Origin of the sequence: Lactobacillus sp. OTU4228 (genome assembly GCF_001006945.1) — a bacterium.
Classification (GTDB): domain Bacteria; phylum Bacillota; class Bacilli; order Lactobacillales; family Lactobacillaceae; genus Lactobacillus; species Lactobacillus amylovorus.
Genome location: NZ_CDLD01000041.1, coordinates 1 through 57,671 on the forward strand (window position 1 = coordinate 1; position 57,671 = coordinate 57,671).

Sequence of the window (57,671 nt, forward strand, 5' to 3'; positions counted from 1 at the left end):
CTGGAACTTGTACAGCTTGGAATCTACGTGATAATGCTGGGTCTTTTTCAATTCTTTGGAATTCGCTTGTAGTAGTAGCACCGATTAACTTCAAGTCACCGCTTGCAAGAGCTGGCTTCAAGATGTTAGCAGCGTCACCGTTGTTGTTTTCTGAATCAGTAGAACCTGCACCTACAATGTTGTGTAATTCGTCGATGAATAAAACAATGTTAGGATCACTCTTAGCTTTGTCGATAACTTTCTTAAGTCTCTCTTCAAAGCTACCACGAAGGCTTGAACCAGCAACCATGTCGTTAATATTTACTGAAATAATGTGCATGTTTGCCATCTTAGCTGGAACGTTGCCAGAAGCAATTCTTTCAGCCAAGCCTTCTACGATAGAGGTTTTACCAACACCAGCAGGTCCAATTAAAACTGGATTGTTCTTCTTACGTCTTGATAAAATTTCGATTACGTTATCGATTTGTTCATCACGACCGATAACTGGGTCGAATTTATTGTTCTTTGCTTCTTCAACTAAATCTTCACCAATTGGTTTTTCATTTGGATTTTGAGGATTTTGTTGAATAGTTTGTGGGGTTGCTCCCATGTTGCTTGAGTAGTTAATTGGAATTGAACCTGAGTTACCATTTCCATTGCCACTTCTCTTGCCGAAGTCGTCATTAAAGAATGAGCTGTTCAATTCGTTAAATAAGTTGTCAAAATCATTGTCAAAGTATGCCATATATGCAAACACTCCCTATAAATAAATTTAAGTCTTTTTAGCACTCGATGTCTTTGAGTGCTAACTCATTACATTTATTAGTATAGCAGGTTATCCACAGAATGCAAGCTTTTTTCTGAAGGTTTTCCACAATTTCTTTATTTTTTGTGATTTAGCAAATAAAAAACACAATAAACACTGGTACATCAGCGTTTATTGTGCTTCACAAATTATAAAGGATTTCTTAAGATAATCAGTTTATCACTAATTATTGTTGAGCTTTCAAAGAGACTTATCCACAGGATAATAAGAAAAAAACTCTTACCTCATGACACCTACATTATTGTCTTTTCTTATTAGCTTGTCTAGGGGGCCGCAAGTTTTTATTCTTCTTTTCTAGTAAATATTGTTTGATCAAGCGCACAACCTGTTCATTCTGTGGCAGGTCCGAGTGATCGGCTCCCGGACCGGTTACTGTCATGGCCGTGTAGCTCTTTACCTGATTTTGGAAAATATACTTTCCGGCTGCAACACTTGCTTCCGGCACAATCCCGTCGGATTCATAGCTTTTACCACCGGATAAAGAATAAACAACCAAATTCTTTGGCAACTTATTTTTATTCTTGATAAAGTCTTCAAGCATTTGCGTTCTGTACTTCAAATTGCTTTCACTAAAATTATATGGCGTCCCCAACGTCATCAGGCGCTTCATTTTGATTTCATTAGCATAACTAGAATAGTAATGCTCCAGCCAATATGTCCAAATCAGACCGCCATTTGAGTGACCAAATGCCTTGAAATTATTGAAATGATAATTTTGCGTCAATGTGTAAAAAGCCTGATCAAGCCAGCCTGCTTGCTTTTTGATGTTGCTATAGCCGTCATGATTATTTTGAAAACCTACTACAATAATTGGTTCATTATCATCTTTATCAATGGCACCGGAATAAGACAATGTGCCTTTTGTTGAAACCTTAATCTTTAACACACTATGCTTAGTTGCTGTTTGGCTATTCAGTTGTCTAACTAATTGATTGAATCGTTCCGTGGTAGCACTTGAGCCTGGCACCATAATAACTGGTGATAACATGGACTTTTGCCTTTGTGCTCGAGCCCAGTTATCTTTTTTCATCCAAGAGTAGCCCGGAATAGCTAAAAGAATAACCAGCAATAAAGTTAGGATTAACCATTTTAGGTTGGGATTTTTACTCATTCTTTTGTTCACGTTCTCTCAGACCTTTCTCGATTCTTTGGCCCAATGAGGCAATTGGGATAAGCATCACGATATCCAATATAAATAGCAAGATTGAAAATACTAAATTAACCCAGTTTCCGTTAGAGCCAAAAAATGAAATTAAGATACCTGGCGTCCCTCTTAGCACTGGATACACGCATGGAGCAATAATATGCAGTGCAATTGCCGCTGAAGCTAATAAAACATTGACCACAGGAATAATAATAAATGGTAAAAACAAAACTGGATTCAAAATAATCGGCATCCCTACCATTAAGCCCCAATTAGAGTTAAAGACTACCGGCAATAAGTTAATTTTTGCAATATTCTCATTTTGCTTATTTTCACGTACAAGCAGAATAATTACTATCAAAGCAAGACCAACACTAGCTCCGCCCATCCAAGCATATGGATAAACTAACGAACTACCCAGGAATTTGTGGGGAACGTCCCAGGCGCTGCCATGTTTTAAAGCATAATTCAGATTTGCCATTGCGGCAGTATTAACGGCTGAATTAGACAAAGCATTCAGTGGATAGCCAATACCAATCCAGCTTAGGAACATTACTACTATCAATAGTAGGATAATTTCAAATAAATTATTTGAATTTTCCACCTGCGCTACCAGGTTCTTAAAAGTAGCCGAACTCATAATTCTGATTTGCAGTTCATAAATTGAAACACCTAAAATCAGACCGCCTAAGATCGACACTGACGCTGGTAATAGCGCATTCCACGCCCTTTTTCGAATGCGGCTAGTATGTTCAAACTCAATCGGCTCATGATCTTTACCTAACCAGTGAAAAATCTGGCCAACAACATATCCTATCAGCAAAGCCAGCAACATGGCATTTACTTTTAAAATACTGGCAGAAAACGGCGAGCGATTACCGGTTGTGTCGCTCAAATTATTAGCATAGGCACAGAACATAATTACAATAACGGCAGTCATACCGACCGAAGTGGAATCTTTCTTATATAAACGCGCCGTATATCTTGCCGAAAAATATGCTGCATATAAGCCAAATAGCCCAAAAGTAGCTCGCACCATTCCGCTGCTGATAAAAGCACCAGCATACCAAATATCGTCTGGCATAGTTTTATCAAAATTCAAAACATTATAAATAAAGCTATCTGGTGAAAAAACAGCATTTCGCATAAGTTGAAAGTATGCACCAATAATTGCGATCGGCATCAGCATAACCAGCGTTCGCTGAAAGACTCTGAAGATCGATAATCTTCTTATTTTTAATAGCAAATTTGCTAACTTATCTACCATAGTATTTTCCTTTATATAACGCTTACAATTATGTTTAAATAAAGTTATAACGACATTATACAATTATGCTAGAAAGATGATAATCATGGCTTACATTGAACTTAAAAATAATACCAAAATTTATCAATCCGGCGATACGCAAATCTATGCCAACAAAGATATCACCTTCTCTGTCGCCAAAGGAGAATTAGTCATCATCCTTGGCTCATCTGGTGCCGGCAAATCTACTTTGCTTAACATTCTAGGCGGCATGGAGCCTAATACCAGTGGTGATGTTATCGTTGCTGGCAAAAATATCGCTGGCTATAACGCTAAAGAGCTGACGACGTATCGGCGCAACGACATCGGTTTCGTTTTCCAATTCTACAACTTAATTCCTAACTTAACGGCCAAAGAAAATGTGGAATTAGCTGCACAAATCGTACCGGATGCGATGGACGCAGACGAAGCGCTAAAATACGTCGATTTGGGCGATCGTGAAAACAACTTTCCGGCTCAACTATCTGGTGGTGAACAACAGCGTGTAGCTATCGCTCGTGCCATTGCCAAAAAGCCAGAGCTGCTTTTATGTGATGAACCTACAGGAGCACTCGACTACCAAACTGGTAAACGTATCTTAAAGATCCTGCAAAACATGAGCCGCGAGAATGGTTCCACCGTTTTAATCGTTACTCATAACGCTGCTATTGCTCCAATTGCCGACAAGGTGATCCGCATCCACGATGGCTGCATTCAGGATATTCACATTAATAAAAAGCCTGCTGATATCAGTACTATTGAATGGTAGGTGAGCAAAATGCGTAAAACAATTCTATGGAAGGATGCCTTCCAGGCCATAACGCATTCCTTAGGCCGTTATATCGCCATCATTTTATTAATTGGTTTGGGTACTTTTGCCTTTACTGGTTTAAAAATGGCGGGCCCTGATATGCGCGCCACGGGTGCCGACTTTTTTAACAAACACAATCTGGCCGATGTAACTATTACTTCAAATTGCGGTATCAATTCCACAGATCGAATGACAATCCGTAATTTATCGGAAGTTAAAAAAGCAACGTTTGGCTATTTTCAAGATGTAAAAAATAAGCACAATAATGATACGCTGCGCGTCTTTTCAAAATCGGGAGATCTTTCAAGCTATGAGCTAATTAGTGGTCATTTCCCGAAAAATAGAAATGAAATCGCGCTATCTTATTTGCTTAAAAAGAAATATCGCATCGGACAAAAAATCACTTTTACTAAGCCTGGTATTTTAAAGAATAAAACTTTTAAAATCGTTGGCTTTGTCAAAGCAAGCGAGTTTTTGGATAAGAATCAAATTGGACAAACTAACATTGGCAATGGTCGTTTAACTGGGATTGCAGTTACTACTCCCAGTGCATTTGCTTCTCCTGTGTACCAAGTTTCACGTGTAACGTTTAAAAATACCCAGAATTTGAGCCCATTTAGCGTAACTTACCGTAACCGCGTCTACCACGATCAAGACAAGCTGCAAACTGCTTTAAACAAGAACCGTGCTGATAAACATCAAAAATACGTCACGATGTATAAAAATCAGTACCGTAAAAAAGCAGCTGAGCAAATGTTAAAGCGTGGCATCTCTGTTGATCCAGCCCAAATTAAAGTACCTAAAAATAAGATCAAAATTGCTTACCCGAGCTACACAATCAGTGGTCGTGAAGAAAGCCAAGGCTACGCTTCTTACCGTGCTGATTCAGAACGTGTCGAAGTCCTCGCTAATGTCTTCCCTGGCTTTCTCTTCGCCGTAGCAGCCTTTGTCAGTTTGACTACCATGATGCGCTTTGTCGAAGAAGAACGGACAAATATTGGGACGCTAAAAGCACTTGGTTACAGCAATGGTGCCATTGCTATTAAATTTTTGCTCTATAGCACATCAGCTGCAATCTTAGGCGTTATTTTGGGTGCCAGCTTTGGTTACACGTTCCTACCCGATCTCATCATCAAGGCCTATTTAGCCTCTTCTACGCTAGGTACCGGTTATGAGATTAATTTTGCCTGGGGTCCACTACTCATTTCCCTATTGGTTGCATTGATTTCTACCACCGTGATTTCAATTTTTACCTTGCATCAGACGCTACGTGAGCAACCATCTGCTTTGCTTTTACCAAAACCACCAAAAAATGGTTCAAGAATCTTGCTGGAACATTGGAGTTGGCTATGGAACCACATGAGCTTTTCGGCTAAAGTTACTGCACGCAACATTTTCCGTTATAAGAGCAGAATGCTTATGACCATCATTGGTGTTGCCGGTTGTACCGGACTTTTAGTAATGGGCTTCGGTATCCGCGATTCGCTGCAAGGCATTGGCGGTATTCAGTATTCTGATATTCAAAAAAATGACGTAATTGCGTTAAGAAGCAGTAATGTCACAAAGAAAGAACAAAATAAATTAGATAATCTGCTAAAAGAAAAAGGTATTAAGCAGTCTAATGCAATCCAGTACCAACAATTAACCAAGCACATTGCCAGCAGCGGTTCGACCGAAAATGTGATGTTGATGGTACCTAAGTCAAATAAGAATTTTAAAAAATCGATCAATTTAAGAGAACGTCAATCAAAGAAGAAACTGCAATTGACCAATAATGGCGTAATTATTTCGGAAAAATTGGCCAATATTTTAAATGCTAAAAAGGGTTCGACCATTTCTCTTAAAAACAGCCACGGTAAAACATACCGCTTCAAAGTCAACGGCATTTGTGAAATGTACCTAGGGCACTACATTTTCATGAATCAACAAGAATATGAAAAAGCTACTGGCAAAAAATATGTTACTAATGCATATTTGGTCACCATGAGAAAACACTCTTCTGCTTTCATCAATCGCGTCAGTCGTAAGCTGGTTAAGTCTGCTGCAATTGAAACAGTGATTTCCAGTTCCGCCAACAGAAGATTGCTAGGTAGCTTCACAGGTAGTTTGAACGAAGTTATCTTCATTTTGATTTTGATTTCAGGAATGCTAGCCGTTGTGGTTATCTACAACTTGACTAACATTAACGTAGCTGAAAGAATCCGTGAGCTCTCCACGATTAAAGTGCTAGGCTTCTACGATAATGAAACGACTATGTACATCTACCGTGAAACGATCATTTTGTCTGGTCTTGGCATCATCGTAGGCTTCGGCTTTGGTTGGTGGCTGCACCACTTTATCATCACGAGTCTGCCGCCAGATGTAGCAATGTTTGATCCGAATATGTATCCAATGAACTTCGTCTTCTCGGCCCTCATCCCTGCCATGATCACGGCCGCATTGGCCATCGTCGTTCATCAAAAGATCAAACGCATCAACATGCTAGATGCTTTGTCATCTATCGATTAATGGCTACTATGCTATAATTATTTCCATAAGAAAAGGTGGAGTAAAAAAATGGCAAGAAAACACTTTGAAATGAACAGTGATGTTCGTAAATTAATCGATAAATATAGCGAGAATCATGATGTTGAATTTAGCGACTTAATCAACAAGGCTTTGAAATTCTACCTTGTTAACCAAATGAACCATAAGGAAGTTAAAGAAGCTTTATGGGACTCAGACGATGAAGTGTCTAAGTACGTTGATGAAACCATGCGCTCCAGTATGGGTGATATTAACAGAAGATATTAATTAAAAAAACCAACAAGAAAATTCTTGTTGGTTTTTTCTGTCTAAATTTTCATTTTATTGGTAATGCTTATATCTGTAATAGCGATACCCAATCTTTTTGCCGAAGATTGTTTCGGACGTTCCCATCCAGTTGGCAATCAAAATATAAATGCCTAAGAATGCCAAACCGAAAATTGCGAGGTAGATAAAACTGCCCATGCGGCCCAAATTATTGAAACGATAGCCGAAAAGAAATTGGTAAACGAATAACAAAACAATATAAATTTCGTTAGAAACGATAATTGGGAGTAAGTTTCTCAGCTTTACGCCATAAGTCTTGTCGAGCTTGTGGTAGCTGAGCAAAATTACGAACAAGAATGCGATGTCGGTTGAAAGAATCGCACCATCCGCATTCATCATCATTGTTAGTGGCACCTGCAAAACGATCTTGGTCAGGATACCCCACATCATGTAAATAACGGCTAGCTTGTTCATGTTCAAAGCAAGAAGCAAAGTAAGTGAGTTCATGACCAACCCTGCTAGTAAACTTTGGATGATATTTTCTACCAAGTAATATGCACCAAGACTATCATGTGAAAATAGCACTGTATAAACTGGCGATGATGCAAATGCTCCAAGTGCGACTACCGGAAGAAGGACAAACAGAAGTAGTCTGTAGTTCTCTAAGAGCAGTTTTCTGATGCTTTCGACGCTATCCTTGGATTTATACCTAAGCCCTGCTAAAAGCGGCAGACTCGTCTCAGAAACAGCTGTAGCGAGTGAAATAATCACCGTAGTGATCTTACTTGGGTTAGCTGAGAAAATCGTGTAGAGATAACTAACATAGGTTGTGCTCATGTGGTTGAAACTGAGCAAAATTTGTTTAAACAAAAGTTGGTCGACCAGCTGCGTCACGGTAATAAAGGAACCAAGCAAAACAAATGGAATTGAGGCATACCATAAATTAAGCAAACTCCGTGAGACGTTGTTTAAGGCACGTGGAGTGCTTTTATCGATTAGGCCCTTGTAATGCCCCCACTGCTTGCGCATATACGCAAAGAGGTACAAATAACTGGCAATAGCGCCGACACAGGCACCGAATACACTAAAGTAAACGGCAGTCACATAATCATGGTGAAAGACTTCGATAACTAAGAACGTAGATAAAAGGATAAAGAGGATTCTGGCGAACTGTTCCCATAATTGGGAAATTCCGTACGGCTTCATATCGTTATTTCCCTGGAACCAGCCTCTCACCATACTCATTGATGGCAAAATTACTACGGCTGGAACCAATACACGAATGGAAATAGTCGCACTGGCAACGGAATCTACCGGACTGTTTTTAGCAATAATTGGTGCCGTTACATAAAGCAAAACACCACAGGCTAGTCCCATGACGAACATGATGATCAGTCCCAGTTTAGTAATGTATAAACTATCCTTGTATCTATTTTGCGAATTTAACTGTGATACTTCCCGGGCAATAACTGAAGGAAGCCCTGCAGTACCAATAGACAAAAAAAGCGCATATGGGGTGTATGAAGAATTGAACAGAGCCTGTGCGTTTAATTGGTTGTGGTAACTGCCAAGCATGATTAACCACGGAATTAAATAAACGACTCCCAGTATTCTAGATACGATACTACCGAATGATAGCCAGAAAGAGCCGGATAAGATTTTTTTATTCAACAGAAAAGCCTCAAATCTACGTTAGTTTCAATATTGCCTTCTTATTATACGTGGAAATTCGATTTTTTGGGAATAAAGTGGATAAAAGCCGAACTTTTTTAGAAAAAATTTAGCTTATTTTCTTCTTCAAATAATACAATTTGATTACATTATTTACTATAATGTTACTTCTAGTTTATTTTACCGTTAGTTCTCTTGACCCAGTACGTTATTCTTATTATCCTTGAAATGTTTCTATGAAGATAAAATTTAGACTAACAATAAAATTTAGACTAACAATTAAAGAATAATATTCGGGGGAATAAAGTTGTCATTAAAGAAGAGATTTATTACAAAATTAGCACTTGTTGCTGCATTATCAACTACTTCAGTTGCCATAGTTAACACCTTACATACTCAAAACAAGACTGTTCAAGCTTCAACTACTTCAGTTGCTGCTCGTTCACTTGGTATCGACGTTGCAAGTTACCAAAGTGCTGATCTTTCAACTCATGCAAAATCAGGTGCTAAGTTTGCCGTAGTTAAGGTTAGTGAAGGTACTAGTTACAGAAACCCTAAGGCTAGTGCACAAGTTGCTAGTGCACGTGCACAAAACATGATGCCAATGGGCTACCACTTCGCTACTTTCAGTGCTAACAGCGCTGTTGCTAAACGTGAAGCAAACTACGCAGTCGCTTCAGCTAAGGCCGTAGGTTTTGCACCAGGTTCATACCTTGCTTGTGACTATGAATCAGGCGATGGTAACAACATCAACATGGGTAAGAGCGTTACTGCTAACGCAATCATTGCCTTCATGCAACAAGTTAAGTCAGCAGGCTACAAGCCACTTTTATACGCAAGTTCATCAGTTTTGAGAAATAACATCAACACCAACGCTGTTATTAACCAGTTCCCTAACAGTTTATGGGTTGCTTCATACGCAGTTGCTGGCCGTATCGACAAGCCAAACTTCAGCTACTTCCCATCAATGAAGGGTGTTTCAATTTGGCAATTTGCTGATAACTGGCGTGGTCTTAACGTAGACGGTAACATCAACGTATTGCCACTTACTTCTTCATCATCAAGTGCCGTTTCTCAAGCTCCTACTAAGAGCTCAACTAAGGCTCGTGTGTTGAAGCACGCAGCTCACGTTTACGACAAGAACGGTAATCGTAAAGCTAACCGCAAGACTTTGAAGAAGAACACTACTGTTACTACCCACGGTAAGAAGAAGAACATTAATGGTGTTAAGTACTACCGGATCGGTAAGAATGCTTACGTTAAGGCAGCTAACCTCTACTAATATTAATAAAGACTAACAACAAAACACCAGGTAAGAAATTTACCTGGTGTTTTTTCATGCTTAATTTATTTTTTTACTTTAAGTATCTGTCACCGGCCAAGTTACGGTAGAAGTTAGCCTTAGCAGTTTGGTAATATTGGGATAACCCACAAAAGACCGATACCAGCTGGAATACTACCAAGAATATACCAACCAAGGAAACTTAAATCAAAGATAAACAAGTCCATCTTGTGTCCGTTCATCAATTCCTTGCTGGCATTAATTCCATCGGTAGCTCCAACTGATTTACCGCTAGCCACCATGTCGCTAACGATGTATGGCGTCATTGCGTATGAATAGCCCTTAACGATACCAGGAATGATCAGTAATAAACTCCACAAGAATGTAAAAATACTGGTCATTACGAAGTTAATACATTCTGGGCCAAAGCGATTTTCGGTGAAAACTGAAAAGGCAGCGGTGTATGGCTTTTCATCGCTTGTATCTTCGTTATCTCTTAAGTTCAAAAATGAAATGGTCAAACTTAATGCGATGAAATTAGCCACCCAAGCTAAGATGCTACCTACTGGACTAAGAAATTGGAAAAATACATTATTTCCATCGTAATCCATATAAAAACTATCAAGCTTGTGACCGCCTGAAGTTAAGATCCAGACAACTAAGCCGTTAATCAAAGCGATAACAACAGCCCAAGTCCAATTGCCGCGAAGAGCATGCTTAGCGTTATCCTTTAATTCCTTTCGTGTAGTAGACATTTATTTCCTCTCACTTTCAAATAAGTATTATTATTAAATTATATACAATATTCAGAAAAAATTGCATCAAAAAAAGCCTAATTCCACCAACAACGGAACTAGGCTCACACAGTGTTGACCGCCACCTCTGACCACATATAGAAGATAACATTTTCGCTACCGGAGAAAATGACTACTATCAGTGGCGGTACATGAAGATTTTAGCATTCAAAAAAATAAAAAACAAGCGATATGGCGTTAATCGCAAATATTGTAATTTTTCTTTGTTAAAAAATTGCAATTAAGCCCGATATAACGGCCGCAATTACAATTACATACGTTGCAACTGCCTGAGGTGAACTAGATAATGGTTTATTTTCTGCCTTGAGTTTCTTTCTAATTTGTTCTGCCATGGCTAAGGAGAAAATAGCTGCTATCCAGAATAGAATCCCTCCAATAATTGACGTCATTTGACTCATATTCTTAAGACCACCGGCCATAGCAATGATAGGCCCTACAATGAAAAATAGGCCAAATATTAATCCACTCCAAATGGCAAAAGGAGCCGTTGGTGGTTGATTCTTTAATTTTTTAATATTTTGAGAATACCGATAAGTCAGATAAAGTTCCAACACACCACATAAAATTAATACTATTCCTATGATTGTAGGTATGAACTTTTCCATAATACTTTACACTTTCTAAAGTTGATTATCTGACTTAATTATATGCCACCAAAAAAGGCCTGACTCCGAATTAAATCGGAATCAGACCTCTTTTTATTGATACTGCAAACCTTGCACGTCAGCTAGTTCAAATGAATTTCTTTATCAAACATGCCACGCATTTTTTCATTAAAATTGTGTGCAATGAAAATAATAGTAGCTTTACTTTTTACCAATTTTTCCAAAATATCAATTGTACTCTTCTGATCAATTGCGCTAGTTCCTTCATCAATGAGCATAATATCACTATCATGAATTTTAGCACGGGCTAAAACTATCTTTTGTCTTTGACCGCCAGAAACATTAAGATGATCCAAATTAATTTCTTCTTCTAGCCCTTTATCAAATTTCTTAATGTCCTCACCTAAACTTACATCTTGGACAGTTTGCTCTACTCTATTTCGTAGTCCATCGTCAAACATAGTAATATTATCAGCAATAGTAGCAGGAAAAAGCCTTGGCGTTTGCGCAATATAACCTATTTTAGATAAATTAGGAGTAATTTCTTTTTGACTCTTATCAAAGTACAAAATCTTACCAGTTGTAGGTTTTAATTCACCCAAAATCAACTTGAAGAGAGTGGACTTACCTGTGCCTGAATCACCTATTAAAAGTGCCTTTTCTCCTGTTTTAACAGAAAAATCAGGGAAAGAAATTTTCTCACCATTTGAAAAGGCAATGCTTAGATCTTTACTACTAATAGCTGTTGCTGAACCTAAATTATCTTCTTCTTTCTTAGGGATCACTTTACTATCATTTTTAATCTTTTCGTTAAGAGGCTCAGTTGATTTCATTTGTCCTCTGTTATTGCCTAAATATTGTAATCCTGTTGCCATGTAGAACTGCAAATTACCAACCGTGGTAATTGTCCCAAAAACTACTAATTTATTAGCAATTAATACAGCAGTAAAAGCAAAAAGAGCAAGCATTAGCAAACTAGAAATCACGCCATTCATTACGGCTAATTCTTGATTAATTTTAGTTTGCTGAACTTTAGCATTCTGAACTTTCTTTGCAGCTTCATTCATCACTTTAAATAAGTGACCACCAGCCATATATCTTTGTAAAGTATTCAGTCCACTTAGCCATTTTTCGGCAACGTCCAAGTATTTCTTATTTGAATTTGAAATATTTGAAAATGCTGCTTGAATTGGTCTTTCAATTAATTGAGGTAAATAAATAGAAATACCTACTAGGACCACAGTTACTAATAATAGACTCCAATGTATCAACAACAGAACAATAATTGCAAATAAGATGTAACAACTCATTTGAATACTACTAAAGAATTTCTTTAGGTAGTTTTCATTAGTATTTTTCAAATCAGTAGTTAACCTATTTTGCATCCCAGATACAGTGTGATTTTGATTATCAAAATAGTAATGCTTAATAGTGTTAGCCCGAACCTGGTGATTATATCTTTGAATTTGCTTAGTTGCTAAATAACTACTACTTGACTGACTAATGCCACTAATTAATAGAAGAATAAATTCTCCTAAAGTTAGCCAAAGCCATAGAGCTAAATTTTTATTAGCCAGAGCCGTTACCTCATACATCAATAAATAAGATTGTCCAATAGCTGTTAAGGGAATTAGAACATTAAAAATTATCGTTAAGATAAAACCAAAAGGATTGATTTTATATAATTCCTTAATTGTCATTGTTCTTTTCCCCCTTTTCTCAAGTGAATTTCACGATCAAACATTGCACGTAAACTTGGATCAAAATTATGTGCAATCAAAATTAAAGTAATATCTGATTTTAAAAGCTCATCTAAAATTTTCTTAGTAGCTTTACTATCAATTGCACTTGTAGCTTCATCCATTAAAACAAATTGACTCTTGTGAATTTGAGTTCTTGCCAAAACAATCTTTTGTTTTTGACCACCTGATAAATTATCATTATCCAAATCGACTACAGTGTCCAAACCATCAGCGAATTTAAGTACATCATTGTTTAATTGAACTTTTTCAACGAAATTCTTAACTTTATTATTTAAAGTTGAGTCAAACATAGTGATATTGTTCTTAATCGTATCTGGAAAAAGAGTTGAATCTTGAGCAATATAGCCTATTTTACTTAGGTCTGGATTAATTTCTTTACCAGCCGAATCCCTAAAAATTACAGCTCCAGAGTTTGGCTTCAATTGTCCTAAAATCAACTTAAAGAGAGTTGATTTACCTGCCCCACTATCTCCTGTTAGTAAGACTTTTTCCCCATGCTTAACTTTGATGTTAGGATATTGAATCAATTCACCGTGTTCATATTTGACTGATGCATCTTTGACTTCTAATTCTGCTAAGTCATCATCAAGCTTTGCAGTATTTTTAACTACGTCTTTTTCTAAATCTTTAGTTTCTTGGTTAATTGATTTAATTGAATTAAATTGAGTTATTGATTGTTCATAAACCCAAATAGCGTTAAAAATTTGACTAACGAAATCCCCTACTACTAGAGCAGCACCTATTGTTATTTTTCCTTGGAAGAACAAAACGCCTGCCCATAATGAAATAGAAATTTGAGACAATGTATTGGCAAGATTACTAATAAAAAATGAGAGTGAATTGATTTTCGCACTATGAATGTTACTATCTTCAAAATTCTTATCAGCTTTATTCATAGTTTTAAAAAGTGAAGTAAAAGAATTGTATCGTCTCAATTCTTGAATTCCACCTAGCCAATAATTAATCGTCTTCAATAATTTGCTATTTTCAATGGAAATTTCTTCATTAGCCTTATCAGTGGCTTTTTCCATAATTCGTGGAGTAAGCAGATTAATCACTGCTAAGATGACTGTCAAGATTACTAAAGTCCAGTTTAATTGAAACAAGATACCAATAGTAAAAATTAAAGTAAGACTATTACTGATAATAGTCAGGATTGGAGTAGCATAATTATCTGTTAAGATATCAAAATTATTTCCTAGTTCATTTTGCATTTCATCCAAGGTTTGATCATTTTGATTATAGAAATGCGCTACAATTTTTTGTCTAATAATTCCAATGTAATTCTGAACTTGACGTGAATACATTGTTTGAGTAGCAGAATCTAAAACAACACTAATAATGCCTGCTGAGATCATTATTACAAAGAAAATCAACGATGACTTCAAATTGCCTTTTACCAAATAATCTGTTGCTGGTTTAAACAAATAACTAGCTGCAGTATTCAATGCTGCTACCAAAATTAATAGTATAAAGGTTAGTAATGCCCTCCCTTTATTACTTTTAATTAACCCACTTAGTGTCATTCTTCTACCTCCCCCGCAAATATGAATCACACGTATTTTTATAAAAAAATCGAAGTTTTTAACTTTAACTTGGTAGCTTAGATAGGTAAGTTGCTTAATTAATATTCGATTTTATTATATGAGGATTTTATAATAAATCAACACTTTTTTCATTAAAAAATTATTGATTTGTAATTTAAATTATAGTATTTTAAGTAAAAGTTCAGCTTATATAAGGAGGAAACAGAGACCGTAAAATAGTTTATGTAAGTATGGATAATTCCTTAAATTAATTGATAATATTAATAATTTATACCAGTATAAGTCACCTACGGAAGGGATCTTTTACAGACCTAATTTACTTTCTAATCATTTATCACCATATTTATCTAATGGTTCAGCGGGTATGCTAGTAATCCTTCTTAGTTTTAAACGTAGATTTCACAAAAATATTTATGATGATCAAATACATGATATTATCAATACCCTAACTAAAAACTTTATGCCCCAAAATGCTTCATTAATGCGGGGATTAAGTGGAATAATATTTTCGCTCTTACAATACGCAGATATTTGTCACGATAAGCAATATAACAGTTTTATAAAAGAAAATATTGAAACATTGCCATATTACTCCTGTAAATGGAACGATCAAACTTTGATTGTTAATCCTTCTTTTCGAAATTTAGATATTTGTTTCGAAGATGGAAGCAAGGGGATTATCTATATCATTAATCTAGCTAAAAAATTACATATTATAGAGTAGTATCCATACCAAAAAAGGCCTGACTCCGAATCAAATCGGAATCAGACCTCTTTTTTATAATTCCATCATGATTGACATGATGCGATTTACTTTTTTCTTAATCTTACCAAACTCACCAGGGACAGTGTGATTATCTTGAATGATAATCATATTCTTACCATCCTTAGTGCTACGCATAAAGGTGTAATAACCTTCACCTGCACCATTAGCTGACTTATACTTCTTCAAGTTGTATAAACCACCATTGTAGAATGTAGGAGCCTCACCCTTAAACAGGATCTGCTTGCTATGTTTGGTTAGCATGTTGCCATGTAGAATGTATTCAATCGTTTTAGCTAAATCGCCATTCGACATTACAATCGATCCAGCACCTAACTCATTATGTGCATCATTTACTGCGGTCTTACGCTTTACCTTTACGTACTGGCCCTCTTTCATCTCATATCCAGGCACCCAATTAATGGCGCGTAATTTGGACATGTTAGACCATAAGAACTCAGTTCTCTTAAGGTGAAGCGGCTCGATATAAGTCTCACGGAACAATTGCTCGTAAGTCTTATGTTCAAGCTTGGATAAAATACCACAGAGATAAATGTAGTTAACTGAAGTATAGTGCCATTTGCCAAGCATCTTAGCATCAAACACGGTGTATTTCTGATCATGGTCAATATTAGCCTTATCAGAAATAAACTTCTTTGTGCCTAACTCTTGGCCCTTCTCTAAATCAAGTCCTGAAGTCATATCCAGCAGATTGCTGATTCTAACCTTCTGTGCTCCAGCTACGTTTGGATAATACTTAGAAAGCTTATCTTTTAAGCTAAGCTTACCTTTCTGCACCTCGCGCATTACCATTGCAGCAGTCATTGACTTTTGAACTGAATTGATCAAGTAGCTAGTGTCAGTACTATTGTTCGTTGCATAGTTCAGTACAGGCTTCATATTGCTTGTTACCAATACGGAACCCTTAATACCTAATCTACTAATAGCCCGTCGCACTACTTCACTTTTAAACGATCTTTGCTAGTTAAATTTACTCGCTTAACATTGTCTTTATTCTGCCACTTCTTTGAGTAATAGTAGTTAGACATATCGTAGTTGTAACGCTTGTTAGGCAATTTCATAAATGGTCTAACGGCTTGATCAACAGCTACCCAACCTTTCCAACCAAGGTGAATAGTATCTTGCATGAAGTACTTTTCATTACCACGTCTTGAAAGATCAGCAATGTTTTCAAAGCCTTGGCTAGTCAATTGTTGTTCCATCTTAGCAACTGATTCTTGGTACATCTTAGCTGACAAGCCAGTGTACTTCATCCACTTACCGTTGATAGGTGGAATAATGAACAAAACATTGGTATGTTGCTTAGCAAATTGTTCTAGCATCAATTGGAAGTCAGCGTATTCAACTGATTTTACGTAGTTAAAGTGACGTTGACTGCCCTTGAGGTTCTTCAATACCTTCTTAGGCAAACGAGTTCTAAAGAAAGTATTGTCGATTCCCAAGTTGTTTGAATTAGTGTGTGCTGCAGCTTGTTCTTCAGCAACCTTGTTCAAGGCAGCAACAGAATAAGCACTAGGCAAAACCTTAGCTCTATCGTGGATCTTATTTACACGGTCACGCAATTGGAATGAACTAAAGAAGTTGTCTTCGTTAACCAACATTCTACGACGATTTTCTAAGTAAAATCTTTGGAAAGTAGTTAACTTCTTACCTGCAGCAATTTGCTTAAGACTATTTCTAATCTCACCCTTTACGTCTGGCATATCAAGCAGACGTTGTGCAGCATAACGATCAGTCTTATTATTCTTAGCACTTAACAAGAAGTTACATGCTTGAAGTGGTGAATAATACAAAGCAAAGGCATTAGAATCTTGGCCCTTCTTAGTGAACCATTGTGGTGAAATGATCACTACAGCCTTTTTGTTTTTAAGCTGTTTAGCTGTACCTTGCATCCCCAGGAATTGAGCCAAAGATTGACTACCTGGTCCACCAAGTAAGAATGGACGATAATTTCTGTGGTACTTTTCTGCAATAACACTAGGGTGAAGTGGATCGAATCTAGACAATTCACTTGAACCATAGAATGGTACATAACCCTCATTGTATGCTTCTTGCTTCATTGTGCTGCCCTTGAAGACAGTAGTGTTTTGTGAAGCAGCAGCTTCGTAAATGGTTTGCTTAGAAAAAGTTCTTTCCCAAGGAAGTAGGAATACAACTAGTAAAAGGATAAAAGCGCAAAGGACTGGGCCAAAAATTTGCCACAGCCGGCGTTTATTACTCATTTTCTAAGCTTTCCACCTTTGCAACAATCTTGTTAGGAGTGTCCCATTCAGCACGGTTGAATTCTGATACAGGAACATCGATATCAAATTTTTCTTGTAAGCTCAAAAGCATTTGTACACTTGCCATTGAGTCCATCAAACCATTGTCAAAGATGTTTTCATCCATTTGGTCTGATAAGTCTTCACCAGTTAAATCGTTCAAAATGTCTAATACGCCTTGTTTAGTGTCCATAATTAATACCTCTCAAAAAATCTACTCTATTTTTTACTTCCAGCCAAACCATAATTGGCTAAGGAATCCTGAGAAAATCAAGAAACTGAAACATACCACGTTGAAAGTTAAGAAAATGGCGAACCATTCAGTGAACTTGTTGTGTGGAATTTGCTTCTTGTGTTTTCCCTTAAATCTTAGCCACATATCGTTGACACAGATAGCAGTGGCATGGAATAAACCATACACAATATAATACCATGTTAAACCATGCCAGAATCCCATTATTAGGAATAACAGGAAGTATGAGACCTGTGACAATCTAATACGATTCTTGAACAACTTTTTCTTCATTGCAAAGAAAGTGAATCGCATGTAGATGTAGTCACGGAACCAGAATGAAAGCGTCATGTGCCAACGGTTCCAGAAGTCTTTGATGTTCTTAGAAATAAATGGCTTGTTGAAGTTCATTGGGGTATGAATACCCATGAAGTATGAAATTGATACCGCAAATAGTGAGTAACCTGCGAAGTCGAAGAACAAATACATACTGTAGCAGTACATATAAGCAAGTAACCACCAGGATAACTTCAAACCACCATTTGCGTTACCTACTGCTAAAGCAGCAGTGCTGATTCTTGGAAGCCAGTAAGTTCCAAAGAACCAACCAATTACAAATTTGTATAAAAATCCTTGGAACAAATATCTTACAGCGTATTGTAAGTCTGTAATATATGCGTCTCTTGTAGGAACTTTATCGTAATCTTTCTTAAATCTGCGATACCTATCGATAGGACCTGATGAAATAGTTGGGAAGAAGAGCAAGAATCTTGCATACGTTACAGGATCTACCTTCTTGATTGCCCCATCACGCATTTCCATGATAACTTGAATGGTCTTGAACGTTACATATGAAATACCCAAGAAACCGATCACGAAGTTAATTGAATTATCAGGAAACGCAGTCAAATATTTAACTGCAGCTAATGGTATGATGGCCAAAATTACAGCTAAACTGAAAATCCAGGTCTTATTTTTACCATGATGACGATAATACTGATAAGCAAAGGTCAACGCGAATTCGTAAATCAACCAAAGAATCAGGTTTACACCTTGTTGCCAGTGACTACCATCAAAGATCAAGAATAAGAAGACAATTGAGAAAATTGCTTCATATATCTTGAGACGACGACCGTTATAAAGACCAATAATGATTGGAATTAAAGCAATCATCAAGTAAACGAAATATTGCGGATTTGAGTAAGGTTGTAAGTTAATGAAATTAAAATTCACTACTTATTAACCTCCTTAATAACCGCCTTGATATCAACCTTGCCGTTTTGAGAAATAGGCAACTTGTCTTGGTAGACAAAACGTTGTGGAAGCATGTATGGCATGATGTTCTTTGCCAAATCTTCACGAATTGCCTTAGTTAAAGTGGCTTCTGAGTGTTGACGCGCTACACCGTGCTTCAATTCGATCTCCGCTACGATTTGCTTAACGGTGTGATCTTTATTGTATTTTGGTGCTGCAACGCCATAACGGACGTACTCGTTCTTGCTCAAGTAGAAGTTGATTTCTTCAAGCTCGATTCTGTAACCGTTGAACTTGATTTGGAAGTCAATTCTACCGCGATAGAAGAGCATGTCGCCGTCAAAGAATCCGGCATCCCCACTGCGGTAGCTACGGTACTTGTCGCCATCCTTTTGGAAGAAGGCAGCTTCAGTTTTTTCAGGGTTGTTCATGTAACCCTTTGAAACGCTAGGACCGCTAATGATAATTTCACCTTCGCCAGGCTTATCACCCTTTGAAGTATCAATAGTGATCTTGGTGTCTTCCTTAACCTTACCGATTGGTAAACGGTCGTACTTCTTAAGAACGTCGTCAGTAATTTCAACTTGCGTTACGGCAACAGTTGTTTCGGTTGGACCGTAAGTGTTAAAGATATGGCTTTCTGGGAATCTCTTCTTAAGCATGTCTGCTTCGCTGTGTGGTAATTCTTCACCACAGAATAAGAAGTGACTAAGGTCTGGGTGATGTTCAGAATCAAAAGTCTTATCCAAGAAACACATTTGTGCAAATGATGGGGTTGATACCCAAACATTAAATTGCATCTTTGGCAAAGTTTGGAACAATTGACCAAAGTTTTGCGTTACATCGTGTGGCAATACAACAAGCTTACCTGCTGAAACAAGTGCAGGGTAAAGACTCATTACTGACAAGTCGAATGAGTATGGAGCTTGGGCCAAGAAACTTGGGTGTTCTGGCAAATTAAAGTCTGATAACTCCCAGTTTACAAAGCTGAGTAAGTTATCGTGACTGATTTGTACACCCTTAGGCTTACCAGTAGTACCTGAAGTGAAGATGATATAGTAGTTTTCATCGCCTTCAACAAATTTGCTTTCGTCAACAGTGAAGTCGCCATCTTCAACTTCACTAGCCTTAAGTACCTTAACGTTGTCTAAGTTAACGTCTGGCAATGGGTCAATTTCCAAAACCAATGGTGATTTTGAAACATCTTGAATCATGGTCAAACGTTCAGCGTTTGAGTAACTAGCAATTGGAATATAAGCGTGACCAGTTTTAACACAGCCTAAAAAACTAGCGATCATTTCAAAGGTTTGACCACCCCAAATCATAATTGGAGCATCATCTGAAATATCTAAGCTAGCAATCTTGTGTGCCCAAGCGTTAGAACGCTTCTTAAGGTCACCATATGTATTAGTTTTGCCAAGATAGTCGTAAACAACACGATCTGGTTCTTGTTCTGCTATCTCGTCGATCTTCTTAATAACATCTTGAATCATGTGACAGCACCTACCTTAAAATTCGTTGTAAATGAAGTGAACTGAAGTAAGTCCACTATATTCATACAAATAGATAAGGGCCATCAGGATTGCAAAATAAACAATTGTCTTTAAAACAAACTTTCCAATGCGTTTGCCTCGAGAGTCAATTTGTGTTTTTTTATCCATTTTTTCTCCCTCAAGTAACATATATTTTTTACTCTTGCCTTATATTACTACAAATAGCAACACTAGACGCACTATCGTTGTACATTTTAACAAATTTAAACTTTTTCTGAAATCCAATCTATTTTTGAAAAAAATACAAAAAAGCGGTTTCTTTATTGTAATTTCTTACAGTTGCGATATGCAAAATATAATGGGATGAAAATTACGATTGCCACAAAGATTAAGGCAAAAATCGATAGTCGCATCACATTTTGCGGTTTAGTCCAGCGCTCGCTCTTGGCGGTAGTCAGCAAATATACAGCAAAAAGCACAATAATAACTAATTCGCCAAGGCAAAATATCATATGAGTCATTTGATAAAGGTAGAGATAAACTGACGCTGGGAATAAGCAGAACCAACCAGAAAAACGCAAAAGAAAGATCTCTCTTCTTCGATAATCTACATTCATTTGTTTTTCCTTTCCAAACTAGCTGCCAAACAAGGCATTGATATTCATCGATAGTATTCTATCCATTACCGTGATGTCTGGTCTAGCATAAATACTTGAAGCTGATTCAAATACACAAAGCAGCTGCCCCTTGTAAGCAGTAATTTGTTCCAAATATGGCGGCATATCGACAACTAGCTCCGCATTCTTTTCGTCAAGCGCGTTCAATGCCGAAGTTGGGAACACATACAGTTTAGAATTGCCGCTGCCGTATGACTGACTCAAGAAGATTTTATCTTGATAAATCGCAATCCCCTGAATCTGCTTATCCATTGATGTTTCACCGGTAGGATCTGACCACTGCAAAGTACCAGTAACGGATTTCACTTCATTATTAGTAATGGAGCCCTTGTTTTTACCGCTACGGGCAATTGAATATGCGGCAACTTTCCCCCGGCCATACATGTTAAAGAAGCCGACGAACAGTTGACCATCGTAGTAAGTAACAGTAGAGGCTTTTTCAACGGCAGGAATCGCAATCTGGTGATTGTACTTGATCGGGATGCGACTGCCATCTTTATAGTCCTTCATTTCTTTTAATGTAAATGAAGCAAGAGCTGAGGACTTACCCATTTTACCGGTTACCCAAATATTTTTGGCAACTGGATCATAAGCAATCCCGCCTAAGTGAGGACGGCCGTGAACCTGGATCGTCTTAATGTATTTTCCCGTCTTTTTGTCCAGCACATAAACGACTGAAGCATGCCGGTGTTCGCCATCATATGCCGTGAGCAAAATATATTTACCAGCTACAGTAATCCCCTGCGGCGTCATTGCGGTTGCCGTATTGTATTTTTTCGTGGCAAAATCATAGCTCTTAGTCGAAACTAAGCCCGGAATGACAAAGTCCTTACCATCCCACGTTCTTGGTGGAACATAATTTGAAACCTTATTAATGAAAGAATAATTTTGACGCAAGGATCTTTGATAACTAGAAAAATTGTGCCAAGCAGCACTTGTATTAGTACCATCCTTTGCTTTGACTACCTTGGGCCTATCTCGCAGCATTTGCTGTTTCTGCCACCATTGATAACCGAAATATCCACCTGCTCCCACTCCAGCTAATAAAAGGAGTACTAAAAACAGATGCAGGATAAATCTGCCTATTCTTTTCAAAAAAACTACACCCTTCTATTTTCCGTTTTTATCATGTCTTACATTATAACCAAAAAAATTTACTTTTCTTTATAAGTGCATAAACTCGGGCTTTTTAGCAAAAATATAGCCTTTTTTGAAAATAAAGTGCATTTCGTCACACTTTTTTCACAATTTCAGGTTATACTACTTAACGTAGTGAGGAGGAAAACATCTTCCCATTACAACTCAACTTTTTTGTTTTTCATTCATACTCCTCCAAGTAAATAATGAAAATAAAAAGAATTGACTTACTCCAATTAGTCAATTTCATATCTATCCCTTTCGGCTCACGTGCGTTGCGTGGGCTTTTCTTATGCCCAAATTTTCTTCTTAACTAGTTCTCAAACAAATCTTTACCTTTTCATAATAATTTGAACATTTTTAATTCACATTTACTCTGTACTATATAAATCGTAGCAAGGCGGTAGAAACTTGCTACAATACTCCCACTTTTTTTATTTCATTCATTCTTACTCCTCCAAAGTAGATGAAACTAATAAGGTCCGCAAAATTTTGCGGGCCTTTTCCTTTTTTCTAGTATAATTTTAGTTAGAAAAGAGGCGTATCATGTTTTCACCATCGATCCAACATTTAATTGAAGAAAAATCGGGATCATTCTTAATTCCCGCTAGTCGTATTGCCTTTGTTCAAGAAGACAACCCACTCTATCACGCATTTTTAATTCTGACTAAAGTTAAATATTCCAAAATTCCAGTTTTAGATAAAGATAAAAGAGTAGTTGGTTTACTCAGCTTGGCCATGATTACGGATAAAATGCTAACCAATGACGCAATTTCTACCGCGCCACTTGATACTTTAAAAGTTAAAGACGTAATGCAAACGGATTTCGATAAAATAAATTTTGTTGAGACTACGCTTGAAACGCAGCTGCATTTACTGATTAACAATGCCTTCCTGCCCGTCGTAGATGATCGCGGCGTCTTTCAAGGTCTTCTCACCAGACGTGAATGGATCAAGGCCTTCAACTATGTCGTTCACACATATGATAAGCACTATAAATCTGAAAAAATTAAATAACCCCCAATCGGCTTGAGACCTTTATTCAAGCCGATTTTTTAATTAATAAATTATAATAAACCGTTTATATCTCTTATACCTAGAAAGAATGTTAGAATGGTGTGAGTAAAGTAATACTGCTGACTTTTTGGAGGTTTAATCATGAAACGTCATTGGAAATTTATTGTCGTTTTAATTGCGGGGGTAATAAGTCTGTTTTTTGAGTTTGGCATACATGCTTCTACATTGTTTACTACGCCACTCCTTAAATTGCAGATGAACCCACAAGCAATTATTATCGACATTCTTGGTATTTGGATTTCCGTTCTCTTGTTAATGGAAATATTTGAAGATTGGAAATCTGGACGCTACGGTGTTGATATCCTAGCAGTTATTGCGATTGTTTCTACTATTTTGATCAACAACTACTGGGCTGAATGGATGATTTTGGTAATGTCCACTGGTGGTGAAACACTGGAAGACTACGCTACTGGACAAGCCAGCAAGGAACTCCGTTCTCTTTTGAACAATACACCACGTATTGCCAACAAGCTGGTTAACGGTCAAATTACTGAAGTCAAGGTTAATGAATTGCGCATTGGCGACATCGTTTTGATCAAGCCAGGTCAACAAGTTCCTGTTGACGGTGAAATCATCAAGGGTACTTCTAGTTTTGACCAATCTTCATTGACTGGTGAATCCGTTCCTGTAACTAAGAAACCAGGTGACAACTTGATGTCAGGTTCCGTCAACGGTGACGTCGCAGTACAGATGAAGGTTACCAAAGAAGCTAAAGATTCTGAATATCAGTCAATCGTTGCTTTGGTTAAGTCATCACAAGCACAACCTGCTAAGTTCGTTAAGATGGCCGACCGTTACGCCGTTCCATTCACTATCATTTCATTGATTATTGGTGGCGTTGCATGGGCCGTTTCGGGGGATGCTACTAGATTCGCCGAAGTTATGGTTGTCGCTTCACCATGTCCACTTTTGATCGCAGCTCCCGTTGCTTTGGTCAGTGGTATGAGTTCAATGTCAGCTCACCATATTATTGTGAAGTCTGGTCCAACTCTTGAAAAATTAGCTCGTGCTAAGACTTTTGCTTTTGATAAGACTGGTACTTTAACTAAAAACCAATTGGTAGTTGACCAAGTTGTCCCTGCAGAAGAATCTGTAAGCAAGGATGAATTGCAAGGCTTAGCTGCTAGTGTTGAACAACAATCAAGTCACGTTATTGCTGGTTCACTTGTAAAGGCTACTAACAAAGATTTGATTAAGCCAGTAACCGACTTAAAGGAAACTACTGCTCAAGGTGTTGAAGGTAACGTCGACGGCAAGCACGTTAAGGTTGGTAAATTAAAGTTCGTTGCACCTGATCATGAAAAGATCGATGTTAACTCCACTGCTGTCTTTGTCTCAATCGATAATCAATTTGCTGGTTACATTACTTTGATGGACGAAATGCGTCCAGAAACACCTGACACAATCGCTAAGTTGAAGCGTCAAGGTGCTCAAGATATCATGATGCTTACTGGTGACCACAAGGCAGTTGCCGAAAAGGTTGGTAACAAGGCCGGAATTACTGATATCCGTGCTAATCTTTTACCATCTGAAAAGATTAAGGCTATCAAGGAAGTACCTAAGAACTTGCGTCCTGTCGTTATGACTGGTGACGGTGTTAATGACGCACCAAGTTTGACCGCCGCTGATGTTGGTATCGCTATGGGTGCTAAAGGTGCTACTGCTGCCAGTGAAAGTGCTGATGCGGTTATCATGGTTAACGATTTGTCTAAGATCAATGATGCCGTTGCTATTTCTAAGCACACTATGAAGGTTGCTAATGTCGACGTTTTGACTGCGATTGGTGTCGTAATTATCATTGAATTAATTGCCTTCACTGGTGTTATCCCAGCATTCTGGGGTGCTATTTTGCAGGAAGTTGTCGACATGATCACTATCAGTTTGGGACTTCTTGCTAAGACTACTCCAAGCAAAAAGCAATTCGGACTTGAAGAGTAATTTGCATCGGACTAAAAAAAATATTAAGATTAAACTCAACTGAATATTTATTTAGTGGTTGGGTTTTTACACAAAATAAAAACTTTCAAGATTTGCTTCTTTGGGTCAAGAAGCGCTTGAAAGTTTTTTGCTTTTATAAGGAAAAGAGGACGATATGCATTTCTTAGGGGAATTAATTTTAATCCTACTGACGACGGTATTGCTCGGGCAATTATTTGCACGTTTTAACTTGCCAGCAGTTATTGGACAATTGCTTTCAGGGATTTTATTAGGACCAGCTATCTTAAACTGGATTCACCCCAACGACATAATCAGCTTATTCTCTGAATTTGGGGTCATTCTATTAATGTTTTTGGCCGGTCTTGAAAGTGACTTGGACTTGTTAAAGAAATACTTCAAGTTGAGTTTTACGGTAGCTAGCGTTGGCGTTATCTTGCCAGTTGTTTTCATGGGGCTAGCAAGTTACTTCTTCGGCATGAAGCCACTTGAGGCACTCTTTATCGGGATTGTTTTTGCGGCAACCAGTGTTTCTATCTCAGTTGTGGTTTTGCAAGAAGCTAACCAGCTTCATACACGTGCTGGTACAGCCATTTTAGGGGCCGCTGTGGTTGATGATATCCTAGCCGTAGTAGTTTTAAGTCTCTTCACCACCTTCAGCCATGAAGGTGGTAAAAGCGGCTTAACTAACAATTTCTTCCTTAACATCTTGATCGAAATTGTCTACTTCGTCGTTGTTTGGGTGATCTTTAAGTTTATTGCGCCATACTTCATGAAGGTCTCAGAAAAGATTTCTGTTGATTACTCTGTAGTCATCGGTTCATTGGTTTTAGCATTGACAATGGCATGGGCTGCAGACTTTGTTGGTTTATCCGCCGTTGTAGGTGCATTCTTCGGTGGTTTGGCAATTCGTCAAACACCGCAACATAAAGAAGTTCAGTCTTCTGTTTCAGCAATCGGTTATTCAATCTTCATCCCTGTTTTCTTCGCTGATATCGGCCTTTCAATGACCTTTGCCAGCTTCTTCAAAGACATCTGGTTCATCATTGCGATGACCGTTTTGGCCGTTTTATCCAAGTTCTGGGCTGGTAAATACTCTAGTGAAGTATTCGGTTTCAGTAAGAATGAAGGCAATATCGTAGGTGCCGGAATGGTGTCACGTGGTGAAGTTGCGTTGATCGTGGCGCAGATCGGGATTACGCATCACCTATTCCCTGAAGATATTTACTCTAGCTTAATTTTGGTAATCATTGTAACGACCGTAATTTCACCATTTATCTTGAATCACTTTATCAAAAAGAGTAAGCAAGATACTGAATTTATGTAGATTAAAAGCCTAGCGGATGCTAGGCTTTTTTCGTGTTCGCTTGTAGACGCAAATACGAATCAGTATAATTTTATGCGTAAAAAAGTTGAAGCGGCGGCTATCCCAAAGAGATGGTGCTTATGAGGATTTTTTGACTCTACCACAATCCTGTTAGAAAGGAGACGCCATCGTGTCTGTCTCAGATGCGTTGCAACTAATGATCAGTTTCGGCTAATTTGTCGTTTTACTGATCACATTGGTTGTCGAGCTGATCAAAATTCATAATCAGCGAAAAAAATAGCTGCTTTAGCTCTGCAAAGCTGGCAGTTATTTATTAATACCTAAAAAATATTTTTAAATAGTCGTCGCTAATGCGATTCTACACTAAAGAGGTTCGACTTAGTCGGCCTCTTTTTTCATACTCATTATATCAACTACACGATTTGTATACAATCAATTAACGTAAATATTACCGTTTGATGTATCGATACTTAGCACATTTTCAGCACTAGTATTCTTCTCAAACTCATCAGATTTATTTTTCCCTTCAACAGTAATATGACCATTTGAAGTAGACAAATCATACCCTGCTGCATTAGTCTTTCCTACTTTTACCGTGCCGTTAGAAGTGTCGATTTCGAACTCATTTTTCATCACTAGATTTTTAATATTAATACTACCGTTCGATGTATCAATCTTTCCCTTTTGAACTTCCAGATGATCGGCCGAGATATTGCCATTCGATGTATCAATTGAAAGATACTTTAATTCTTGTTTGGGCATTTCAATAATCAATTCTTGTTTTAACTTTTTCACATTAAAAATGCTGCCATTAATTGTTATAGACCTTTCTGGCGAATCAATAGTCAAAATACCATTTTTCACCTTTACAGATGGCTCTAATTTTTCTTGTCCTGTGTAACTTACACTATAGCGATCACCAGTCACTAATCTAATGTTGTCGATCGAGTTATCAACTTTTATTTGATCAAAGGATTCTACCGAAAAGTTTTTATTAACTGTCTTTATATCATTTGAATTGTACAAGAAATAAACTCCTCCAATGGCAATTACAACTATAAATATTAATATCAACATTTTTCTCATCACTCCATATATTCTTTCAAGTCAATTACGTTATCATAGTTTCCTAACTCATTTGCTTCATAATGGTGGGTCACTTCTACAAAGGTTAAATCAGAATTTAATAAATATTGATGAATCTTATCTGATGTCTTTTTATCAAGAGAGGCATTAATTTCATCAAGTAAAAGCACAGGGCGTCTTGATAAAATCGCTCTAGCCAACTCAATTCTTGCAAGCTGACCGCCTGATAATTGATCTGCGTTATCACCCAAGGAATAATCAAAACCTTTTTCTTTAATTACATTAGTAAGTTGAAGCTTAGAACAAACTTGCTCAACTATTTCCTGGGGAATATCTTTACCTAAAGTCAGATTGAACCATAAAGTATCCGCGAAAATAACTGGTGCCTGACTTGCATAAGCAAAAATATTTTCAAAGTTACCTGCTTTTTCAATTTTCCCGTTTAACAAAATTTCTTTTGCTTCACCATATTTACCTTTCATCAAGAACTGCAGCAACGTTGATTTACCTGTCCCTGATGGACCAATAATTGCCTGCTTAGTTTTTCTTTTAATTGTTAAATCAAGATTTCGGATTAACTGTTGGCCTTTTCTATTAAGTGAAACGTCTGTTAAAACAAGATCCTTAAAGGCCACTTTATTGTTATCGGCTTTTTCACCTTTGGCCAAAGCTAAATACTTATTTGTCTTTTCAACGATCTTTTTAGTAGTTGATAATTCATTACGATCATTCAAGATAGTTAAGATTGGATTTACAAAAGAGTTAGCCAACTGCACAATAGCAAACAACGAACCTAATGTTGTCATGCCATGGATTACCATGTAGACACCTGTTAAAAACGGAACTAAGAATGTAACAAGATTACCGATCAGACTAATCCAAGAACCAGTATCTAAATTCAATAGATTCATTTTTCTTAATGCAGCCTCAAGATTGAATACTTTTACTTGGTTTTTCTTCGCTGCATTTTCTCGCCCATTGTATAAACTCAAAGTTTCGCTACCGGCTAAAAAATTCTTAGTTTGATTTACATACTGACCATTGGCTTTAGTCCAATTTTCTGAGGCATTTTGAATTGATTTTTGGAAGAAATTAGAAATGAGCATTGGCACGAATGAACCAACTAAAAACAAGATAGTAACCAGCCAATTAACTAGTAATGCATAGCCAAGGGCCAACACCAATGTACAAGCCTGCATAATAATTTCAATTTGTGCATCAAAGCGATTAGTTTCAAGCAACTTAAAATCATTGGTTAAAAAGCCGAGAGCATCGGAATTTTCATCCCTATCGGTATTGAGCATCCCTTTAAAAATATTTGTTCTCAAATATATATTGGCTTCTTGAATTGCAGCAGTTTTTAATCGATTGAAAATCAAACTCGCCATAAAAGTAATCAAAAATCCAATAATTACGATAATTAAAAAGCTACCTACTTGATCCCACTTCTTTTGTGTTGCGATATTAGTCAATGTTTGCACCATATATGCTAATACGATAGTGGAGCAACTTGCAATAAAGCCTGTTATGATCATTGCGATAAATTTAAAATGATTTGAGTATTTGTAAAACATGAAATTCAACTCCCCTGTTTGTTATTGGGGATATTATTACATGCATTTTTTATTCAGAAATGATAAATTGCATATATGCAATATTGATATGGAGGACAGTAAAATGGCAATTGGTGAAAAATACAAAGAATTACGAAAAGAACAATCTATTACCTTAGCACAAGCAGCCAAAGGTATTTGTGCTACTTCGAATTTATCTCGCTGGGAGAACGGTAAAATTACGCTAGAGTTCAACAAAGTACTGGCTCTTTTAAGCCGGATTCACATTAGCCCTACCGAATTTATTGGTTATGCAGATATTGTGCAAGAAAATGATCTTCCAACAGAAATACTGAAAGCAATTGAAGAAGAAGATGCTAGTGCAATAAAGAAACTTATCCACGTACAATTAGATAAGTACCATGCTAAACGAAACGCACATGATCTTTATCTTGCTGTGATACTTTGTAATCAATATTTACTAATCAAGGGTGAAAACCTCTTACCATTTTCTGATCAAATGCACCTTTACACTTATTTATCCAAGATCACCTTGTGGAGCACCTATAATTTAGGCTTCTTCGGTAACTGCGTTTTCATGATCAAAACTGACAAAGTCTATGCTATTGCAATGAACGTTTTAAACAACCAAGATTTAATTCAGAAAAATACTAGTTCCATCGGTTTAATTTCTATGATGGGCGTGTTATCCGATGCAACGATATCGCTAATTTTTCGCAAAGATATAATTCATGCACATAAATTATTAGATGCACTGCAAGGTGTGGAACTACCACAATTTCTAGAATTCTTTAAAGTAACTTTGACGTTCTTAGAAAAGACACTGCAATATTTAAAAACTAAGGACGAAGATCCTATTCTAAGTTTTATCAATAATGCTCAAAATATGGGTATGACTGAATCTGCAGATACATTTAGAGATGTCTTTGAAAAAGTCAAAATATTAAACTAAAAAAAGCAATTTGCTATAGAATATTAATCAAATCAAAAAAGAATAACACAAGAGGTTGTTTGTCGCGGCAAATAAATCTACTTTAAAGAAAATTATTCTCGTCTTAATCAGTCTCTTAGTTCTATTTAGCGTATTTTTTATAGGAGGCAGAGCAATGAACATACCTACTCAATTCACTGATGACTCACATTATCAAAACACAATTATCAAACATAGTCGCCGTTTGGTTGGATATTTCAATTATGGTACTGACTCTCAAAGAATGGACTTTGGCAGTTTACAACATCGAAATAAAAATGGTTTTGCTGATTGCTCAAGCCTGGTTTGGCTAGTGATGAAACAGGCTGGTTATAATGTTGGACAAACAGCCTTTTCTACTCCTGAAATGGAAAATGATGCCAAAAATGCTCATCAATACTTTAGACAAATTCATGCTAAAAATGTGAAACCAGGTGATATTGTCATTGTTAATGTTGGAACTGGTTATGGTCCAAATGGCCACACAGCAATTATTGATGGTTCATATCACGGCAGAAAAACGCAAATTATCGAAATCGGTGGAATCGATTCAATGGGTGCGGTCCATCGTTCAACAATTGCGCAATCTTTTCAAAGCCTTCTTAAAGAGGGACGTATCACTTATGCTCGTCCTACTAAATAAAAAAACGCCAGAAATTTTCTGGCGTTTTAATTTACATTCAATTTTAAATAAATCCCATCGCGTTATAACACATGTGCACTAGCATCGAGTAACGCAAATCTTTCGTCGTTGTATATACCCAGGCCAAGATAATGCCTAATACCCAGTACACCAAAATATATTTACTTAACATTGGATCATGCATGTAGCCAAATAAAAAGCCACTTGTAATAATTCCTAACCATTTATTCAATGTTGTTGGCTTAGTAAAGAAGATATTGAAGAACATCCCTCTAAAAATCGTCTCTTCACAAAATGGTGCAATAAAGATTACTAAAATTTTAAATAGTCCCGTATTGCCCTGTTCCAGTCTATTCAAACTTTGCTGGTTTTCAGATACACCGCCACCAACTAGGTTAAGCATCACAACAGATCCAACCACGATCAAGATAAAGCCAATTACCGCAATTCCTAATCTACGTGCATCCCAGTGCGGACTCTCATTAAAGCCCCAAAGATTCTCCTCTTTTAACTGTCGGCGATATAAATAAAAGATGACGAATAAAATCACCACAGTCATCAAAGATGTAGCAAATACTCGTAAATTGCCCTTGCCCAAATTTATTCTTTTTGGTGCAAAATAAGCTATTTCAAGCAACATATATAGGGTAAAAGCTAAAATTGCCCCTGCAATATTTCCCAGGTAATGTCCTATTTTCTTCATTTTTCTCGTTCACACCTTGATTCTTTCCTCTTTTAATCGATGTTTTCATTATAATATTAATAAGCGAAAAAGCATAAGGAGGAGTATCTGTGCTAAACGAAATTGTTGCTTTTCTAGGAAGACGTGGTGAATTTTTCTACATCTCAGTTTTTATGCTGGTGATCTTCTTTGTCTTCCTAATTTCTTGGCTAATTGAGCCGCGCCGTTTAATCAACGGTGTCTTTTTCACCATCTTTTTAGTGTCACTACTGTCATGGACAACAGTCATGATCCACAAAAGTACCAGCCACGGATTGCAGCGAGCCTACGATCTTCTTTTCCTAGTCGCACTTTTTGGCATCACCGCTCTTTTAATCTTTGCCTGGATCTTTTTGTTCTGGAACGCCTACTTCGTCTGGAAATATGAAAGCCACACTTTGCCTAACTTATTAACTTTAATCGTTGGCTTCATCGCTCTTATTTTCAGTATTTTAGTTCTAGTCGGTCCCGGAAGATATTTACCATACTGGTTAAGTGCACTGCTTGCATCAATTCCAGCAATTGCCCTCTACCTTGGCTTAGTTTTATATAACTTCTTGGTAAACTTACTACTATATCAAATCTACCCTCGCCACTATAAGCAAGATTATTTAATCGTTCTTGGTGCAGGTTTACTCAATGGTGATCAGGTTTCCAAATTATTAGCCGCTAGAATCAACCGTGCGATTCAATTTTCTAACCGCCAATATCAAAAAGGCAGAAAGCGCCCCATTATTATCATGTCTGGTGGACAAGGACCTGATGAAAAGATACCCGAAGCTTTAGCTATGGCGCGCTTTGCACAGCATCGCGGTGTTCCAACTGATCAAATTTTAATTGAAGATCAATCTAAGAATACTTACCAAAATATGCTTTTTTCAAAGCGAATCGCCACCCAAGACTTTGACAGTGATAAATTCAGAGCTACCTTCTTTAGTAACAACTACCACATTTTTAGAGCCGCTCTTTTAGCTAAAGAAGTAGGTCTAAAAGCCAACGGCGTTGGTGCTTTCACCCGTTTATACTACCTACCAAATGCAATTATTCGTGAATTTGCCGGTGTATTTGTCATGCATAAACGCCGCCATTTCGTTATCATGGGAGTAATAATTTTATTCTTTATTCTGCAAGCTATTTTGGCTGCAGCAGGCATCGTTAAATTTAACGTTGTCTAATCTCATTAGAAAGAAGACGAGAAATGCTACAACTAAAACATATTTTTAAGTCATACCATGTTGGTGACACTGTCACCCATGCGTTAGATGACGTTACCATTTCTTTCCGTGATCAAGAATTTGTCGCAATTTTGGGACCTAGTGGTTCTGGTAAAACGACTATGTTGAATGTGATTGGTGGCTTGGATCGCTACGACAAGGGTGATTTAATCATCAATGGTAAATCAACTAAGAACTTTAAAGAAACTGACTGGGATGCTTATCGTAACAACACCGTTGGTTTTATTTTTCAAAACTACAATCTGATCCCTCACCTTTCAATCATCGCTAATGTCGAATTAGGGATGAATCTTTCTGGTGTTCCAAGTAAAGAGCGCCACGATAAGGCGATTAAGGCTTTGACCGAAGTCGGTTTAAAAGAGCACATCAATAAGCGCCCTAACCAATTATCTGGTGGTCAAATGCAACGTGTAGCCATTGCTCGTGCGATTGCCAACGATCCTGATATTTTACTCTGTGACGAACCAACTGGGGCTCTTGATACTGAGACCTCCGTTCAAATCATGGAATTGATTAAAAAGATCTCCAAGGATCGTTTAGTCGTTATGGTTACTCACAATCCTGAACTAGCTGAAAAATACGCTACTAGAATTGTTAATTTCCAAGATGGTAAGATCCGACACGATTCTAAGCCATTTGATCCTAAGGAAGAAGAGGACAAATTCAATTTAAAGCGGACCAAAATGTCCTATTGGAATGCGATCAAACTTAGTTTTACCAACATCATGACTAAGAAAGGTCGGACAATTTTAACTGCTTTTGCTTCCAGTATCGGGATCATTTCCATCGCGGTTGTTTTAGCCATCTCCAATGGTTTTCAAAAGCAAATCAACACTACGATGAGCAAGGCTTTAGCTAAATATCCGATCTCAATTAGCCAAACAGCCACCGATATGAACTCGATGAACGAGCGTAACGAGTCGAATAAAAACGTCAAAAATCGCGGTTATGTAACGGCTAAAAAAGATCAAAGCGAACAGGCTCAACATACTAACAAGATTACCCAAAAGTATGTTAACTACGTTAAGAAGATCAATCCTAGTTACGCCAACAATATTTCTTACCAACGTGGCGTTACTTTAAACCTTTTATCTAAGGTAAAGGGCGAGCCTGAACGAGTACAATTTTCAAATTCTGATCCTGATCAAGGTTCATCCGTTGTACAAGCACGTGCACAAGCCATGAGTTCAATGGGTATCGGCTCTTCAGTTTTCCCAACAACTTTGAATAAAAATAAGGGTTCATTCTTAAAGCAAAACTACCAAATTTTATCGGGCACTTGGCCTACCAAGGCAACTGATTTAATTTTAGTAACTGATAATAAAAACACTGTTAATCTAAATTCCTTAAAGAATTTAGGTTTTGATGTGTCTGAAAATGATCAAATTAAATTTAATAAACTTGTTGGTAAAACATTTAAAGTAGTTGCTAACAACGATTACTACCAAGAATTGCCTAATGGCATGTTTATTCCTAAGAAAGTTACTAGCTCAATGTACAACAACGCCAAGACCAAGTTGATACTCGTTGGTGTAATTAGACCTAAGAATGAAGATTCAATGGCCCTTCTCTCAACTGGCATTGCTTACAGCGATAAACTTTCTCAAGAAGTGATCAACGACAACAAAAATTCTGACGTTGTTAAGGCGCAAAAGAAGACTAACCGTAGCGTTTTGACTAATCAAAAATTGAACGCTAACGAAAAGAAAATGACGATGCAAACCTTAGGTGGTTCTAGCATCCCTACTGGCATCATGATCTACCCTAACAACTTCGATGATAAGGACAAGGTGCTCGATTACTTAGACAAGTGGAACAAGGGTAAAAAGAAGGCCGACAAGATCGTTTATACCGATATGTCTAACGCCGTTACCACGATGACTGGTGGCTTGCTTAACGGTATCACCACTATCTTGGTTGCCTTTGCCGCTATTTCATTGATCACCTCAATGATCATGATCGGTATTTTGACTTACACTTCAGTTCTTGAAAGAACGAAGGAAATTGGTGTCTTAAAGGCATTGGGTGCTCGTAAGAAAGATATTACACGTGTGTTTGATGCAGAAACCTTTATCTTGGGTGTCTTCTCTGGTGTACTCGGTATCTTCATCGCCTACCTGCTTACTTTCCCAATCAATACCGTAATTTACAACATCACGGATTTGGCGAACGTAGCGCAGCTTGATCCAAAGGCAGCAATTATTTTAATCATCGTTTCAACGGTACTTACTTTGCTAGGTGGTCACATCCCTGCAAGAATGGCAGCTAAGAAAGATGCCGCAATTGCACTTAGAAGTGAGTAACAAAAAAACGCATTACATTGGTGATGCGTTTTTTCATGGATAAATTAATGCTTTTTCAACACTATTTTAAGTGGCGTTACGATAATTGGTGTAACGATTGCTGTAAAAACCGCCTCAAGCAATCCGTTTAAGCCAAGGGCCGAAATCAAAATCAAGATCAGTGGTGAACTTGAATTATAATTGCCCAAATGTTGCACCAAACTTGCTGGATCATGCATAAAAAATAGACTAGTTAACACGATCACCATAACCGTATTAGTCAAAGAAGTGGCGGCACCACTCACGATATAGCTTACTTTATCATATCTTGATTGATCAAAGTATTTGCCAATAAGTCCCGGAAAATAGCCAGCTAAAATACTTGGCACAAGCGAAATTACCGGATTTTGAAATAGCATTAAACTAACCATATCCCCTGGTTGAGTGTACGCTATAATCAATCTGGTAATTCCCCAGAAGAGACCAAAGATAAAACCAGCCTTCGGTCCCATTAATGTGCCATAAACTGCGATTGTTAATGGAATAGTAGTGATGGCAGGAAGAGCTGGAATAACTCTAATGTAGCCAATATTAGGCACAAAGGTTTGAATAATCAATAGCGCAACAAATACGGCAGTAATTGCCATTCTCTTCGTTTCTTCTCGTCTCATTCAATTTCTCCAATTCATTTTGTTTCGACAACATTAAATTAAATCATAGATGAATAATTTTTTCAGTAAAAATACCTTGGTTCTTGTACAATAAGTACAGATTAAGAAAAGGAATTTATATGCGTTTCAAAAAATTATTTTTAGTAGTTCTATTAGCAATGGGCACCCTCTCTGCGTGCTCTACTTCAAACAATACGGATGACAATGCTTCAAAATCTGTCGCTTTAGTTACAGATGGTAAAATCGATGACCAATCTTTTAATCAGGCCGCTTGGAAAGGACTGAAGGATTATGGCAGCGAATACAAATTAGATAGAGGCACAGATGGCTACCAATACTTTCAAGTTAAAAATCAGGCTGATTTGAAAAAAGGTATTAATAAGGCGATCCGGCAAAAATACCAGACTATCTTTGGTATCGGTAACGAATCTAAAAGTGCCATTATCTCCGCTGCCAAAAGTAATCCTAAAAAGAATTTCGTTATCATGGATGATACCATTAAAGGCTATAAAAACGTGGCATCTGTCCGCTTTAGAAAAGATGAAGGTGCATATCTAGCTGGCGTTGCGACTGCAAGCCAAACCAAAACGGGTAAAGTCGGTTTCATTGGTGGTGCTAACAATAGCGTGATTGCTTCATTTAAGCGTGGTTTTACTCAAGGTGTAGCAGACCAAGCTAAAAAATTGCACAAAAATGTTACCATCTACGATCAAAATGTGGGCAATTTTACTGACACTGTAAGGGCGCAAAGTATCGCTACAAACATGTATGATAAAAACGTAGATGTGATCTTCCATGCAGCAGGCAATGCTGGAGGCGGCCTATTCCAAACAGCGAGATTTATCAATCAAGCTCGCCCTGCCCAAGATCGCGTTTGGGTAATTGGCGTTGATGCCGATCAATCTGATTTAGGCAAATATTATGCCAAAGGCGGTCAAGAAGCCAACTTTGTTTTAACGTCTGTAATCACCGGTGTTAACGTTGCGACTAAGGATATCGCCAGCCGCAGTTATCAGGATAAATTTCCTGGTGGAAAAATGATTACCTATGGTTTAAAAAACAATGCTGTCTCAATTCTGCCAGGACAAATAGCTCCGAATATCTGGAAAGATGTGCAAATAGCTCGAAGCAAAATTTTAGCTGGCAAGATTAAAATATAAAAGTAAAAGAAAAAATCTGTTTCACATGAAACAGATTTTTTTACACATATGCACAAAGTTATCCACAAGATATAGTGAATAGTGCACTTTCAAATACTATATCTTGTAATCAAATGACTGATAGTGGTTCTTTTTCAGTTGGAGCAGGGAAATCGCTGTTAATCAAACGCATTTCGTCTTCAGTTAATTTGATATTTTGAGCAGCAATATTTTCCTTCATATGCTTGATCTTGGCAGCCTTAGGAATAGCTAAAACATTGCCATTGCGCATTGTCCAAGCAAGCATAATCTGATGTGGCGTAACGCCATGATCACGCGCAACAATTTTCAAATTACGTGTAATGCGAATCGTATCGCCAGCACCCGAATTAAACGGTGAGTAGCCGATAAAACTTACACCATGCTTTTTTTGCCAATCTTGTAAGTCATACTCGGTTCCTCGCTCATTTAAATTGTACAGGTCTTCATTGGCAAAACATTTATCTCCACCAGGTACCGTGAAAAGTTCCTTCATATCGCTAGTATCGAAGTTTGAAACACCCCAATGACGAATCAAACCTTCTTTTTGCAAAGCTTCAAGGCCACGAATTGTATCAGATAAGCGATGATTGCCACGCCAGTGAAGTAAATAGAGATCCAAATAATCTGTGCCTAGTCTTTCCAAACTAGCTTCCAAACTCTGCCGTTCTAATTCTGGCGTTGCATGATAGGGATAGAATTTTGAAATCAAAAATAATTTGCTTCTATCATAGCCTTTAATGGCTTCACCTACCAACTTCTCGCTTTTACCTTCACCGTACATCTCGGCTGTATCAATAATGTTTATCCCATGATCCAGTCCATAACGGATTGCGGCTATTTCTTCATCTTTTTTTCTGGGTTCTTCACCAATATTCCATGTACCTATACCTAATCCCGTTAATTTTTCAAAATCCATCCTTATTCACTTCCTTTACTCAAATTCTAACATAGTTAAGAATATTTCTTTTTATTTAATTGACAAAATGGTCTATTCCATTTTACAATGGACTAGACCAGTAAATGAGGAGGATTTATTATGAAAGTTATTGTTACAGAAAACAAAATTCAAGGCGGAGCAAAAGCATTCGAAATTTTTGAAAAAGGTATTAAGAACGGTGCTAAGGTATTAGGTTTAGCAACCGGTTCTACCCCTGAAACACTTTACCAAAACTGGGTAAAGAGCGACCTTAATTGTGAAGATCTTACTAGTATCAACCTTGATGAATATGTTGGCTTAACACCAGACAATCCTCAAAGTTACCACTACTTCATGCAAAAGCACTTATTCGACAAGAAGCCATTCAAGAAGACTTACGTTCCAGATGGTATGGCAAAAGATATTCCAGCATTCTGCAAAGAATACGACCAAATTATTAAGGACAATCCTATCGACATCCAATTATTAGGTATCGGTCGTAACGGCCACATCGCCTTCAACGAACCAGGTACTCCATTTGACATCGGTACTCACGAAGTTAAATTAACTGAAAACACTATTGAAGCTAACGCTCGTTTCTTCGACAACGAAGATGAAGTTCCAAAGAGCGCTATCTGCATGGGTACTGCTAACATCATGCAATCTAAGAAGATCGTTTTGATGGCATTTGGTGAAAAGAAAGCTCAAGCAATCAAAGAAATGATTGAAGGCCCTATTACTGAAGACGTTCCTGCATCAATTTTACAAAAGCACCCTGATGTAACTGTTATTGTTGATAAGGCTGCAGCTCAAGAGCTAGACGACAAATACAAGAACTAAATGACAATTTATCTCTAAAAATAAAAGGCTAGGCTTTCTACAATCGTAGAAGACCTAGCTATTTTTGTTAATTTTAAATCCGGGATTTTTGAGTACTAGAATTATCTGCTTTATTTTTAGATAACTTCATTTTTTACAATTTTTCTGTTCTAATTGAATTATGTTTCATTCCTATCCGATTTTTCATTTCTACCCTTGACTTTTTCGCGTGAAACAGAATTAAAAAAGAGCTTGTGTGCCACAATATCTTGTATTAAACTTATTAATTGTCCAATATCTGGTATTTAAGAAAGAATGTGATTCAAGTTATTGTTTTAAGCGGGCCAATTGGGGCCGGAAAATCCAGTTTAACCAGTATTTTAGCAGAACATTTAGGTACGCAAGCATTTTACGAAGGCGTTGACAGCAATCCTGTTTTACCCCTCTACTATAAAAATATGAAGCGTTACACCTTTTTGCTTAACACTTATTTGCTTAACCACCGTTTAGCTCAAATCAATCAAGCTATTCAAGATAAGAACAGCGTATCCGATCGTTCTATCTATGAAGATGCACTTTTCTTCAAGATGAACGCCGATAACAAGGTCGCAGATCCTACAGAATTTAAGATCTATGACGATTTGCTTGAAAATATGATGGAAGATACGCCAGGCAATCCAAGCAAGAAGCCCGATTTGCTTATCTATATCCATGTTTCACTTGATACCATGCTTAAGCGCATTAAAAAACGTGGTCGTTCCTTTGAACAAATTAGTACAGATCCAGGTTTGAAGGACTACTATGCTAGATTACTTAGATATTATGAACCATGGTATGAACAATATGATGCTTCACCTAAGATGGCTATCAATGGTGATAAACTCGATTTTGTTTCTAGCATTGATGCTCAAAGGGAAGTATTGAAAGAAATTGACGAGAAGTTGCACGAAATAGGTAACTTATAAAACTAAATAAAAAGAAGGAACGTGATGACAGTTATTGTTTTAAGTGGGCCAATTGGAGCCGGAAAATCCAGTTTAACAGGTATTTTATCTAAATATTTAGGCACTAAGCCATTTTATGAAAGTGTTGACGACAATCCAGTTCTGCCACTTTTTTATGCTGATCCTAAGAAATATGCTTTCTTATTGCAGGTATACTTCTTAAATACACGTTTTCACAGCATTAAAGACGCATTGACTCAAGATAATAACGTGTTGGACCGCTCTATCTATGAAGATGCGCTCTTCTTCCAAATGAACGCTGACATTGGTCGTGCCACTCCTGAGGAAGTCGACACTTACTATGAACTTTTACACAATATGATGGGTGAATTAGACAGAATGCCTAAGAAGAACCCTGACTTGCTTGTTCACATCAACGTTTCTTACGACACAATGATTAAACGTATTCAAAAACGTGGCCGTCCATACGAACAATTGAGCCACGATTCAACTCTTGAAGACTACTACAAGAGATTGCTTCGCTACTACAAGCCATGGTATGACAAGTACGATTACTCACCAAAGATGGAAATTGATGGTGACAAATATGACTTCATGTCTTCTGAAGAAGATCGTGAAATCGTGCTTGATCAAATCGTTGATAAATTGAAGGAAGTTGGTAAGTTACCAATGGACTGGGACAAATCAACTGATATCCAAATCGAAGCTTAATTTCCCAGGTAATAATTGAAAAAGAGCTAGGATTTAACGTCCTAGCTCTTTTCGTATGCATAAATTTTCTTTATTCGATGCTCTCTAAAGCTTTGGCAATACCATCATGATTATTATCTAAAGTGATATTTTCTGGCTTAAATTGCTTTTTCAAGTCTTCTGGTGCATTGCCCATTAAGAAGGGATGCCCCACTGCTCTTAACATTTCTTCATCGTTATAGTTGTCGCCAAAAGCGAGGCAGTCTTTTAGATCTACACCATATTCTTGAGCTACGATTTCAACTGCGCTTCTCTTGCTTACGCCCTTTAAGACGATTTCAAGTAGCGTTGGTGAAGACTTTACAAAATCAAGGTCAATATATTTCTTTGAAAGTTCCTTTTGCATGCGGTCAATTTCTTTAGGCTCACCCATGATTAAGCCCTTGTGTACACCTTGCAGTTTTGCGATTTGTTCAATGCTGGTTTTAGTAGATTTCACATCAACAATGCTTTCTTCTTTTTTGACCCAGTCGCTTTCTTTTTCTGCACTATACCACACATAGCCGCTATAAATATTCCAAGCAGCACCGTTATTTTGCTCTTCAACATAACGACAAATTTCTGCAGCTTCCTTTGCTTCAAAAAAGCGCGTAATTAGCGCTCTACCGGTCTCATCTAGCGCTAAGGCACCATTATAGGCAATCATCGGAAAGACCTTAAGAATCTGTCCTACTGCCGTCATAATGCCTTTAGGAAGACGAGCTGAAGCTGGTATAAAAATATTACCATTGATAATTTGATGTCTGATTGCGTCACGCGTTTTAGGCGTTACCTTTAATTCATTGTTAATTAGCGTGCCATCAATATCTGAAAAAATAAGTTTTGCGGACATTCTTTCACCCTTAATCTGTTTGATCTATGTAATTAAGAATAATGCTAAAAAACGGAGAATGAAAGTAATTTAGTGTTTTAAAGCTATTTTTGTACAGTAAATTATAATAAATTAGCATATTTTCTTGCCAATAATTCGTGTTTACAAATCTAAATATCAATGCTAAAGTATAAGGGTTGCTTTTACGAAGTAAAAACACGAACAATTCTTTGGAGAGAGATTTATGAATTTTATTAGGAAATATTTTCAATTAGATAAATACAACACCAGTATTAAAGTCGAATTTATTGCTGGTTTGACTACTTTCATTAGTATGTCATACATTTTGTTTGTTAACCCTAGCGTTTTGGGTGCTAGTGGTATGAACACAGGTGCTGTGTTTACTGCTACTGCTTTGGCCAGTGCGCTTGGTAGTGCCATCATGGGTATTGTTGCAAACTACCCAATTGGTGAAGCACCAGCCCTTGGTATTAACGCATTCTTTGCTTACACCGTTTGTGTGGGGATGCACGTTTCATGGCAAACTGCTTTAGCCAGTGTCTTCGTTGCATCAATTATCTTCATTTTGATCACTTTATTTAAATTGCGTGAAAAGATTATTGATTCAATTCCAGCTGACCTGAAGTTTGCTATTTCATCAGGTATTGGTTTATTCATCGCCTTCTTAGGCTTACAAAACGGTAAGTTAATCGTCGCAAATAAATCAACTCTGGTTGGCTTAGGCTCACTTCATGATCCCCTTGTTTGGATCACCATTTTTGGTTTGCTTGTGACCGTTATCTTGATGATCTTGAACGTTCCTGGTGCGATTTTCATCGGGATGGTTTTAGCCGCTATCTTCGGTATTTGTACCGGTCAAATCGCATTGCCACATAAGGTGATCTCAACTGCTCCAAGTTTAGCTCCAACTTTTGGTCAAGCTATCTTCCACATTAAGGACATTAACTCCGTTCAAATGTGGGTTGTCGTATTAACTTTCTTGCTTGTTACTTTCTTCGATACTGCCGGTACTTTGATTGGTCTTGCTCAACAAGCCGGTTTCATGAAGAACAACAAGATGCCACGTGTTGGTAAGGCTTTGGCTGCCGACTCAAGTGCGATGGCCGTTGGTTCAATTTTGGGTACTTCACCAGTTGGTGCGTTCGTTGAATCAAGTGCCGGTATCGCCGTTGGTGGTAGAACTGGTTTGACTGCAGTTTTCGTTGCTATCTTCTTCTTGATCTCAATGATCTTCAGTCCACTTTTGGGTGTGTTCACTAGTCAAGTTACTGCACCAGCCTTGATTATCGTTGGTGTATTGATGGCCCAAAACACTGCTCACATCCACTGGAACAAGTTAGAAATTGCGGTTCCTGCATTCCTCATCATTTTGGGTATGCCACTTACTTACTCAATTTCTGATGGTTTGTCATGGGGTATGATCACTTACCCAATCTGCATGCTTGCAGCTAAACGTGGTAAGGAAATCAGCCCGATGATGTGGGTACTATTCTTCGTATTCATCATCTTCCTGTGGGTACTGAACTTTTAAATAAAATAGATATAAAGAAAGGACTAAGTTTGAATTTGAGCTTAGTCCTTTTTGCTTACACTTTTTCCTATTTATATCGATTATAATCGATGAAAACACTAAAATTATTAATCTTATCGAGTATAATCGATAGGATTGCAAAAAAGGAGCCTTTTATCGAATATACTCGATAACAGCTTCTTAAAAATGTGTATTTCCCTGGAAATACTAGCGTACAGTTTCCAAACAATATGATTTTTTATGACAGTTTGGGCAACGTAATCTTCTAGTATGCGGCGTATGTGCCGCAAACATAAACTTCTTAAGTTCAGGAACAAACTTGTAATCACAATTTGGACAAATATATGCCACCTTTTGATAATAATTTTTAAGTAGCACAACAGACATTGCAACCAAGATTACTACTAAAACAGCTACCGAAATATAAGCCGTAGTGTTCATCTTATTGATGATACAGTACGCGATAAATGTCATACCAATCAGCTCAACAGCAATTTCCACTGCTGACAGCTTCCACATTGAACGTGTTAATTCTTTATACCTAGTTTCATTATTCATAATCTTCGTAATGTCAGTAACTTCAGCAATACCTTTAGGTTTATTTAATGCCTTCTGCAATTGCACTATTTTCTTATTTTGCTTTTCTAGTTTTTGTACTTCCTGGCTATTTCTTTCCATTTGATCTTTAAGTAAAAGACCAATCGTTTTTTCACTATTTGGATCCTCCAGTATCTTTTGAATATCCTTGAGTGAAAAGCCTAGTTCTTTTAAAAAGATAATCAGTTTTAATTGTTTTATCTGCTCATTTGAATATAAACGATAGCCACTTTCACTCACTCTGCTTGGTTTAACCAGGCCTTTTTGATCATAATAGCGAATTGTCCTGGTGGTTATATTCAACTGTTTTGCTAGATCTCCGATTGTGTATTCTTCTGACATTACTTTCTCACCTCACAACTTAAATATACGGGTTTACGCTGCGTTAAAGTCAAGAATAAGCTAAATATTCCCGAAAAAACTTCAAAAAGCAAATATTTCACTCTTTTTTATTGAAATTATTAACATTAGATGTATAATCTTAATTGAATGTTCACTTTATACAAATTTTGGAGGACTAAATGAACGCAATCAGTAATTTCTTTCATTTAAAGGAGAACAATACCTCCTTTAAGACCGAGCTTTTAGCCGGCCTAACTACTTTTGTAAGTATGTCTTACATTCTGTTCGTCAACCCCAATGTTTTGGGCGCTAGTGGTATGGATAAAGGTGCTTTGTTCACCGTTACCGCATTATCTGCTGCATTTACCTGTATCGTAATGGGACTTGTTGCCAACTATCCAATCGCTTCAGCTCCAACGTTAGGTTTGAACGCATTCTTCACTTACACAGTTTGTCTTGGCATGCACGTTAAATGGCAAACAGCTTTAGCTGCCGTTTTTGTTGCATCAATTCTTTTCATTTTACTAACTGTCTTTAAAGTTCGTGAGATGATCATTGATGCGATACCTGCAGACATTAAATATGCTATTTCTGCCGGTATCGGTTTATTCATCGCCTTCATCGGTCTTCAAGGTGGTAAGTTAATTCAAAACAGTGACTCAACTTTGGTTACTATCGGTAGCCTTAACAATCCAACTGTTTGGATCACTATTTTCGGTTTATTCATTACTATCTTCTTGATGATTGCCCGTGTACCGGGTGCCATCTTCATCGGTATGATTATATCTGCTGTCTTCGGTGTCGTTATTGGTCAAATTCCAATGCCTAAGAGTATTATCTCATCTGTTCCAAGCATCGCTCCAACGTTTGGTCAAGCAATCTTCCATATCGGTGACATCAACACCGTTCAAATGTGGGTAGTTGTCTTCACCTTCTTACTTGTTACCTTCTTCGATACCACTGGTACCTTGATCGGTTTGGTTCAACAAGCTGGTTTGATGAAAGACAACAAGATGCCACGTGCCGGTGAAGCTTTAGCTGCCGACTCATCTGGTATGCTTGTTGGTTCAGTTCTTGGTACTTCACCAGTTGGTGCATTTGTTGAATCAAGTTCTGGTATTGCCGTTGGTGGTAGAACCGGTTTAACCGCAGTTTGGGTAGGTATCTTCTTCCTCATTTCTACAATCTTTAGTCCAATCTTAAGTGTCTTTACTACTCAAGTAACTGCTCCTGCCTTAATCATTGTTGGTGTACTGATGGCCGAAAACTTGGCTAACGTACATTGGACCAACCTCGAAATCGCCATTCCATGTTTCCTTATTGCCATCGGAATGCCTCTTACATACTCTATCTCAGACGGTTTAGGTTGGGGAATTATCGTTTACCCAATCTCAATGATCGCAGCAAAGCGTTTCAAAGAGATTACGCCAATGATGTGGATTCTATTTGTAGTATTCGTTATCTATTACATCGTTTTAAATGTCTAGCTAATTTCACTAGTAAAATACCTCTTTCAAAAACAAGTAGTTAACAGCTACTTGTTTTTTATTTCTCAGGAAATAACTATAAGACATCTCCTCCCAACCCCAATTTGCTTATCTACTAGATTTCTGCTAGAATACTTAACAATCAATATATCTATATATCGTCGAGATAAGGTCGACAGTGTCTACCCTGAACCATAAATTCAGGACTATAGGTATTTAGACGTCATAAATGAAAAAAGGACATCTTTTACCCATAGTTGGTGCGTAACTGTGTCCTTTTTTCATTTGTTTTGGAGGAAAAATGCAGACATTAGATAAAGTCTTTCATTTACAGGATGCTCATACCACTGTTAAACGCGAGTTAATCGCTGCATTAACTACGTTTGTCAGTCTCTCCTACATACTATTTGTTAACCCTAACATTTTGCACGCAGCTGGTATTCCAAAAGGTGCAGCCTTTACGGTTACCGCAGTAGCAACTGCCATTGGTTGTTTCTTGATGGGATTCATCGCAAACTATCCTATTGCGCTTGCTCCAACCTTGGGTAGTGGTGCCTTTTTCGCATACAACGTATGTGTTGGGATGCATATTTCCTGGGAAACAGCCTTAGCTGCTGTGCTTGTTGCATCAATCTTGTTCATTTTAATCACTGTTTTCAAATTGCGTGAAATGGTGGTTAATGCAATTCCACAAGATATGAAGTATGCAATTTCGGCTGGTATTGGTTTATTCATTGCCTTTATTGGGTTAAAAAATGGTCAATTAATCGTTAACAGCGATTCAACTTTAGTTACCTTGGGCAAGTTTAGTAATCCTGCCGTTTGGATTACTTTGTTCGGTTTAATTTTAACTGTTATCTTGATGTGTTTGAACGTACCTGGTTCAATTTTCATCGGGATGATCGTTACTGCTATCTTCGGTATGATCATTGGTCAAATTCCATTGCCTCACGGCATCGTTTCAGGTGCGCCAAGCATTGCACCAACCTTTGGTCAAGCCGTTTTCCACTTAAAGGATATTAATACCGCACAACTTTGGATGGTTGTTTTGACCTTCTTACTTGTTACTTTCTTTGATACTGCTGGTACTTTGATCGGTATGACTGAACAAGCCGGCATGGTTGATAAAGATGGTAAGATTCCACGGATCGGTCGTGCCTTTTTAGCTGACTCAACTGCTATGGTTGAAGGTGCTGTCTTTGGTACTGCTCCACTTGGTACTTCAGTAGAATCAAGTGCCGGTATCGCAATGGGCGGTAGAACTGGTTTAACCGCGATCTTTGTTGGTATCTTCTTTATCATCAGTATGATCTTCAGTCCACTTCTTGCCGTTATCCCAACTACTGTAACGGCTCCAGCCTTGATTATCGTTGGTGTTTTGATGGCAAGCAACTTGAGAAAGATTGATTGGGACAAGTTCGAAATTGCTTTCCCAGCATTTTTGACAGTTGTAGGGATGCCATTAACTTACAGTATTTCAGATGGTTTGGCTTTAGGATTGATCGCTTACCCTATCACTATGATCGCTTCTAAGCGTGCCAAGGAAGTTACTCCGATGATGTACATCCTGTTTGTGGTATTCGTCATCTTCTTCCTGGTTACTAATTTATAGAAAAATAAGCAAAATTCGTTCCTCGTATGGAGCGGATTTTTTTGTATCTTTTGCATCTCACTCTACGATAAAATATCTGTAGGGGGAATTGTTTATGAAAAACAAAAAAATTATATTATTGCCTGGGTTATTTCTTACTCTAGGTCTTTTTCTAGCAGGCTGTAAATTCCATACTTACACTGACAAAAACTCTGGTCCCGTAGTTAAACAAACACTTTCTGAGCAGAAGTTTAATTCTATGAAAGTTTCGACAGATATTGTTGATACTGAATTGCATGTTGGCAAAACACACAAAGTTATTTATCGCGGCTTGATACGCTTTAAACCTAGCGTTCAAATAAAAAACGGTATTTTAACAATCAAACAAGAAAATAAAGGTGGGCGTTATCGCATTTCTAAAGATAATGTGATCGCTATCTACTTGCCAGCAAAGGAATTGCAAAAAATCGATATGCATCTAGAAGATGGCGATGTTGATTTTTACGGTAATATTCAAGCCAAAAATATTGCGCTTTCTGCTGAGGATGGAGACATCACGATTGATAGCTTGTATGCAAAGAATAAAGCCAAGATCGACTCAGAAGACGGAGATATTGAAGTTGATAAATTATTTACAACAAATGGAGCTAAAATCACCTCAGAAGATGGAGATATCAAGGTGAAGCAAAGTAACGCCCATGGCTATTATTTATCCTCTGATGATGGGGATGTAACCTTTAAGGGAACCGATCATGACAATGATGACGACGGTGGCTCATATACCAAAAATATTTCCAGCTCTAATGTCTTATTTGCTCATAGTGATGATGGAGACGTGACTGTTAACTAATTTTTTCTTCTTGATACGCTATACTAAATGTCAAGGAGAAATTAATCATGAAACTAACTAAAAAAACGCTTTGGATTCTCGGCACTCTGCTTTTTTCAGCCATTGCTGGAATCTACTTTTATCTCAATATTCATAATTCTTCAGGAACTACAATCGCAGTTATCTTAGCTGCACTAGCACTATATTTTCTTTTTCAAACAGGGCAACTTTATCAAAAGATATGGACTAAAATCTTAGTCTATCTGCTTAATGTTGTTTGGATTATTGTAGCTTTATTAGTGACTGAACTTATAATTCGTTAATTTTTTTGTTGACAAATCATTTCCTAGGATATACTATGATAGCAACATTAAAGACAAATTAAGCAATGACAAGGAAAGTAAAAGATAAAACTTCCCACAGAGAGTTTCTAATTTGGTGAAAAGAAATGCCTGTTTTATTTTTGAAAATGGCCTTCGAGCATGAATCTGCGATATTTAGCAGATCCAGGGTCCGCCCTTTATCGCGGTAGTGTATCGCTTTTTAGCCGTACATGAACCGAGGTGAAACTTCCATGAAAATAGGTGGTACCGCGTGATAAACGCCCTATTAGATCAATATGATCTAGTAAGGCGTTTTTTCTTTCTCATTGCTTAATTTTTTATCTATGCATGAAAAGGAGTTTAGCAATGAAGATTTCTAAGAAAATTTTAGCAACAAGTACAATTATCCTTTCTGCAATTACTCTTGCAGCCTGTGGTAATCAATCTGCCTCTCAAAAGAAAAAACAAGTTTTAAATTGGTCAGAAACCACGCAACTATCCACTCAAGATCCGTCTTTAGCTACTGATACCACCAGTTTCCAAGCCTTATTAAATACTGGTGATGGGCTTTATCGGTTAGACAAAAACAATAAGCCACAATTATCACTCGCCACTAAGGCAAAGACCTCTAATAACGGGAAAACCTATGATTTTTACCTTCGAAAGAATGCTAAATGGTCAAACGGTGATCCTATTACAGCCAAAGATTTTGTTTATTCTTACAGAAGAACTGTCAATCCAGCTACCAAATCACAAATGGCATTCTATCTTTACCAAATTAAGAACGCTCAAGCCATTAATAGCGGAAAAAAGCAGCCTTCAAGCTTAGGTGCTACCGCAGTTTCCAAATACCATTTAAGAGTTCAATTGACTCGTCCACTCAGCTACTTCAAAATCTTGCTTGCCTGGCCACTTTTCTTCCCACAAAATCAAAAAGTAGTGCAAAAATACGGTAAGCTTTACGGTACACAAGCAAAGTACACTGTTTCTTCTGGACCTTTCACTCTTACTAAATGGAACGGCAACAACAAAGTGTGGAGCTTAGTAAAGAATAAAAATTATTGGGATGCTAAAGACGTTAAATTAAGTAAAGTTAACGAACAAGTAAGTGAATCAACCACCACTAGCTATAATCTTTTCCAAGCTGGAAAAGCTGATGAAACAGGTTTAACCGGTCAACAAGTAGCTTCTAATAAAAACAAGGTTGGCTATCACGCTAGACTTTCTTCAGCTATTCGTCGTCTTGAATTAAATCAAAATAAAGTTAAAGCATTCAAGGATCTTAAGATTAGACAAGCATTCTCATATGCCATCAATCGTCAGCAATTGGCTAACAATATTTTGAAAGACGGTTCTATTCCAGCTAAAGGATTTGTTCCATCAGGCATGGGCACAAATCCAAAAACTGGTGCTCAATTTGAAAATGATGCTTACGTAAAAAGCGGTGTGAGCTATAACCTTAAAAAGGCAAAAACCTTATTGCAAGAGGGCTATAAGGAAACTGGCATTAAGTCTATTAAAGTTACATTGTTAGCTAGTGACGATGATTCTTCAAAACAAACTGCTGAATTCTTACAAAGTCAACTAGATCGTTTACCTAATGTAAATATCTCAGTTCAAAATATTCCATTTACTCAATTAATTTCTCGTCAAACTGCTGGAAATTACGAAATTACAATCAAGAATTGGCAAGCTGTTTTTGGTGATCCAATTAACTTCTTGGATGTTTTCCAAAAAGGATCAAGTTATCTCAACAACGGCTGGAACAACAACCAATTCAATAAATTACTTGATCAATCTGAAAATGTTTACGGTAATGATCCTGTGAAGCGCTGGGACAAATTAGTAGCGGCAGAAAAGATTTTAATGAAAGATCAAGGTACTATTCCATTAATCCAAGTGGCTCATCCTCAACTTCTTAAAACCAACGTTAAAGGTGTATCCTTCAATCCAACAGGCGTACCTTATGACTTTAAAAATGTTTATTTTAATTAATTAGATTCGAAATAAGTGTCTGGGAAATACCTAATTCCTAGATACTTTTTTATTTATGAACTTTGAGTCTTTTAAATTAAGTAGACGATCCACGTTTTCCTCTATGACCGCTCTTCTCTTGCCATACATCATCCAAATAGTAAAAACTAGCGGGACGCCGACCATTAATATTTCCTGAATGTAATCACTAGCATATCCACTAAAGGTCCATCCAGCTGAATTCCAACCCGATTGTAAGTTAGCTAAATAATCCATTAAGAAATGATAGAGCATCGGCAACCATAATTTTCCTGTGTAAAGATAAAGCACAGCCCAAAGAAAGCCACTGCCCATGACACCAATTACTTGGGCAATAGTGGCGGAAAAAGTTTCACCGTTCCAGCCAACGTTACCGGCATGTGACAGACCAAATAAAATACCTGAAGCATACACAGTGATTGGAAGACGCCATTTACGGGCATATTTAAAGCCAGTTAGGAAGATTAAAATCATTAGGTAACGTTCAGTTTCTTCCAAAATTCCTGGTTCAATGGCAGAAGTTAAACTGGGTAAGGTAAAATATTTAGCTTGGATATCAGACGAAAAATAAAAAAAGGCTGTCCAAATTTGCTTATCAGTTACGCTAAAAGCGTTATAAAACAGATCAAGCGTTGCAAAAGCAAGCAATAAAATAAAAGTGGATATTTGAAAATTACGACTTTTAATAAATTTCAAATTTGGGTTAAAGTGACAGCCCCAGGCCTTACCTAAAAAACAAGCAATAATCAGTAAAGCAAGAGCGGCAATGACGCCTTGACCCGTAACTGAGTGCAAAAAACGCAAATTTCTACTTATTCTTAACGAAACGTCTGGTCCGTATTGCTGATCAAGAAAGTAAACAGCAAGTAACATGAGAAACCATTTCCTAAGATCACCAGCATAAAGGATTGCTAGAGGCAATAATAGAACAAGATAGGCAGCCCAGAGCAATAGCACCCAAAGTATTTCGAATTGCCGAAAATTAAATATTAAGTAGTTCCCAACTACTAGCCAGATAATTGTAAAATAACTACTAAATACTAATAGATTTAACCATCGTGTAATCTCAAAATTCAATTTGCTAGAATTATGGCGATTGAATTGTACATAGAAATTTAAGCCTACGATTAATATTAAAAACACTAGTTGAAAAATATTGCCGAAATTACGCTGTTTTTTGGTGATTAATTCTAAAACTGTTATGATTAAGGCAATTATTAGTTGTACATCAAAAATTTGTTGCCATCGTTTATGGGACAAAATTATATCATTCATGTTTTTCCTCCAATTTATAATTTATTATTATAATTCTACTTGAGGAAAAAAGACCGTTAATCGTTTTTTAAAGTAACAGATTAACGGTCTTTTTATTGCATTAAAGTTTACAAATGTAAATTTTAAGAGTATAGTTACAAATGTAAACGAAAGGAGGAAAAGATGGTTACTCTTCAAGAAAAAGAAAGCACAATTTCCAATAGTGAATGGGAAGTCATGCGTATTATATGGACTCTTGAACCGGTTAATTCAACTAAAGTAATTCAAGAATTGCAGGCTAAAAAAAATTGGTCTGAATCTACAATCAAGACTTTGCTTCGTCGTTTGGTTAAAAAGAATCTGCTAGAGCCCTCTAAGGAAGGCAGACACTTTGTTTACTCTTCTAAGATCAATCAAACGCAGGTAATGACAGAAGCCGCTGAAGAGCTTTTAAATCGCATGTGCGACATGCATAAAGGCGAAGTGCTCTTGCAGCTACTGGCTAACTCCCCTATTTCAAAAAGTGACCTAGAAAAAATAAAACAAGAAGTTACTGTAAAAGAAAAAAGTGCCCCTGACATGGTTCCTTGCAACTGTTTGCCAGATAAAGAGCACGTCTGCTAGGAGGAAAAGATATGGGTATTTCACAAATTATCACGTTGATCGTGGCCATCTTGCTGATCGGCTTCATTCTTTGGTGGTTCTTCGGTAAACACCAAGAAGCCGTCGGCACAGCCATAGTTGACCAAGGTACGCAAGAAGCAAACATCGTCGTTAAAGGTGGCTACTCCCCTTCAACCGTTGTGCTTAAGCAAGGCATACCTGCCAAGGTAAACTTCGATATGAATGATTCAACAGCATGTTTGTCTCACGTTGTTTTTGAACAACTTGGTGTTGATAAAGATTTAACTAAGCAAAAAATTACTACTATTGATATTCCCACTGACAAGAAAGGCACTTATAACTTTGCTTGTGGTATGGATATGTTTCATGGAAAGGTTGTTGTTAAATAATGAGTATTTTTTCAAAGAATCAAACTAAAAAAGTTGTCGTAAACGCAGAAAATCATGGTTACAAGCCTGATATTGTTACTTTCAAGCAAGGCAAGCCTGCTCAATTGAAGTTTATTTCTTCAGACAATATGGGATGTATGAACGAAGTCGTTTCAAAGGACTTAAACTTTGACGAAAAATTAGACGGTAAAAAAGAAGTTACTATTGATGTTCCAACCGACAAACCAGGTACTTACAACTACGCTTGCGGAATGGACATGTTCCATGGGAAGGTCGTCGTTAAGTAATGAAACTTTCAAACATTAAACGGTTTTGGATTTCATTTATCTTATCAATTCCAATGCTTATCCAAATGTTTGCCATGCCATTCCATTGGATGATGCCTGGCTACAATTGGATCGCATTTATAACAACAACGATTATTATGGCTATTTCAGCCGCTCCATACTGGAGTAGTGCCTGGGCCGCTTTCAAGCATCATAGCGCTAATATGAATACGCTGGTTGCTGTTGGTACTGCTGTTGCCTATTTCTACAGTATCTTCGCTATGTTCACCGGACATGAAGTTTACTTTGAAAGTGCCGCATTTGTAACGGTCTTCGTTCTTTTGGGCGACGCTATGGAAGAGAAGATGCATAATAACGCATCTAACGCTTTAGCTAAGTTGATTGACTTGCAAGCTAAGGACGCCGAAGTTGAACGTAACGGTGAATTCGTTAAGGTGCCACTTGATCAAGTTAAGGTTGGCGACATTATCCGCGTTAAGCCTGGTGAAAAGGTTCCAGTTGATGGTGTTATCGTCAACGGTTCAACTACTATTGATGAATCAATGGTTACCGGTGAAAGTATGCCAGTAACTAAGAAAAAAGGCGATGACGTTGTAGGTTCAACTATCAACACTAACGGTACATTTAATTTTAAAGCAACCAAAGTTGGTAGCGACACGATGCTTTCACAAATCGTTGATTTAGTTAAGAAGGCGCAAACTAGTCACGCCCCTATCCAAAACTTGACTGATAAAATCTCCAATATCTTCGTACCTGCTGTTTTAATTATTGCGATTATTACCTTCGTTATTTGGTACGTATTCTTGAACGCTCCATTAGTTACTGCATTGCTATTTGCAGTTTCTGTTGTAGTTATTGCTTGTCCTTGTGCCCTTGGACTTGCCACTCCTACTGCATTGATGGTTGGTACTGCACGTAGCGCTAAGATGGGCGTTTTAATCAAAAACGGTGAAGTTCTTGAAGAAGTTAGCGACCTTGATACTGTTGTCTTCGACAAGACCGGTACTATTACCGTTGGTAAGCCTCAAGTAACCGATGTTGTTGGTGATCAAAACAAGGTTTTGACTATTGCCGCAAGTTTGGAAGAAAACTCTGAACACCCACTTGCGACAGCTGTAGTTAAGAAAGCTAAGGAAGACAAAATTGCTTTAGCTCAAGTTAAAAACTTTGCTGCAATTGAAGGTAAAGGAGTTAGAGCCAGTTATGATGGTCAAACTGCTTTCGTAGGTAGTGACAGATTGCTTGAAGATATTTCCATTTCCCAGGAAATGAAAGATCAAGCCATTAAGTTGCAAAAAGAAGCTAAAACTGTTGTTTATGTTGGTTTAGGTCAAGAAATCATCGGTTTAATTGCTATTCAAGATGTTCCTAAGCCAAGTTCAAAGGCTGCTATTGCCGAGCTTAAGAAGCGTGGTTTAAAGACTATCATGCTTACTGGTGATAACCCTAATGTAGCTAACGCTATCGGTAAGGAAGTTAGCATTGATCAAGTTATCGCTGGCGTTTTGCCAACTGAAAAGGCTGCTGAAATTAAGAAGTTGCAAGATGAAGGTAGAAAGGTTGCCTTCGTAGGTGACGGTATCAATGATGCTCCTGCCTTGTCTACTGCTGATGTTGGTATTGCGATGGGTTCTGGTACAGATGTTGCTATTGAATCCGGTGGTATCGTCCTCGTTCAGAACGATTTAATGGGCGTTGTAAGAGCTTTGGACATTTCTAAGAAGACTTTCAACAGAATCAAATTAAACTTGTTCTGGGCCCTTATTTACAACACTATCGGCATCCCTATTGCCGCCGGCCTCTTCATGGGCTTAGGTTTGACCTTGAGTCCTGAACTTGCAGGTTTAGCAATGGCCTTCAGTTCCGTATCAGTTGTAACCAGCTCTCTTCTTTTAAACAAGACTAAAATTGCTGGTGAAGCAGCATAAAATATCTAAAAACGCATCCCTTGAGGATGCGTTTTTATTTTTCCTTTTTTTTTAGATATTCCGTAAACTCCGTATAATTAAATTAACAATTAAAGGAGTTTATTAAAATGTTGTCTCTTTTCTATTGGCTATTAGCCATCTTCCTCATCAATCTCGGAATTTTCATCTTTGTATTAACACATGAGCGTCGTTCAATGTGGGCTGGATTGACCCTAACTTCTGCCTTAATGTTTCTGGCTTTTCTAGCCGTCGATTTTCTAATTGTCGTCGACACTAGGCACCCTGAACAACATCACTTAATTTCCGGTTTTTTACTCTTAGTAGCCGTAGGCATCGCTTTGTTCATCTTTGCCTTCGTCTTTCTTTTAATTGCCATCTTTCTCTATAACGGCATCAAGATCTTAATCAAAGAAGGCACTAGATGGACTAACTTCCTGTCTCTAGGAACAGGTATCGTCATCATTTTACTAATTTTCGCCTACCCTGCTTTTGGTCGTTTCAATTCTACTCCTTGGTTCAGATTTATTTATCTATTTTTATCAATGAGCATTCTTTATTTAATCTTCATCATGATGATGTATACCCTGACTGCTTGGTTGAACCTCATTAATTTCAATATCAAGAAGCTAAACTACGTTGTCGTTCTAGGTGCAGGATTAATTGGCAAAAAAGTTACGCCACTTCTTGCCAGCCGAATCGATCGCGGAATTGAAATTTATCACAAAAATCCTGGCTCAAAATTGATCATGTCTGGCGGCCAAGGTCCCGATGAAGAAATTCCCGAAAACCACGCCATGGCCGCTTATGCGGAAGAACATGGCGTGCCCCAGTCTGACATCATCATTGAAGATCGTTCCAAGAAAACTAATCAAAACCTTAAGTTTTCACATCAACTGATGCAGCCTGACAGCACATTTTGTATCGTTACTAATTCGTATCACGTTTATAGAGCGCTTGTTTTGGCTAAGCGTCAAGGCTTAAAGTGTATTGGCTATGGTGCCAAGACCAAGTGGTATTTCACCTTAAACGCCTTTATTCGCGAATTTATTGCCTACCTAGTTATTACTAAAAGAATGCAATGCACTATCATTGGCTTCTTTGCCTTGATCAATATCGGCTTGGCATTTGTGTATTACGTCATTCGCCCATTATAAGCTATTAATTTTTAACAATAGTAATCTCTCGGCGATTGACCCTGATCTTATTTTCCTTTTCTAATAGCTTCAATTGTCTGCTCAAAGTTTCAGGACTGGTTCCTAAATAACTGGCTAAATCTTTCTTTTTCAAAGGGAGAGAAAATCTAGCTGAGCCCAACTTTTGACTTTGTTCAACCAGATAATCCATCAAGCGGTCTTTGGCATTCATCGAATTTCTTCGAATTGAATTCGTTTCTGCCGCTACCAGCTTTTCACCAAATGTATTAAGCAAATTGATGACTAAATCCGGCGTCTTTTTAAGCAAGTTTTGAAAATCATCACGATTAATTGAGCAGACATACGTATCTTGCAACGCCTGAATATAATTTTCATGATTTGGTTCTTTAAAAAGACTCTGCTGTCCAGCATAATCACCCTTATTGATTACGCCCAACACAGTTTCTTTGCCGTCTTCATTCAGGCTATAAATCTTGGCACTACCCTCATCCATGAAGATCATGCCTTCCTTACCGTCGCCTGGCTGACGAATAATTGTATTTCTTGGGAAATATTCCTGATGAGTTGAGATTGCTGCAATTTTCTTTAGGGCATCAGATGATAAGGATGAAAATAAATCTGCCCTACTGATACAAGCTACTGCCGAATGTTTTTTCATATTTCTTACTCCTAGAGAAAAAGCAGATTGCGTTTGCAACCTGCTTTTAATTTACTTATCTTTTTTCTTCTTTTTGTCTTTTGAATCTTTATTAAGCAATTCTTCTGGATCCTTGTGCTTTGGTGTCTTCTTTGGATCTGGAACTGTCGCAAAGCGATCAAGCATCTTTTGTAAATTGTTAGGGTTGTCAAATGTTAATCCCATAGAACATCTTCCTTTCGTTTGTCTAATTATATAAAAAACTTTTATTCACTGCCAACTTATTTACCCACGATTATCGAGGAATTTTTGCATCCTAATCATCTCTGAGCCGGCCAAATCAACGCTGATCACGTCCTCATAATCATGATCGCTGACATCACCTACAGCGTATTCAGTTGCAATTTTTAAATCAAAGCCATCATCATTATAAGATGAAATGAGTCCCAAACGGTCAGGATAATGATAAATTGAATCGCTAACCTTGATTATTTTGTCTTCTGGCCATTCTTCAATTACTTCAGGTATTGACCTAATCTCCCCCTGCAGATTAACAGAATGCTCCAAATGATCCGGATCAAAACTGCCATTTTCTTTTTGCCAATTAACTAGGTAGTTAAAGTAATTAAGTCTCTCAGATTCCTCAGTTAAATGGGCAATGTGATTACGTGCAATTACTGCAATGGATTCGACTTGACCCAAATCATTCAAGCTTTCAAGAATCATATTTTCATCATCATACTTAACGATTCTACCAATTGCAAAACTGCCAAATTGGTCATCAAAAGTATAATCAAAATAAATTTCTGCCAGTTCTAGATCATTGCCATAATCTTTATGTTGCTTCAGATAATGGATAAACAAGCGATTATCTATGCTGTTAATGTCGACACAGACAATATCAGCTAATGGGATGACGGTAGCGTATTGTTCTAGTGTCTGTTCATTCTTTTCAAGGATGCGTATTTCGTCTTTATCCAGCTGCGTGATCAGGCCAGTATAATTAATCCCTGTCTTGGTTTCAAACGTGATAAATAGCTGAGAATCGGCCACATTCAGTAAAAGATCATAAATATTGGTAAAGTCCCAATTAAGTACTTTTGTATTCAATTGTTTCATGTGAAACGGATCCTTAATATCAGCTAACGCGTAGTAATGCAGTGTTGGCGTATTATCTTCGATCTTGGCTACTTGATCTTCTTTAATAAAAACGACACCACCACGGTTACCATCTTGGTCAACTGATTCTAACGTTATCCAGCCATGATGCCGATCAATAATTTGACCAATATAATAAGAATTCGCATCAATAAAAGTGATGCTTTCATCTCCATCCAGATTA

General features: G+C 37.4%; 53 protein-coding genes, 1 pseudogene, 1 riboswitch and 2 other annotated features (1 of these 57 running past the window's edge). Of the genes and pseudogenes, 27 read left to right on the forward strand and 27 right to left on the reverse strand.

All coding sequences use genetic code 11. The annotated features are described in order from the left end of the window. The 3 genes from BN1206_RS08775 to BN1206_RS08785 all read right to left on the reverse strand — a co-directional run. Positions 1–724 (reverse strand): AAA family ATPase (locus tag BN1206_RS08775; protein ID WP_156172748.1); only part of this gene is annotated, 724 nt, incomplete at its 3' end. Positions 725–1,043: 319 nt separating this feature from the next. Then, entirely contained in the window at positions 1,044–1,916 is an 873-nt protein-coding gene (locus BN1206_RS08780; protein ID WP_052543266.1) for an alpha/beta hydrolase, read from the reverse strand. Then, entirely contained in the window at positions 1,909–3,216 is a 1,308-nt protein-coding gene (locus tag BN1206_RS08785; RefSeq protein ID WP_052543267.1) for a PTS transporter subunit EIIC, read from the reverse strand. The genes BN1206_RS08780 and BN1206_RS08785 overlap by 8 nt, the downstream gene beginning before the upstream one ends. A gap of 85 nt (positions 3,217–3,301) precedes the next feature. Here BN1206_RS08785 and BN1206_RS08790 point away from each other — a divergent pair, with 85 nt between their 5' ends. From BN1206_RS08790 to BN1206_RS08800, 3 genes are read left to right on the forward strand one after another with little or no spacing between them, the layout of a single operon-like run. Next, complete coding sequence (locus BN1206_RS08790) at positions 3,302–4,003, forward strand: ABC transporter ATP-binding protein (RefSeq protein WP_013438749.1); 702 nt, start codon at positions 3,302–3,304, stop codon at positions 4,001–4,003. Between the two features lie 9 nt (positions 4,004–4,012). Further along, positions 4,013–6,553 (forward strand): ABC transporter permease, encoded by a 2,541-nt coding sequence (locus tag BN1206_RS08795; RefSeq protein WP_014566238.1) that lies wholly within the window; start codon positions 4,013–4,015, stop codon positions 6,551–6,553. Between the two features lie 48 nt (positions 6,554–6,601). Further along, entirely contained in the window at positions 6,602–6,838 is a 237-nt protein-coding gene (locus BN1206_RS08800; protein WP_013438751.1) for a hypothetical protein, read from the forward strand. A gap of 54 nt (positions 6,839–6,892) precedes the next feature. On the opposite strand, the gene BN1206_RS08805 is transcribed toward BN1206_RS08800, so the two are convergent. Continuing rightward, on the reverse strand, positions 6,893–8,509 hold the full coding sequence (locus tag BN1206_RS08805) for a putative polysaccharide biosynthesis protein (protein ID WP_082104779.1): 1,617 nt from the start codon (positions 8,507–8,509) through the stop codon (positions 6,893–6,895). A gap of 307 nt (positions 8,510–8,816) precedes the next feature. Here BN1206_RS08805 and BN1206_RS08810 point away from each other — a divergent pair, with 307 nt between their 5' ends. Next, positions 8,817–9,791: a GH25 family lysozyme gene (locus tag BN1206_RS08810; RefSeq protein ID WP_052543268.1), complete on the forward strand. Its 975-nt coding sequence runs from the start codon at positions 8,817–8,819 to the stop codon at positions 9,789–9,791. Positions 9,792–9,864: 73 nt separating this feature from the next. On the opposite strand, the pseudogene BN1206_RS08815 reads toward BN1206_RS08810, so the two are convergent. From BN1206_RS08815 to BN1206_RS08830, 4 genes and pseudogenes are all read right to left on the reverse strand, one after another. Then, positions 9,865–10,546 (reverse strand): annotated as a pseudogene (locus BN1206_RS08815) (DUF975 family protein). Positions 10,547–10,812: 266 nt separating this feature from the next. After that, positions 10,813–11,211 (reverse strand): Tim17/Tim22/Tim23/Pmp24 domain-containing protein, encoded by a 399-nt coding sequence (locus BN1206_RS08820; protein WP_052543269.1) that lies wholly within the window; start codon positions 11,209–11,211, stop codon positions 10,813–10,815. Between the two features lie 122 nt (positions 11,212–11,333). Continuing rightward, positions 11,334–12,911: an ATP-binding cassette domain-containing protein gene (locus BN1206_RS08825; RefSeq protein WP_052543270.1), complete on the reverse strand. Its 1,578-nt coding sequence runs from the start codon at positions 12,909–12,911 to the stop codon at positions 11,334–11,336. Continuing rightward, a complete protein-coding gene (locus BN1206_RS08830; protein ID WP_052543271.1) occupies positions 12,908–14,500 on the reverse strand; it encodes an ATP-binding cassette domain-containing protein in 1,593 nt (530 codons plus the stop codon). The genes BN1206_RS08825 and BN1206_RS08830 overlap by 4 nt, the downstream gene beginning before the upstream one ends. Positions 14,501–14,819: 319 nt before the next feature. Here BN1206_RS08830 and BN1206_RS10380 point away from each other — a divergent pair, with 319 nt between their 5' ends. Then, complete coding sequence (locus BN1206_RS10380; protein ID WP_369792941.1) at positions 14,820–15,245, forward strand: glycoside hydrolase family protein; 426 nt, start codon at positions 14,820–14,822, stop codon at positions 15,243–15,245. Positions 15,246–15,299: 54 nt separating this feature from the next. On the opposite strand, the gene BN1206_RS08840 is transcribed toward BN1206_RS10380, so the two are convergent. From BN1206_RS08840 to BN1206_RS08875, 8 genes are all read right to left on the reverse strand, one after another. Then, positions 15,300–16,241, reverse strand: a complete 942-nt coding sequence (locus BN1206_RS08840) for a serine hydrolase domain-containing protein (RefSeq protein ID WP_052543272.1) — start codon at positions 16,239–16,241, stop codon at positions 15,300–15,302. Then, positions 16,241–17,527 (reverse strand): D-alanyl-lipoteichoic acid biosynthesis protein DltD, encoded by a 1,287-nt coding sequence (dltD, locus tag BN1206_RS08845; protein WP_052543273.1) that lies wholly within the window; start codon positions 17,525–17,527, stop codon positions 16,241–16,243. The genes BN1206_RS08840 and dltD overlap by 1 nt, the downstream gene beginning before the upstream one ends. Beyond that, a complete protein-coding gene (gene dltC, locus BN1206_RS08850; protein ID WP_003625019.1) occupies positions 17,520–17,759 on the reverse strand; it encodes a D-alanine--poly(phosphoribitol) ligase subunit DltC in 240 nt (79 codons plus the stop codon). Before dltC ends, dltD begins: the two co-directional genes overlap by 8 nt. A gap of 33 nt (positions 17,760–17,792) precedes the next feature. Continuing rightward, positions 17,793–19,031, reverse strand: a complete 1,239-nt coding sequence (dltB, locus tag BN1206_RS08855) for a D-alanyl-lipoteichoic acid biosynthesis protein DltB (RefSeq protein WP_014566246.1) — start codon at positions 19,029–19,031, stop codon at positions 17,793–17,795. Then, positions 19,031–20,545 (reverse strand): D-alanine--poly(phosphoribitol) ligase subunit DltA, encoded by a 1,515-nt coding sequence (gene dltA, locus BN1206_RS08860; protein WP_013642570.1) that lies wholly within the window; start codon positions 20,543–20,545, stop codon positions 19,031–19,033. Before dltA ends, dltB begins: the two co-directional genes overlap by 1 nt. Positions 20,546–20,560: 15 nt before the next feature. Next, a complete protein-coding gene (locus BN1206_RS08865) occupies positions 20,561–20,713 on the reverse strand; it encodes a teichoic acid D-Ala incorporation-associated protein DltX (protein WP_013438768.1) in 153 nt (50 codons plus the stop codon). A gap of 152 nt (positions 20,714–20,865) precedes the next feature. After that, positions 20,866–21,162: a hypothetical protein gene (locus BN1206_RS08870; protein WP_013642571.1), complete on the reverse strand. Its 297-nt coding sequence runs from the start codon at positions 21,160–21,162 to the stop codon at positions 20,866–20,868. A gap of 18 nt (positions 21,163–21,180) precedes the next feature. Further along, positions 21,181–22,317 carry a YncE family protein gene (locus BN1206_RS08875; protein WP_013438770.1) on the reverse strand — a complete coding sequence of 379 codons (1,137 nt, stop codon included), beginning with the start codon at positions 22,315–22,317 and terminating at the stop codon, positions 21,181–21,183. 588 nt (positions 22,318–22,905) lie between these two features. Between BN1206_RS08875 and cbpB the strand changes: the two genes are divergently transcribed. The 3 genes from cbpB (at position 22,906) to BN1206_RS08890 (ending at position 26,698) form a co-directional block, all read left to right on the forward strand. Then, complete coding sequence (gene cbpB, locus BN1206_RS08880; RefSeq protein ID WP_013438771.1) at positions 22,906–23,376, forward strand: cyclic-di-AMP-binding protein CbpB; 471 nt, start codon at positions 22,906–22,908, stop codon at positions 23,374–23,376. Positions 23,377–23,517: 141 nt separating this feature from the next. Then, positions 23,518–25,374, forward strand: coding sequence for a heavy metal translocating P-type ATPase (locus tag BN1206_RS08885; protein WP_052543274.1), 1,857 nt, complete (start codon positions 23,518–23,520; stop codon positions 25,372–25,374). Between the two features lie 56 nt (positions 25,375–25,430). Next, positions 25,431–25,488 (forward strand) — a sequence feature (sodium ion sensor (DUF1646 type); this cis-regulatory element may regulate processes involved in with the transportation of sodium ions). 40 nt (positions 25,489–25,528) lie between these two features. Further along, positions 25,529–26,698, forward strand: a complete 1,170-nt coding sequence (locus BN1206_RS08890; protein ID WP_013438773.1) for a cation:proton antiporter — start codon at positions 25,529–25,531, stop codon at positions 26,696–26,698. A gap of 432 nt (positions 26,699–27,130) precedes the next feature. Here BN1206_RS08890 and BN1206_RS08895 read toward each other — a convergent pair whose 3' ends face one another. Further along, positions 27,131–27,775, reverse strand: a complete 645-nt coding sequence (locus tag BN1206_RS08895; protein WP_231576004.1) for a DUF4097 family beta strand repeat-containing protein — start codon at positions 27,773–27,775, stop codon at positions 27,131–27,133. A gap of 8 nt (positions 27,776–27,783) precedes the next feature. Further along, positions 27,784–29,358: an ATP-binding cassette domain-containing protein gene (locus BN1206_RS08900; protein WP_046432862.1), complete on the reverse strand. Its 1,575-nt coding sequence runs from the start codon at positions 29,356–29,358 to the stop codon at positions 27,784–27,786. Positions 29,359–29,461: 103 nt separating this feature from the next. Between BN1206_RS08900 and BN1206_RS08905 the strand changes: the two genes are divergently transcribed. Together BN1206_RS08905 and BN1206_RS08910 are read left to right on the forward strand one after the other, a co-directional pair. Next, on the forward strand, positions 29,462–30,310 hold the full coding sequence (locus tag BN1206_RS08905; protein WP_014566253.1) for a helix-turn-helix domain-containing protein: 849 nt from the start codon (positions 29,462–29,464) through the stop codon (positions 30,308–30,310). A gap of 154 nt (positions 30,311–30,464) precedes the next feature. Next, the gene (locus BN1206_RS08910; protein ID WP_052543276.1) at positions 30,465–30,971 is read left to right on the forward strand and encodes a CHAP domain-containing protein; all 507 of its coding nucleotides are present in this window, start codon (positions 30,465–30,467) and stop codon (positions 30,969–30,971) included. 43 nt (positions 30,972–31,014) lie between these two features. Here the strand turns inward: BN1206_RS08910 and BN1206_RS08915 are convergent, their stop codons facing one another. Further along, positions 31,015–31,674 carry a CPBP family intramembrane glutamic endopeptidase gene (locus BN1206_RS08915; protein WP_013642581.1) on the reverse strand — a complete coding sequence of 220 codons (660 nt, stop codon included), beginning with the start codon at positions 31,672–31,674 and terminating at the stop codon, positions 31,015–31,017. Positions 31,675–31,763: 89 nt separating this feature from the next. On the opposite strand from BN1206_RS08915, the gene BN1206_RS08920 reads away from it, so the two are divergent. Both BN1206_RS08920 and BN1206_RS08925 read left to right on the forward strand, forming a co-directional pair. Next, positions 31,764–32,867: a YdcF family protein gene (locus BN1206_RS08920; RefSeq protein ID WP_013438781.1), complete on the forward strand. Its 1,104-nt coding sequence runs from the start codon at positions 31,764–31,766 to the stop codon at positions 32,865–32,867. A 23-nt stretch (positions 32,868–32,890) separates the two neighbouring features. Then, a complete protein-coding gene (locus BN1206_RS08925; protein WP_013642583.1) occupies positions 32,891–35,230 on the forward strand; it encodes an ABC transporter ATP-binding protein/permease in 2,340 nt (779 codons plus the stop codon). A gap of 44 nt (positions 35,231–35,274) precedes the next feature. Here the strand turns inward: BN1206_RS08925 and BN1206_RS08930 are convergent, their stop codons facing one another. Beyond that, on the reverse strand, positions 35,275–35,880 hold the full coding sequence (locus BN1206_RS08930) for an ECF transporter S component (RefSeq protein ID WP_052543277.1): 606 nt from the start codon (positions 35,878–35,880) through the stop codon (positions 35,275–35,277). 119 nt (positions 35,881–35,999) lie between these two features. On the opposite strand from BN1206_RS08930, the gene BN1206_RS08935 reads away from it, so the two are divergent. Further along, positions 36,000–37,040, forward strand: coding sequence for a BMP family lipoprotein (locus tag BN1206_RS08935; RefSeq protein ID WP_013438784.1), 1,041 nt, complete (start codon positions 36,000–36,002; stop codon positions 37,038–37,040). A 109-nt stretch (positions 37,041–37,149) separates the two neighbouring features. On the opposite strand, the gene BN1206_RS08940 is transcribed toward BN1206_RS08935, so the two are convergent. Then, positions 37,150–37,977 (reverse strand): aldo/keto reductase, encoded by an 828-nt coding sequence (locus tag BN1206_RS08940; RefSeq protein WP_013642585.1) that lies wholly within the window; start codon positions 37,975–37,977, stop codon positions 37,150–37,152. Positions 37,978–38,097: 120 nt separating this feature from the next. Here BN1206_RS08940 and nagB point away from each other — a divergent pair, with 120 nt between their 5' ends. The 3 genes from nagB (at position 38,098) to BN1206_RS08955 (ending at position 40,472) form a co-directional block, all read left to right on the forward strand. After that, the gene (gene nagB, locus BN1206_RS08945) at positions 38,098–38,817 is read left to right on the forward strand and encodes a glucosamine-6-phosphate deaminase (protein WP_013642586.1); all 720 of its coding nucleotides are present in this window, start codon (positions 38,098–38,100) and stop codon (positions 38,815–38,817) included. A gap of 296 nt (positions 38,818–39,113) precedes the next feature. Further along, on the forward strand, positions 39,114–39,761 hold the full coding sequence (locus BN1206_RS08950) for a deoxynucleoside kinase (protein WP_013642588.1): 648 nt from the start codon (positions 39,114–39,116) through the stop codon (positions 39,759–39,761). 24 nt (positions 39,762–39,785) lie between these two features. Further along, positions 39,786–40,472 (forward strand): deoxynucleoside kinase, encoded by a 687-nt coding sequence (locus tag BN1206_RS08955; protein WP_013642589.1) that lies wholly within the window; start codon positions 39,786–39,788, stop codon positions 40,470–40,472. A 70-nt stretch (positions 40,473–40,542) separates the two neighbouring features. Here the strand turns inward: BN1206_RS08955 and BN1206_RS08960 are convergent, their stop codons facing one another. Then, positions 40,543–41,343: a Cof-type HAD-IIB family hydrolase gene (locus tag BN1206_RS08960; RefSeq protein WP_014566260.1), complete on the reverse strand. Its 801-nt coding sequence runs from the start codon at positions 41,341–41,343 to the stop codon at positions 40,543–40,545. Between the two features lie 223 nt (positions 41,344–41,566). Here BN1206_RS08960 and BN1206_RS08965 point away from each other — a divergent pair, with 223 nt between their 5' ends. Beyond that, positions 41,567–42,874, forward strand: a complete 1,308-nt coding sequence (locus BN1206_RS08965; RefSeq protein WP_013438790.1) for an NCS2 family permease — start codon at positions 41,567–41,569, stop codon at positions 42,872–42,874. A 207-nt stretch (positions 42,875–43,081) separates the two neighbouring features. On the opposite strand, the gene BN1206_RS08970 is transcribed toward BN1206_RS08965, so the two are convergent. After that, complete coding sequence (locus BN1206_RS08970) at positions 43,082–43,813, reverse strand: MerR family transcriptional regulator (protein WP_013642591.1); 732 nt, start codon at positions 43,811–43,813, stop codon at positions 43,082–43,084. A gap of 179 nt (positions 43,814–43,992) precedes the next feature. Between BN1206_RS08970 and BN1206_RS08975 the strand changes: the two genes are divergently transcribed. The 5 genes from BN1206_RS08975 to BN1206_RS08995 all read left to right on the forward strand — a co-directional run bounded on the left by BN1206_RS08975 (position 43,993) and on the right by BN1206_RS08995 (position 50,038). Continuing rightward, entirely contained in the window at positions 43,993–45,300 is a 1,308-nt protein-coding gene (locus BN1206_RS08975) for an NCS2 family permease (protein ID WP_014566261.1), read from the forward strand. 131 nt (positions 45,301–45,431) lie between these two features. Continuing rightward, positions 45,432–45,529, forward strand: a riboswitch (purine riboswitch). Positions 45,530–45,601: 72 nt separating this feature from the next. Beyond that, on the forward strand, positions 45,602–46,912 hold the full coding sequence (locus BN1206_RS08980) for an NCS2 family permease (protein WP_052543278.1): 1,311 nt from the start codon (positions 45,602–45,604) through the stop codon (positions 46,910–46,912). A 94-nt stretch (positions 46,913–47,006) separates the two neighbouring features. After that, positions 47,007–47,741, forward strand: coding sequence for a DUF4097 family beta strand repeat-containing protein (locus tag BN1206_RS08985; RefSeq protein ID WP_013438799.1), 735 nt, complete (start codon positions 47,007–47,009; stop codon positions 47,739–47,741). Positions 47,742–47,788: 47 nt separating this feature from the next. Beyond that, positions 47,789–48,043: a hypothetical protein gene (locus BN1206_RS08990; protein WP_013438800.1), complete on the forward strand. Its 255-nt coding sequence runs from the start codon at positions 47,789–47,791 to the stop codon at positions 48,041–48,043. Between the two features lie 56 nt (positions 48,044–48,099). Continuing rightward, positions 48,100–48,332, forward strand: a binding site (T-box leader). 77 nt (positions 48,333–48,409) lie between these two features. Further along, a complete protein-coding gene (locus BN1206_RS08995; RefSeq protein WP_013438801.1) occupies positions 48,410–50,038 on the forward strand; it encodes a peptide ABC transporter substrate-binding protein in 1,629 nt (542 codons plus the stop codon). 30 nt (positions 50,039–50,068) lie between these two features. On the opposite strand, the gene BN1206_RS09000 is transcribed toward BN1206_RS08995, so the two are convergent. Further along, positions 50,069–51,331 (reverse strand): CPBP family intramembrane glutamic endopeptidase, encoded by a 1,263-nt coding sequence (locus BN1206_RS09000; protein WP_052543279.1) that lies wholly within the window; start codon positions 51,329–51,331, stop codon positions 50,069–50,071. Positions 51,332–51,493: 162 nt separating this feature from the next. On the opposite strand from BN1206_RS09000, the gene BN1206_RS09005 reads away from it, so the two are divergent. The 5 genes from BN1206_RS09005 to BN1206_RS09025 all read left to right on the forward strand — a co-directional run bounded on the left by BN1206_RS09005 (position 51,494) and on the right by BN1206_RS09025 (position 55,692). After that, positions 51,494–51,934, forward strand: coding sequence for a CopY/TcrY family copper transport repressor (locus BN1206_RS09005; protein WP_052543280.1), 441 nt, complete (start codon positions 51,494–51,496; stop codon positions 51,932–51,934). An 11-nt stretch (positions 51,935–51,945) separates the two neighbouring features. Next, positions 51,946–52,323, forward strand: a complete 378-nt coding sequence (locus BN1206_RS09010) for a cupredoxin domain-containing protein (RefSeq protein ID WP_013438804.1) — start codon at positions 51,946–51,948, stop codon at positions 52,321–52,323. Further along, on the forward strand, positions 52,323–52,610 hold the full coding sequence (locus BN1206_RS09015; protein ID WP_013438805.1) for a cupredoxin domain-containing protein: 288 nt from the start codon (positions 52,323–52,325) through the stop codon (positions 52,608–52,610). Before BN1206_RS09010 ends, BN1206_RS09015 begins: the two co-directional genes overlap by 1 nt. After that, on the forward strand, positions 52,610–54,538 hold the full coding sequence (locus BN1206_RS09020; RefSeq protein WP_052543281.1) for a copper-translocating P-type ATPase: 1,929 nt from the start codon (positions 52,610–52,612) through the stop codon (positions 54,536–54,538). The genes BN1206_RS09015 and BN1206_RS09020 overlap by 1 nt, the downstream gene beginning before the upstream one ends. A gap of 107 nt (positions 54,539–54,645) precedes the next feature. Continuing rightward, positions 54,646–55,692, forward strand: coding sequence for a YdcF family protein (locus BN1206_RS09025; protein ID WP_052543282.1), 1,047 nt, complete (start codon positions 54,646–54,648; stop codon positions 55,690–55,692). A 4-nt stretch (positions 55,693–55,696) separates the two neighbouring features. On the opposite strand, the gene BN1206_RS09030 is transcribed toward BN1206_RS09025, so the two are convergent. The 3 genes in view from BN1206_RS09030 to BN1206_RS09035 are tightly spaced (at most 60 nt apart) and all read right to left on the reverse strand, a layout consistent with a single transcriptional unit that may run on beyond the window. After that, positions 55,697–56,350 (reverse strand): Crp/Fnr family transcriptional regulator, encoded by a 654-nt coding sequence (locus BN1206_RS09030; protein ID WP_014566268.1) that lies wholly within the window; start codon positions 56,348–56,350, stop codon positions 55,697–55,699. Between the two features lie 51 nt (positions 56,351–56,401). Beyond that, the gene (locus BN1206_RS09825) at positions 56,402–56,554 is read right to left on the reverse strand and encodes an SPJ_0845 family protein (RefSeq protein ID WP_013438808.1); all 153 of its coding nucleotides are present in this window, start codon (positions 56,552–56,554) and stop codon (positions 56,402–56,404) included. Between the two features lie 60 nt (positions 56,555–56,614). After that, positions 56,615–57,671 carry the 3' portion of a hypothetical protein gene (locus BN1206_RS09035; RefSeq protein WP_013642613.1) on the reverse strand. 47 nt of this gene lie beyond the right edge of the window, so the window shows 1,057 of its 1,104 coding nt (coding positions 48–1,104); its start codon lies beyond the right edge, outside the window; it ends in the stop codon at positions 56,615–56,617.

Coding starts and splice junctions, on each gene's coding strand:
- BN1206_RS08780 (WP_052543266.1), bottom strand. CDS start 1,916: ATGAGTAAAAATCCCAACCTAAAATGGTTAATCCTAACTTTATTGCTG.
- BN1206_RS08785 (WP_052543267.1), bottom strand. CDS start 3,216: ATGGTAGATAAGTTAGCAAATTTGCTATTAAAAATAAGAAGATTATCG.
- BN1206_RS08790 (WP_013438749.1), top strand. CDS start 3,302: ATGGCTTACATTGAACTTAAAAATAATACCAAAATTTATCAATCCGGC.
- BN1206_RS08795 (WP_014566238.1), top strand. CDS start 4,013: ATGCGTAAAACAATTCTATGGAAGGATGCCTTCCAGGCCATAACGCAT.
- BN1206_RS08800 (WP_013438751.1), top strand. CDS start 6,602: ATGGCAAGAAAACACTTTGAAATGAACAGTGATGTTCGTAAATTAATC.
- BN1206_RS08820 (WP_052543269.1), bottom strand. CDS start 11,211: ATGGAAAAGTTCATACCTACAATCATAGGAATAGTATTAATTTTATGT.
- BN1206_RS08825 (WP_052543270.1), bottom strand. CDS start 12,911: ATGACAATTAAGGAATTATATAAAATCAATCCTTTTGGTTTTATCTTA.
- BN1206_RS08830 (WP_052543271.1), bottom strand. CDS start 14,500: ATGACACTAAGTGGGTTAATTAAAAGTAATAAAGGGAGGGCATTACTA.
- dltD (WP_052543273.1), bottom strand. CDS start 17,527: ATGAGTAATAAACGCCGGCTGTGGCAAATTTTTGGCCCAGTCCTTTGC.
- dltC (WP_003625019.1), bottom strand. CDS start 17,759: ATGGACACTAAACAAGGCGTATTAGACATTTTGAACGATTTAACTGGT.
- dltA (WP_013642570.1), bottom strand. CDS start 20,545: ATGATTCAAGATGTTATTAAGAAGATCGACGAGATAGCAGAACAAGAA.
- BN1206_RS08865 (WP_013438768.1), bottom strand. CDS start 20,713: ATGGATAAAAAAACACAAATTGACTCTCGAGGCAAACGCATTGGAAAG.
- BN1206_RS08870 (WP_013642571.1), bottom strand. CDS start 21,162: ATGAATGTAGATTATCGAAGAAGAGAGATCTTTCTTTTGCGTTTTTCT.
- cbpB (WP_013438771.1), top strand. CDS start 22,906: ATGTTTTCACCATCGATCCAACATTTAATTGAAGAAAAATCGGGATCA.
- BN1206_RS08885 (WP_052543274.1), top strand. CDS start 23,518: ATGAAACGTCATTGGAAATTTATTGTCGTTTTAATTGCGGGGGTAATA.
- BN1206_RS08890 (WP_013438773.1), top strand. CDS start 25,529: ATGCATTTCTTAGGGGAATTAATTTTAATCCTACTGACGACGGTATTG.
- BN1206_RS08895 (WP_231576004.1), bottom strand. CDS start 27,775: ATGTTGATATTAATATTTATAGTTGTAATTGCCATTGGAGGAGTTTAT.
- BN1206_RS08900 (WP_046432862.1), bottom strand. CDS start 29,358: ATGTTTTACAAATACTCAAATCATTTTAAATTTATCGCAATGATCATA.
- BN1206_RS08905 (WP_014566253.1), top strand. CDS start 29,462: ATGGCAATTGGTGAAAAATACAAAGAATTACGAAAAGAACAATCTATT.
- BN1206_RS08910 (WP_052543276.1), top strand. CDS start 30,465: ATGAACATACCTACTCAATTCACTGATGACTCACATTATCAAAACACA.
- BN1206_RS08915 (WP_013642581.1), bottom strand. CDS start 31,674: ATGAAGAAAATAGGACATTACCTGGGAAATATTGCAGGGGCAATTTTA.
- BN1206_RS08925 (WP_013642583.1), top strand. CDS start 32,891: ATGCTACAACTAAAACATATTTTTAAGTCATACCATGTTGGTGACACT.
- BN1206_RS08930 (WP_052543277.1), bottom strand. CDS start 35,880: ATGAGACGAGAAGAAACGAAGAGAATGGCAATTACTGCCGTATTTGTT.
- BN1206_RS08935 (WP_013438784.1), top strand. CDS start 36,000: ATGCGTTTCAAAAAATTATTTTTAGTAGTTCTATTAGCAATGGGCACC.
- BN1206_RS08940 (WP_013642585.1), bottom strand. CDS start 37,977: ATGGATTTTGAAAAATTAACGGGATTAGGTATAGGTACATGGAATATT.
- nagB (WP_013642586.1), top strand. CDS start 38,098: ATGAAAGTTATTGTTACAGAAAACAAAATTCAAGGCGGAGCAAAAGCA.
- BN1206_RS08955 (WP_013642589.1), top strand. CDS start 39,786: ATGACAGTTATTGTTTTAAGTGGGCCAATTGGAGCCGGAAAATCCAGT.
- BN1206_RS08960 (WP_014566260.1), bottom strand. CDS start 41,343: ATGTCCGCAAAACTTATTTTTTCAGATATTGATGGCACGCTAATTAAC.
- BN1206_RS08965 (WP_013438790.1), top strand. CDS start 41,567: ATGAATTTTATTAGGAAATATTTTCAATTAGATAAATACAACACCAGT.
- BN1206_RS08970 (WP_013642591.1), bottom strand. CDS start 43,813: ATGTCAGAAGAATACACAATCGGAGATCTAGCAAAACAGTTGAATATA.
- BN1206_RS08975 (WP_014566261.1), top strand. CDS start 43,993: ATGAACGCAATCAGTAATTTCTTTCATTTAAAGGAGAACAATACCTCC.
- BN1206_RS08980 (WP_052543278.1), top strand. CDS start 45,602: ATGCAGACATTAGATAAAGTCTTTCATTTACAGGATGCTCATACCACT.
- BN1206_RS08985 (WP_013438799.1), top strand. CDS start 47,007: ATGAAAAACAAAAAAATTATATTATTGCCTGGGTTATTTCTTACTCTA.
- BN1206_RS08990 (WP_013438800.1), top strand. CDS start 47,789: ATGAAACTAACTAAAAAAACGCTTTGGATTCTCGGCACTCTGCTTTTT.
- BN1206_RS08995 (WP_013438801.1), top strand. CDS start 48,410: ATGAAGATTTCTAAGAAAATTTTAGCAACAAGTACAATTATCCTTTCT.
- BN1206_RS09000 (WP_052543279.1), bottom strand. CDS start 51,331: ATGAATGATATAATTTTGTCCCATAAACGATGGCAACAAATTTTTGAT.
- BN1206_RS09005 (WP_052543280.1), top strand. CDS start 51,494: ATGGTTACTCTTCAAGAAAAAGAAAGCACAATTTCCAATAGTGAATGG.
- BN1206_RS09010 (WP_013438804.1), top strand. CDS start 51,946: ATGGGTATTTCACAAATTATCACGTTGATCGTGGCCATCTTGCTGATC.
- BN1206_RS09015 (WP_013438805.1), top strand. CDS start 52,323: ATGAGTATTTTTTCAAAGAATCAAACTAAAAAAGTTGTCGTAAACGCA.
- BN1206_RS09020 (WP_052543281.1), top strand. CDS start 52,610: ATGAAACTTTCAAACATTAAACGGTTTTGGATTTCATTTATCTTATCA.
- BN1206_RS09025 (WP_052543282.1), top strand. CDS start 54,646: ATGTTGTCTCTTTTCTATTGGCTATTAGCCATCTTCCTCATCAATCTC.
- BN1206_RS09030 (WP_014566268.1), bottom strand. CDS start 56,350: ATGAAAAAACATTCGGCAGTAGCTTGTATCAGTAGGGCAGATTTATTT.
- BN1206_RS09825 (WP_013438808.1), bottom strand. CDS start 56,554: ATGGGATTAACATTTGACAACCCTAACAATTTACAAAAGATGCTTGAT.